41 protein-coding genes (2 of these 41 running past the window's edge) are annotated in these 57,671 nt (G+C 44.5%); 22 read left to right on the top strand and 19 right to left on the bottom strand.

All coding sequences use genetic code 11. The annotated features are described in order from the left end of the window. The 3 genes in view from B9N89_RS10030 to B9N89_RS31315 are tightly spaced (each overlapping or abutting the next) and all read right to left on the bottom strand, a layout consistent with a single transcriptional unit that may run on beyond the window. Window positions 1–2,513, bottom strand: the 5' portion of a protein-coding gene (locus B9N89_RS10030) for an ABC transporter transmembrane domain-containing protein (protein ID WP_159455280.1). 1,195 nt of this gene lie to the left of the window's left edge; 2,513 of the gene's 3,708 nt are visible here — the first part of the coding sequence; its start codon is at window positions 2,511–2,513; the stop codon falls past the left edge of the window. After that, window positions 2,467–2,895, bottom strand: a complete 429-nt coding sequence (locus B9N89_RS10025) for a sigma-70 family RNA polymerase sigma factor (RefSeq protein ID WP_132317869.1) — start codon at window positions 2,893–2,895, stop codon at window positions 2,467–2,469. Before B9N89_RS10025 ends, B9N89_RS10030 begins: the two co-directional genes overlap by 47 nt. Beyond that, window positions 2,892–3,056, bottom strand: coding sequence for a hypothetical protein (locus B9N89_RS31315; RefSeq protein WP_159455279.1), 165 nt, complete (start codon window positions 3,054–3,056; stop codon window positions 2,892–2,894). The genes B9N89_RS10025 and B9N89_RS31315 overlap by 4 nt, the downstream gene beginning before the upstream one ends. 166 nt (window positions 3,057–3,222) lie before the next feature. Here B9N89_RS31315 and B9N89_RS10020 point away from each other — a divergent pair, with 166 nt between their 5' ends. The 5 genes from B9N89_RS10020 to B9N89_RS10000 all read left to right on the top strand — a co-directional run bounded on the left by B9N89_RS10020 (window position 3,223) and on the right by B9N89_RS10000 (window position 11,945). Continuing rightward, window positions 3,223–4,644, top strand: a complete 1,422-nt coding sequence (locus B9N89_RS10020; protein WP_132317871.1) for a sigma-54-dependent transcriptional regulator — start codon at window positions 3,223–3,225, stop codon at window positions 4,642–4,644. Between the two features lie 10 nt (window positions 4,645–4,654). After that, on the top strand, window positions 4,655–4,942 hold the full coding sequence (locus tag B9N89_RS10015; protein ID WP_132317873.1) for a hypothetical protein: 288 nt from the start codon (window positions 4,655–4,657) through the stop codon (window positions 4,940–4,942). Beyond that, the gene (locus B9N89_RS10010; RefSeq protein ID WP_132317875.1) at window positions 4,939–7,728 is read left to right on the top strand and encodes an ATP-binding protein; all 2,790 of its coding nucleotides are present in this window, start codon (window positions 4,939–4,941) and stop codon (window positions 7,726–7,728) included. The genes B9N89_RS10015 and B9N89_RS10010 overlap by 4 nt, the downstream gene beginning before the upstream one ends. A gap of 148 nt (window positions 7,729–7,876) precedes the next feature. Next, window positions 7,877–9,025: a calcium-binding protein gene (locus B9N89_RS10005; protein ID WP_132317877.1), complete on the top strand. Its 1,149-nt coding sequence runs from the start codon at window positions 7,877–7,879 to the stop codon at window positions 9,023–9,025. Between the two features lie 46 nt (window positions 9,026–9,071). Next, window positions 9,072–11,945: a 7TM diverse intracellular signaling domain-containing protein gene (locus tag B9N89_RS10000; protein ID WP_132317879.1), complete on the top strand. Its 2,874-nt coding sequence runs from the start codon at window positions 9,072–9,074 to the stop codon at window positions 11,943–11,945. A gap of 9 nt (window positions 11,946–11,954) precedes the next feature. On the opposite strand, the gene B9N89_RS09995 is transcribed toward B9N89_RS10000, so the two are convergent. The 3 genes from B9N89_RS09995 to B9N89_RS09985 all read right to left on the bottom strand — a co-directional run bounded on the left by B9N89_RS09995 (window position 11,955) and on the right by B9N89_RS09985 (window position 15,001). Continuing rightward, window positions 11,955–14,096: a tetratricopeptide repeat protein gene (locus tag B9N89_RS09995; RefSeq protein WP_132317881.1), complete on the bottom strand. Its 2,142-nt coding sequence runs from the start codon at window positions 14,094–14,096 to the stop codon at window positions 11,955–11,957. A gap of 1 nt (window position 14,097) precedes the next feature. Next, window positions 14,098–14,736, bottom strand: coding sequence for a DNA-binding transcriptional response regulator (locus B9N89_RS09990; protein ID WP_132317883.1), 639 nt, complete (start codon window positions 14,734–14,736; stop codon window positions 14,098–14,100). An 82-nt stretch (window positions 14,737–14,818) separates the two neighbouring features. Continuing rightward, window positions 14,819–15,001 carry a hypothetical protein gene (locus B9N89_RS09985; protein WP_132317885.1) on the bottom strand — a complete coding sequence of 61 codons (183 nt, stop codon included), beginning with the start codon at window positions 14,999–15,001 and terminating at the stop codon, window positions 14,819–14,821. A 334-nt stretch (window positions 15,002–15,335) separates the two neighbouring features. Between B9N89_RS09985 and B9N89_RS09980 the strand changes: the two genes are divergently transcribed. The 7 genes from B9N89_RS09980 to B9N89_RS09950 all read left to right on the top strand — a co-directional run bounded on the left by B9N89_RS09980 (window position 15,336) and on the right by B9N89_RS09950 (window position 22,897). Then, complete coding sequence (locus B9N89_RS09980) at window positions 15,336–15,800, top strand: hypothetical protein (protein ID WP_132317887.1); 465 nt, start codon at window positions 15,336–15,338, stop codon at window positions 15,798–15,800. A 60-nt stretch (window positions 15,801–15,860) separates the two neighbouring features. Continuing rightward, the gene (locus B9N89_RS09975) at window positions 15,861–16,301 is read left to right on the top strand and encodes a hypothetical protein (RefSeq protein WP_132317889.1); all 441 of its coding nucleotides are present in this window, start codon (window positions 15,861–15,863) and stop codon (window positions 16,299–16,301) included. Between the two features lie 51 nt (window positions 16,302–16,352). Then, complete coding sequence (locus tag B9N89_RS09970) at window positions 16,353–17,042, top strand: leucine-rich repeat domain-containing protein (protein WP_132317891.1); 690 nt, start codon at window positions 16,353–16,355, stop codon at window positions 17,040–17,042. 26 nt (window positions 17,043–17,068) lie between these two features. Beyond that, on the top strand, window positions 17,069–17,821 hold the full coding sequence (locus B9N89_RS09965; RefSeq protein WP_132317893.1) for a hypothetical protein: 753 nt from the start codon (window positions 17,069–17,071) through the stop codon (window positions 17,819–17,821). Between the two features lie 9 nt (window positions 17,822–17,830). After that, entirely contained in the window at window positions 17,831–18,649 is an 819-nt protein-coding gene (locus B9N89_RS09960) for a leucine-rich repeat domain-containing protein (RefSeq protein ID WP_132317895.1), read from the top strand. Between the two features lie 176 nt (window positions 18,650–18,825). Beyond that, a complete protein-coding gene (locus B9N89_RS09955) occupies window positions 18,826–20,094 on the top strand; it encodes a YncE family protein (protein WP_143478156.1) in 1,269 nt (422 codons plus the stop codon). A 220-nt stretch (window positions 20,095–20,314) separates the two neighbouring features. Next, a complete protein-coding gene (locus tag B9N89_RS09950; protein WP_132317899.1) occupies window positions 20,315–22,897 on the top strand; it encodes an ATP-binding protein in 2,583 nt (860 codons plus the stop codon). 45 nt (window positions 22,898–22,942) lie between these two features. Here B9N89_RS09950 and B9N89_RS09945 read toward each other — a convergent pair whose 3' ends face one another. Next, window positions 22,943–23,569 (bottom strand): hypothetical protein, encoded by a 627-nt coding sequence (locus B9N89_RS09945; RefSeq protein WP_132317901.1) that lies wholly within the window; start codon window positions 23,567–23,569, stop codon window positions 22,943–22,945. Between the two features lie 422 nt (window positions 23,570–23,991). Here B9N89_RS09945 and B9N89_RS09940 point away from each other — a divergent pair, with 422 nt between their 5' ends. Further along, the gene (locus B9N89_RS09940) at window positions 23,992–25,128 is read left to right on the top strand and encodes a hypothetical protein (RefSeq protein ID WP_132317903.1); all 1,137 of its coding nucleotides are present in this window, start codon (window positions 23,992–23,994) and stop codon (window positions 25,126–25,128) included. Between the two features lies 1 nt (window position 25,129). Here the strand turns inward: B9N89_RS09940 and B9N89_RS09935 are convergent, their stop codons facing one another. The 5 genes from B9N89_RS09935 to B9N89_RS09915 all read right to left on the bottom strand — a co-directional run bounded on the left by B9N89_RS09935 (window position 25,130) and on the right by B9N89_RS09915 (window position 32,383). Next, on the bottom strand, window positions 25,130–27,862 hold the full coding sequence (locus B9N89_RS09935) for a 7TM diverse intracellular signaling domain-containing protein (RefSeq protein ID WP_132317905.1): 2,733 nt from the start codon (window positions 27,860–27,862) through the stop codon (window positions 25,130–25,132). A gap of 93 nt (window positions 27,863–27,955) precedes the next feature. Then, window positions 27,956–29,809, bottom strand: coding sequence for an acyl-CoA dehydrogenase (locus tag B9N89_RS09930; protein ID WP_132317907.1), 1,854 nt, complete (start codon window positions 29,807–29,809; stop codon window positions 27,956–27,958). Window positions 29,810–29,899: 90 nt separating this feature from the next. Next, window positions 29,900–30,991, bottom strand: coding sequence for an NAD-dependent epimerase/dehydratase family protein (locus tag B9N89_RS09925; protein WP_159455278.1), 1,092 nt, complete (start codon window positions 30,989–30,991; stop codon window positions 29,900–29,902). A gap of 1 nt (window position 30,992) precedes the next feature. Further along, on the bottom strand, window positions 30,993–31,466 hold the full coding sequence (locus B9N89_RS09920; protein WP_132317911.1) for an acyl-CoA thioesterase: 474 nt from the start codon (window positions 31,464–31,466) through the stop codon (window positions 30,993–30,995). 188 nt (window positions 31,467–31,654) lie between these two features. Next, a complete protein-coding gene (locus B9N89_RS09915; RefSeq protein ID WP_132317913.1) occupies window positions 31,655–32,383 on the bottom strand; it encodes a DUF1036 domain-containing protein in 729 nt (242 codons plus the stop codon). Between the two features lie 336 nt (window positions 32,384–32,719). Between B9N89_RS09915 and B9N89_RS09910 the strand changes: the two genes are divergently transcribed. After that, entirely contained in the window at window positions 32,720–33,175 is a 456-nt protein-coding gene (locus B9N89_RS09910; protein ID WP_132317915.1) for a CBS domain-containing protein, read from the top strand. Between the two features lie 62 nt (window positions 33,176–33,237). Here B9N89_RS09910 and B9N89_RS09905 read toward each other — a convergent pair whose 3' ends face one another. Next, the gene (locus tag B9N89_RS09905) at window positions 33,238–34,821 is read right to left on the bottom strand and encodes an alkaline phosphatase D family protein (RefSeq protein WP_132317917.1); all 1,584 of its coding nucleotides are present in this window, start codon (window positions 34,819–34,821) and stop codon (window positions 33,238–33,240) included. A gap of 207 nt (window positions 34,822–35,028) precedes the next feature. Between B9N89_RS09905 and B9N89_RS09900 the strand changes: the two genes are divergently transcribed. Continuing rightward, window positions 35,029–35,466 carry a DUF4920 domain-containing protein gene (locus tag B9N89_RS09900; RefSeq protein WP_132317919.1) on the top strand — a complete coding sequence of 146 codons (438 nt, stop codon included), beginning with the start codon at window positions 35,029–35,031 and terminating at the stop codon, window positions 35,464–35,466. Between the two features lie 42 nt (window positions 35,467–35,508). Here the strand turns inward: B9N89_RS09900 and B9N89_RS09895 are convergent, their stop codons facing one another. From B9N89_RS09895 to B9N89_RS09885, 3 genes are read right to left on the bottom strand one after another with little or no spacing between them, the layout of a single operon-like run. Continuing rightward, window positions 35,509–36,876 (bottom strand): SLC13 family permease, encoded by a 1,368-nt coding sequence (locus B9N89_RS09895; protein WP_200820689.1) that lies wholly within the window; start codon window positions 36,874–36,876, stop codon window positions 35,509–35,511. Next, window positions 36,873–37,358, bottom strand: a complete 486-nt coding sequence (locus B9N89_RS09890; protein WP_132317921.1) for a response regulator — start codon at window positions 37,356–37,358, stop codon at window positions 36,873–36,875. Before B9N89_RS09890 ends, B9N89_RS09895 begins: the two co-directional genes overlap by 4 nt. Next, complete coding sequence (locus B9N89_RS09885; RefSeq protein ID WP_132317923.1) at window positions 37,355–39,277, bottom strand: ATP-binding protein; 1,923 nt, start codon at window positions 39,275–39,277, stop codon at window positions 37,355–37,357. The genes B9N89_RS09890 and B9N89_RS09885 overlap by 4 nt, the downstream gene beginning before the upstream one ends. Before the next feature lie 279 nt (window positions 39,278–39,556). Here B9N89_RS09885 and B9N89_RS09880 point away from each other — a divergent pair, with 279 nt between their 5' ends. Continuing rightward, window positions 39,557–40,408 (top strand): hypothetical protein, encoded by an 852-nt coding sequence (locus B9N89_RS09880; protein ID WP_132317925.1) that lies wholly within the window; start codon window positions 39,557–39,559, stop codon window positions 40,406–40,408. A gap of 7 nt (window positions 40,409–40,415) precedes the next feature. Here the strand turns inward: B9N89_RS09880 and B9N89_RS09875 are convergent, their stop codons facing one another. Next, window positions 40,416–41,150 carry a substrate-binding periplasmic protein gene (locus tag B9N89_RS09875; RefSeq protein ID WP_159455277.1) on the bottom strand — a complete coding sequence of 245 codons (735 nt, stop codon included), beginning with the start codon at window positions 41,148–41,150 and terminating at the stop codon, window positions 40,416–40,418. Window positions 41,151–41,322: 172 nt separating this feature from the next. Further along, window positions 41,323–42,201, bottom strand: coding sequence for a TIGR02147 family protein (locus B9N89_RS09870; protein ID WP_159455276.1), 879 nt, complete (start codon window positions 42,199–42,201; stop codon window positions 41,323–41,325). Window positions 42,202–42,465: 264 nt separating this feature from the next. On the opposite strand from B9N89_RS09870, the gene B9N89_RS09865 reads away from it, so the two are divergent. The 5 genes from B9N89_RS09865 to B9N89_RS09845 all read left to right on the top strand — a co-directional run bounded on the left by B9N89_RS09865 (window position 42,466) and on the right by B9N89_RS09845 (window position 55,377). Beyond that, entirely contained in the window at window positions 42,466–43,788 is a 1,323-nt protein-coding gene (locus B9N89_RS09865) for a hypothetical protein (RefSeq protein WP_132317931.1), read from the top strand. A 197-nt stretch (window positions 43,789–43,985) separates the two neighbouring features. Continuing rightward, complete coding sequence (locus tag B9N89_RS09860; protein WP_132317933.1) at window positions 43,986–45,011, top strand: DUF3103 family protein; 1,026 nt, start codon at window positions 43,986–43,988, stop codon at window positions 45,009–45,011. Between the two features lie 163 nt (window positions 45,012–45,174). Further along, entirely contained in the window at window positions 45,175–48,387 is a 3,213-nt protein-coding gene (locus tag B9N89_RS09855) for an aminotransferase class I/II-fold pyridoxal phosphate-dependent enzyme (RefSeq protein ID WP_132317935.1), read from the top strand. Window positions 48,388–48,469: 82 nt separating this feature from the next. Beyond that, window positions 48,470–49,096, top strand: coding sequence for an arylformamidase (kynB, locus tag B9N89_RS09850; protein ID WP_132317937.1), 627 nt, complete (start codon window positions 48,470–48,472; stop codon window positions 49,094–49,096). A 332-nt stretch (window positions 49,097–49,428) separates the two neighbouring features. Then, entirely contained in the window at window positions 49,429–55,377 is a 5,949-nt protein-coding gene (locus B9N89_RS09845; RefSeq protein WP_132317939.1) for an AAA family ATPase, read from the top strand. A 7-nt stretch (window positions 55,378–55,384) separates the two neighbouring features. On the opposite strand, the gene B9N89_RS09840 is transcribed toward B9N89_RS09845, so the two are convergent. Next, window positions 55,385–55,984, bottom strand: coding sequence for a TonB-dependent receptor plug domain-containing protein (locus B9N89_RS09840; RefSeq protein WP_132317941.1), 600 nt, complete (start codon window positions 55,982–55,984; stop codon window positions 55,385–55,387). Window positions 55,985–56,339: 355 nt separating this feature from the next. Between B9N89_RS09840 and B9N89_RS09835 the strand changes: the two genes are divergently transcribed. Further along, window positions 56,340–57,671, top strand: the start of a protein-coding gene (locus B9N89_RS09835) for a S8 family serine peptidase (protein WP_132317943.1). The gene runs 2,484 nt beyond the window's last position; 1,332 of the gene's 3,816 nt are visible here — the first part of the coding sequence; it begins with the start codon at window positions 56,340–56,342; its stop codon lies off the right edge, out of view.

Raw genomic sequence — 57,671 nt, 5'->3', positions numbered from 1 at the left:
GAGTGCCGATAAGCATTCTGGACTTTCAGGTATACCCAAATAGTTGGTATCATGATGAGGGCGGTTACGGGAACAACCACAACCATGACAACAAAAGACATGAAAGCCTGAAGCCCGGTGCGTATCATCTCCTGCACATCCCAGGGCATCTCTTTTTCCACCGCATCGATATCTTTTGCAAATCGATTCAATACTCGACCCACGGGATTCTTATCGAAGAAGCTAATAGGGCTTCGAATCACGTGTTGTAGAGCTTCTTCATGAAGAATTTCACCGGCTCTCACAGCCCTCAAAGCCCATAGTCGAAATTGAGCGAATGCGACTGTCACAAGTGCTAAACTCAAGCCCCCATAGATGACAAGTTGCCAAGAATCGCCCCAGACATTGGCAAACGTAGGTGCAAAGGCATCAGTTTTGCCATCGGCCCAGTAGCTTAACCATAAGCCCTGGAGAAGTGGTACCACGGTTCCAAGCACAGCCGTACCAATCAAAAGCGGACCAATCAAACGCCGTTCCCGAGGAGTCTTGCCACTCATAGCTTTGAAGTAGTCGCCATAAACCCTTGGGTTTACTGCGCCTTCCTCGCGATCTTCGTGAGCCATAAACGCTCCGGAATGATCGTCTAGGCTTGGAGTCAGGTCGTGCTTATGTGAAGGAGCTTTTTGCTCTTCTTCATCATGATGTTGACAAAAGTCTCGAAACTCCGGGCAACGCTCCAACAGATCCGTAAAGCTACCTTGATCGAGTATCTGGCCGTCGCTCATAAAAACGATACGATCAAATGCTTCTAGGTGTTTCAGTCGATGTGTGACTAAGACACAGGTTGTATCTTGCCAGGCATCAAGCAAGAGCTGCTCCACCAAGTATGCTTCGGTAGCAGGGTCCACTGCTGACAAAGAGTCGTCTAGCAAAACGAGATCTGGCTGAGAGTAAACAGCTCGGGCGAGGCTGAGTCGCTGCTTTTGTCCCCCCGAAAGGTTCACCCCGTTCTCGCCAATTTCTGTTTTGAGACCAGCGGGGAAAAAGCGCAAGTCTTGTCTCAGCGCTGACAATTGGATGGCGCGATCGACATCGCCCAGATCGTGACCAAAGCGAATATTGTCCTCCAGTGTTTCGTTAAGAACGTAGGACTCTTGCGAAACAAAGGACACCTTTTTAATACTTGAATCCAGTTCTACGTCACCGGCTTCTAGGTTGATCTCACCTAGAATCGTGCGCAATAAACTCGTCTTACCTGAGCCGACTGGCCCAATGACAGCTACAGTTTCACCGCGATCGACCTGAAGCGAATCAATCTTGATTGCCAGATTTTCATCATCCTGGTACCGAGCTTCCACTTTGTTGAGCTGCAATGCAGGACCAACGTTCACTGAGGCTAATTCTGCTTGGCTAGTGCCCTGGCTTTCCGGAAGCTTAAGAAACTTGATCAATCTTTCGGAAGAAACCAGCGCATTGCTCACCCCAGCGATATGATCAGACAAGCGACCAAAAGGATGCTCCAATACAGAAAATAACGTGATTGATGCGAAAATAATACTCGCGGTCAACTCGCCACCTAGCAGGTGAAAGGTCGCGAATGATGCTAGGCAAGTGAGTGCCTGCGCAACAAGGCAAAGTAAGTTTGAAAGGCTAATCGCCCGGGCGAGAACCCTCTGGGAGTCAAGCTCTCGTGAACGCTTGCCAATAACTTCTTGGAGAAGCTTTGATTCCCAAACGAAAAACTTAACAACTCTCATCCCTGAAAAAATCTGAGACAGGAGGTTGACACGCTGGTCACGGTATTCCATCAGAGTCTCCTCAGATCGAATAAAGTGTGTTGAAACTCGCTTAAGAATAGGTGTTAGTAGCAGCAGGGTTCCTACCCCAACAAGAGCTGCCGGCCCCAGATAGGTGTAAGCTATAACAGTTACACCGACAAAGGCTGCAAACGCATACAACAGCTCCACAACACACCAAATGCCTTCACTCACCTGGCCCGAATCAGAACCCATGTGATTCACGATATCACCGATGGAACTTTGCTTCATACCATCTCGTGATACCTTTAGAGACTTTTTAAATACAATGGTATTCAGCCCATTGTAGGTTTTCATAATGCCCATCAAAGCTTGGTGAATCATGTGCTGCACCAAGACGCCCGCAAGAACACCGAGGCCCGCCAGACCGATGACACTGATGATGCCGTGGGCAAGGTGGGTCTCGCCTTCAAAGCTGCCGCGAATCAGTTCCAAAATATTGAAAACTGCATAAGGCATAGTCAACTCGACCAGCAAAGTGGCCAGAATAAGAATCGTCTGTAGCCTTACGTTGGTGCCTACAGCTTTGATACAGTCCATAAAAAAGTGTAAGGGCCGATCAAGCCTTAGCTTATCGAAACCCTTCGGATAGTGCTCGGTTTTTAAGTCATCGGGAAGTTCGAGCAGGTCATGGTCGCCAAGTACCTTATTCGTTCCCCGCCTGACAAGCTCAGAGCTTTGAGAAAATGTCAGTCGATGCAGAATCTGACGGATCATGATGGTCTCCTTTAAGGCAGTTCTCATCCTGTAACTGCCGTAGCGATTTTATCATTAGGAGCCGGAATATTTTAAGATGATACTCGACTCGGCTCGGGCTAAGATTAAGGTCCTGTGCAATTCGTGAAGGTGGTTGATGCTCCAGGTAGTGGCGACGAACGATTTCGGCTCGGGGTTGAACCTGCAAACCGTTGATGATTGTCGCCATGAAATCCCTAGACACATCAATGCTTAGATCCTTCATCTCTGGCACCTCCACAGCAACACGGTCCTCGCGCTGTGATTGATAGTTTGTTAATTTTGATAGCAAGCCTATGTTCACCACTTCATAAAGCTGCTTTATGGAAGGCGACTGAGCCGCCTCCAATGTGATCGAATTCATCCTATGAACTCCCCGAAGAGTCTCTGGCAAGCGACTTCCTGATTGGAGGTGCGCTCGAAGTCTCTCTTTTCGTTTAGGTCTGCGAATTGTCTTTTCTTCTTTTTCTCTTTCAGCTCTTTGAAGAACTTCAGAAGTAATAGCTGTTGGATGAAAAGTGTCATGGTTTGCCCTCCTTGCTGATTCGACAAACCACCTATTACAAGCTCTGTGCCATAGTTATTAATATAGTAATATTAGTGATTTATGGTCAATCGGCTAGAAATGCCTTGCTAAGTTCAGGCCGAATGGCCGATATTTGGCCAGGATTTTTCAAAAGGGGGACGAGAAATGGCCATAAATCGGATTTACCACTTAGACGACGACCCTTTCTATGGTGAAGAGTTTCGTGAGACTTTGACTAAGGCTAAGGGGCACTCTTTTCAAGTAACGACTTGTCTGACGGCAGAGGAGCTATTTGCTGCTATTGATGAGGAAACAGGCCCGTGCCTCATTGTACTCGATATCAATATTGGCCAAAGTAGTGTTTCAGGGGATCGGTTGGTGCAGAAGCTGAAGCAAGAGATTCCCCGAGCTATTATCATGATGTGCTCCGATATGAACGATCCAGAAACTGTGCGACGTTGCTTGGATCTAGGAGCAGACGACTTTATTTTTAAGGGTCTTGATGAAGGTGATCTGGTGGAGCGACTGGCCGCGACCTTTGCATTTTTTCAGACCGATCGCAACAAAGATCACAAGCCAAAACACTTTGTTTCTTCAACCTTGGATCAGATCAAAGCCCGCATCCCTAGGATAATCAACTCGGCTATCAGCTCGGTACATATCTTCGGCGAGTCGGGCACGGGCAAGGAGTTAGTGAGTGAATTGTTTGAGGAAGCCTTGCCATCAGGGGTTCCGTTTAATCGTATTCACTGCGGGGCTATTGCTCCAACTCTGTTAGAGTCAGAGTTGTTTGGTCATGTGAAAGGGGCTTTCACCGGAGCAAGTGCCAATAAGGTCGGATTGATTGAACAGGCTAATGGCGGTTGGATTTTCCTTGATGAGGTGGCTACCCTGACTAGTTCTGCCCAAGTCGCCTTACTTCGAGTTTTGGATAATCAAACAATCAGGCCAGTGGGTGCGGCAAAGGAGAAGCCGGTTGCCATTCGTATACTATCTGCCACAAACGAATCTCTTCCTGAACTGGTTGAACAAGGTCGTTTCCGCATGGACCTTTGGCAGAGGCTTTGTGAGGCCACCATCGAACTAGCTCCTCTTCGCGATAGAATGGATGAATTTGATGCTCTGGTGCAGCATTTTTGTAAGACTATGACACTGGGACCCTTTCATATTTCGGCGGGTGCCCTGGACATCCTGAAACGTTACACATGGCGCCACGGCAATATTCGAGAGTTGCGTAACTGCCTGCGTGCTATGACAGAAGGCGCGATGAATAAGATTCTGGCCCCAGCTGCAATACCGAAGCATATTTGGGAGTCTATAGGGGAACAAGGGCGTCCCCAGCGCCAAGACGACAATACGATTGTAATTCCGTTGCATTCCGGTGAGCACCAGGATTACGAGCAACTGAGTCAGATTCTATTGGTAGAATTGATTCGCGTCATCTTTAGTCAGAAAGGAGCCATGAGTATCCGCCAACTCTCTCAAGCTATTGCAATTCCCCGTTCTACCCTTGGTAATCGCCTGCATAAACTTGTCCAAGAGGGGCATATAGAAGATGCTGAACTGAAAACGATTCTGAAGATGTAAGGAGGTTGATATGCAAATCCTAAGTCACGATCAGGTGGAAGAACTGTGGTCGGAAATCAAAGACGGGCGTCACTACAAAATAGTCGCACTACCTCAGTCTTCAGAAGAAAAAGAGAGCGATTTAAAATTTCAGCACGATCTTCGAGGGGCCCTCAGAACCTTTCGCTTTATCGCTCAAAAAGCTATTCCAGATGATGAAAACGCTGTAAACCAAAAAAAAAGAGCTATGGTCGATCAGTATATTAAAGATTTACAGGCTCTTCTGGCTTTCTACGAAGCTTTAGGAGATGACTCATGACCAAGCGTGAAACCCTTTATGTCTATACCAAAAGACTGCCACAGATTGATGAAGTTGGACATTGGATCCATGAATTGATCCGCTACAATTGCAGTGATCGCTTGATGGAGTTTGATGGCTCCGGGGAACCAAGGCCCAGTCTTTTGGAAACCTGTGCTGTTTCCGGTGAAGGGAGTAGTTTTCGTATTCATATCAAGAAAAATGCTTTCTTTCATGATGGTACGGAAATTAAGGCAAGTCATGTAATTCAGTCTCTGATCGACTTTGCTAGCCAATCTAGTGAGGGCTTTCGCCGAGTTCTTCGCTATGAAGACCTTGAAAAGAACTTTAAAAAAATCTCTCGACATCGACTTGAAGTGTCATTGCAGCGTTCGGTGCCAGACTTTATGAATTATCTAGCGATGTCTGGCGCGTCTATCGTTCGCCAAGATAAAAAAGGGGTAGTCGATAGTGGAACTTGGCAACTTGACCATTGGGATGATGAAGAAATCGAGCTTCATTGGAACGAGCAGCACTGGAAGGGAACACTATCACTTTATGATAGAGTGATTATCAGACCATTTGAGTGTTGGGAAAACCATAACCCGGGTCAGCCATACCTTCATCTGTATCATGGAGTTGAGCGAAAAACGCCGAAAGACAATTTTCTTCATGAGCAAATTAACTCCATTTTACCATACCAATTTGCAACCTTTATGCTTCTAAAAGATGAAAACTCAGGCTTGAAGCAGAAACTACATGGCATACTGGAGCAGGCTCTTAAGAAAAAGAGCTATTGGGAGCGAAGCTGCCTTGAAAGCTTAGCCCATGAACACTCACCTCTTTATAGCCCGGTTCATGTTCGGAAGCAGGGGGTGAATCACCAGGTACCAGACTCGTTAACAATTCTGGTGGAGCCTAATGACTTTCCGATCAAATACCTTAATTTCCTTAAAGATACATTCGCTGAGCAAGGGGTCAAGGTTAGCTTCAAGGAAGGCGTATTGTCCCGAGACCTGGGCGGCTGTGATGGAGTGATGGTGTGCTTGGGTCAAGCTCACCACAAGGACTCATTTAGCATTATCAATAAACTTCTTAATCGTTGGCGCTGTGTATTGCCAAACCATACCAGCACACAATTGCTTAAAAAGGCGAGCACGGCGGTGGACTTGATCCGGCGCTGCCAGCTATTCAGGGATTTTGTCAATCACTTGAATCAGACCGCCTATTTCATACCTATGGTCAAGGTTGAATGCATTGTTGCTAGCAATCGCATCATCGATATGGGACAGAGTGGCCATCTTCGATTCGTTGACGTGAAGCAAAGTGTGAAGCAAACCAAGGATGACGAGCTCAAGCATGCAGCCTTGTCTGCAATTGGCTCTGCTGTCCAGATGTTTGCCCATGATGTTAAAAAACCATTTTCCATGATTCAGGGCTTTGTGTCTTTGATCAGCTCTTTGGATGACCCCGAAAAAGTGCGACAGCTATCTCAGAAGCATCTGCCAAGAATCCGCCAAACCATAAAAGAAGTGGATGGCTTGATCTACGATATCGTAGAGATCGGGGCAAATTCAGAGGTGATTCAAGAACCTATATCTCTACACGAGCTTATTGACGAATGCCTCACCCAAACAATTAACTTGGAAGGGCAAGTCGAGCACACGGTCCGTTTGAATATTCAGCACCAGCGAATGGTTGATGGTGATCAAGTCAAATTGCAACGTGTATTCGCGAATATCTTAGGCAATGCACAACAAGCTTGCCCTAAAGGTGGCGAAATCTGGGTTGAAACTCGCCTCGATCAACAGACTATCCATATCACGATAGGAAATACGGGAAGTTTTATTCCTGAAGAGCAGAGAGAACAGATATTTGAAGCTTTCTATACCAAGGGTAAAAAGCGTGGCACAGGCCTTGGGCTTGCTATTGCCAAAAAAATTGTTGATGGTCATGGAGGTCGGATATCTTGCTATTCCGACGAGACGAAAGGTACAGAGTTTAGGATTGAGCTTCCCGCAGCGAACAAAGCGGATGCTGTTAGAGTGGAGTACCAGCCTATTGAAGGAGACTCAGGCCGCGAGATCAAAATTCTACTTGCAGATGATGATCAATCCTACCTTGAGCTTGTAAGGGATATACTAGCTAGCCTTAGCTACGAGGCTCTCCAGATTGATGTTGCGATGGATATCGCGACTGTATTGAAGATGGTAGAGGATAACCACTACAATCTCATGATTGTAGATATTGACTTTGGCGATCACGAGCGTAATGGTTTCGACGTGCTGACTCATATTCGAAGTCAGGGTCGGAAATCCCTCGTTTGCCTCCATTCTGATGGTGGAGCCTTAACCTACCAGAAACGGGCATTGAGAGGTGGTGCTGACCTCTTTCTCCCTAAGCCCATCAATCGTAGACATCTGGAAAGAATGGTTCAAAGTTGCTATGCGTCCTTAGAAAACCCGGAAACAACAAACGACCTTTGGATTGTGGTGGATGACGATCCTTTTTTTCTTGCAATGTGGGAGGAGTCTGAATTGCAGCCAAAGACTTTCAGCGAACCTGAACAAGCTTTGGAGTACGCAAAAAGCCATCAAGATGTGAAAGGTTATATACTTGATTATTACTTTGATAATTCATCACTTGATGGTCTTAGTTTAGCTAAGCAAATAAGAGGCTACAATAGCCAAGCAGCTATTTATCTCTGCACCGACCGACCAGGAACTCAGCCGGAGGAAGACTTTATTGATGTGTTACCTAAAGACATCTCTAAGGCTCTCGATCACATTAGGAGAGTCCATGGTTAGCAGCGGGCCCGAATGTTGCGCTCCCGTTAAGAGAGCGAACTTCGTATCATATCATATCAAAAATTAGAGGTTAGGGTTTCTGTTCAAGCCTCATGGGATTCGATAGCTTTAAGCCATCGATAACACGTACCATGAGGCGCGAGAGACCATGAAAAAACTTCTTAGCTTATCCAGTTTACTGATGATATCGGCAACAGCATTCGCGGGTAGTCAGCCAAATCTAATTATTGGCAAAGATAACAATAACTTCGATAATCCATTCGTACAGCCTCAAGACCCGGCTTTGTCCGGGGGTGGGCGTGATCAAAGCCTTCAGTTTGGTGATATTCTGTACGGTGGTAGTGGTAGCGATGTGATTTTCGGCGGCCTTGGAACAGACGTCATTTTCGGAAATCAGGGCGACGATGTACTTGTTGGTGGTACTGAAGATGGTAACCCCTTCAACCGTGACCGCGCTTTCGGTGGTTCCGGGGACGACGCATTCTTATGGGCTCCTGGAGATGGCAGTGATTTCTTTGATGCTGGCAGTGGCAATAGCGATGCTTTGTTTCTTGGTCTCATCGGCGAATTAGACGAGGGTGGCAGCCCTGTGTTCCAAGTTCAGTTGGATCAAAACTTTGATCAGCCACTAATCAAGAATGGTTTGCCTGTCATCGATGTCCTAAACTCACCAGGCTTCTGTGAAGTTATTGATAGTTCTTACTATGAGGATCGTGAGCAACTTAAGAAACTTGGTGTTGATCATCTCGTAAGATTTGTCCTTCGCAATGTTCGAAATAGCTTTGAAGCTGGAGACCAGTCTGACGACAACGGCTTAAGAGTTACGATCCACCTTAAGAATACCGAATATTTGGTATGTGCGAGTCGTGAAGGCGGCGAAATCGAAGTCCTTGATTTAACAGTCGCACCAGCTCGCAAGGCACAGGTGAAAGACTTGCCTCTCCAAATGCAAAAACTATTACGCAGCTTTGAAGATCAAGGTCCTGGCGATGATTACTCCAAAATCTATGGTAACAAGACTTACGATAGCGTTTACTACAATAGCGGACGTGGCTATCGCAACACCATGTTTTTCAGCGGCTCCAATGGCTGGTATCAAACCTCTTATGGTCGTGGGAGTCTATCGAATATTACCTATCAGCAGGGACAAGTCAAGGGTCGCTGGACAATGGAAGGGCAGTCCGGTTGGTTCGAATTTAACTACTATCAAGATGATGCTTTCGAAGGTAAGTGGGGAACAGGAAATGTTCACGGCGCTAACTACGGTGACCGCTGGACAGGTAAAGTGAGACCATAAGGGTTTCATTGGTTTAACCGGTGAAATTTGGTAGTCGGGAGGGTGCTTGAAACAGCAGCCCTCCCTTTTTTTGTCGGCAAAATATGCCTTGATAGTGTTGCAAGCTTCGACCGATGCCTTAATCACGGTGAATCAATTTGTGGGGCATACGAGCTTTATGAAAGTCTGGACTGTCATAGGCCTATTGTTGATAGCTTTCCCTAGTGAAGCTAAAATTTTCTCCATTGACGATATTGCACAAAGGCCGTTTCTTGGACCCTACCTTAAATTATATGAAGCTCCAGATCAAAGTATCACAGCGCAACAAGCATTGGAGGCGTGGCAAGCAGGAGAGTTTCACGATTCGAAGCAAATGAGACCTAATTTTGGCAATAGCGATGCAGAGTACTGGGCCATACTTGAAGTGGAAAATTCTGGGCTAAGCCGAAAGTTAATCCTAGAAAATAATCATGGAATGATCGATTATTTTGATGTTTTTCTTGTTAGAAACGGAGAGGCGCAACTCCATTTTCAAGGTGGGGATCAACAAGACTTTTCGAATCGCTATCTCAAGGTACGCACCAATAACACCCAAATCGAGATACCTGAAGGCCGTCAACTTATTTTGATGCGGGCACAGAGTTTGACAACAAACATATTATCTATACGACTCTGGGATGAGTCGGATTACCAGTTATACCTCTACTGGGAATACATCGTCTTCGGCCTTCTCATCGGAATTCATTTGGTGATGATCTTCTACAATGGTTTCCTAGCGATTACCATGAAAGATAGTCTATATTTGATGTATATCGTCTTCGTAGGCTCAAATCTTGTTTTCCAGGTATGTAACTACAATCTGGGGCAGTTTTTTGCCTATCACTTCTTCTCTTTCGAAACCTTCAGCAATCATATCCAACTGGTATCTGTAGACCTGATTATTTTATCAGCCATTTTCTTTACTTGGAACTATCTAGACATGGATAAGTCTAAGTATTGGAAAGCCAAGTACATCCTTGGCTTCAACGTCATATTCAGCACCTTCAACCTACTGGTTAATCATTTTATATCGGTTCAGTTGACGAGCTTCTGCACGCTCATCGGTGCTTCGATCGTCATCGCCACGATGATTAATCTTGGAATCCTGCGTTTTCGCGAAGGCTACCGCCCCGCCTACTACTATCTGCTAGGCTGGGGTGCCTATATTATAGGCTCAGGAGAGGCGGTAATGATCAATATCGGCCTGAGGGATTTGAACTCGTTTAACTACTGGAGCCAGTTTGCTGGTGGTGCTATCGAGGTATCTTTGTTTTCTATAGCATTGGGAAGTCGTTTCAACTTTATTAAGCGTGAGAACAATCGCAAAATTCAAAAGCTCAACAATGATCTTCAGGAAATCAACAAGGACCTCGAAGCTAAGGTCGAGATGCGAACCCGAGAAATCAGAGATATTCTAAAGCACATAAACCAAGGAATATTCACAGTAACCCAAGATAACTGTGTCGATCGAGAATATTCCAAGTATCTTGAATATATCTTTGATGAAACCGACCTTGGGGGCCAAAATCTCGTTGAACTTTTGAAAGGACGGAGTGACTTGAGTTCTGATCAGATAGGCCAGTTAGAAACAGCTTTGGATGTGATACTCGGTGAGGATGACCTTGCTTTCGAGATGAATAGTCACCTGTTTCCTGAAAAGTTAATCTATCGCAAATCTGAAGATAAAGAGCCGAGAGAGCTGGAAATCGATTGGAATCATCTAGTAGATGGCGATAAGACTACGAAGATCCTAGTTGCAGTAAGAGATATGACCGAGAAAAATAAGATGCAAAGTGAAATTAATCGCAAGTCCAAAGAGATCAAATTGATCTCGCAGCTGATAGAAGTAAAGCCAGAACGATTTGGTCAATTTCAGAAGGTGAGCTTGGAGATGCTTGCTGATGTTGATGTGATGCTGAAGAAGGGGGATATTAACGATGAGATGGTTCGGTTTATGATGGTCACCTATCATACTCTGAAAGGTATGTCACGGACCTTAAACCTAACGGAGCTGAGTGCAATCATTCACTCCGTGGAGTCTGAAGTTACTGGGCGCAAAGAAACACTTAGTGAAATGACTTTCTCATGGTTGAATGAACTTCACGGTAGCATAAAAGATGCTCTAAATCACTACATTGATATTAATAACAATCAGCTAGGTCGTGTTGTAGATCATCGGTTTATTCTTGTGTCGCGGGTTTTAGTGCAACGGGTCTTGAACTCAGTTGAGCAGATCTCAGACCGACCCAAAGATCTGAATAAAGACTTGATGCTTCTTAAAAAATACTACTATCGCACTCCAGAGGATATTGCCTTTGACCAGCTCGACTCAATCAAGAACATGTGCGACCAGTTAAGCAAGCCCATACCAAAGTTTAAGTTCAATAATAACAGCTTTGGGCTTGAGCCAAAAGCTGCGGAGATTTTTGAAAAAGTGCTGACTCATCTCATCCGTAACTCCCTCTCCCACGGCCTTGAGTCAAACCAAGAAAGAATTGCCAAAGGAAAAACGGAACGGGGGACTATCACAATCAGCCAGAAAGTGGATAACGATCGGATAGCCCTGACTTACCAGGATGATGGCAAGGGTGTCCTGTTAAATGATATTGCGGATCGAGCCAAGCAGTTGGGAATCGTGTTGAACGAGGGCGAGCCGGTATTAAGTGTGCTGTTCTATCCCGGTTTTTCTACTAAAACCAAAGTCGACAACATATCTGGCCGGGGGGTAGGTATGGATGCTGTACGAAGTCTGCTTGAATCCGTAGAAGGAACAATAAAAATCGAAGATTTTGAGAATGTGGAGGAACCAGAAAGACGTTGTTTGAGGTTTGAAATATCGGTGCCTAAGAAATACTTTAGCAAAATGGACCCAGCAGGGTTACACCATGCAGATGCTGCCTGATCTCTGGAACTAAACCCAGACTTTCTTGTCCTGCAAAGTTGTCTCACGCTTAGTTTTGAAAGCAGGTAGGCTAGCCAACGATTCGGTCACTAACTTCAGTTGCGAATCTGCGCTTACAATGAGAAATAAGCAGCGCTCGCCCTTGGTGATAATTGTTTCACTTTTGACAATTCTCATGCTACGTCGTATTTTTTTCGCAGAATCATCGGATAGTTTGAATGGTGGCGGAGCTTCCTTCTCCTTCATCTTTAGGATTTTACTTTTCGTTCGCGCCTCTTCGATTGATGCGATGATCTTGCTGGCTTTCTCAGCAATTTTTCGGTTTTCTTGAGGAGTACAAAGCCTTAATGTTGTTTCAGCCCTATCCATATCACCTGTGCGCAAGAATAGTAGACCTAAATTAAAATTAATCGTGCTTTTGAACTTTACATGCTCGTCAGGAATCGAATCATAGGCTTGTTGATAGAGTTTGATAGCTTCGTCGAACTTTTTTTCAATTGCAAGGGTAACAGCCTTATTGTTCAGATAAGCAATAATATCCTTGATGGAGCCAAGTTTTGATAGTAGATCCTTACCGATCTCGATGTCGCCATCAGCAATTTTTTGCTTGGCGTCAGTTTCCAAGATGTCTAGGCTATCTTCCCGGATTCCTCGGGCCTCGTCTAGAAGTTCATTGGCTTCATTGGTCTGGCCCATCTCAAACTGTGCTTCAGCCATGACACATAAGCGCTTGATACTCAATGGAGATAGTTCCTGAGCTTGATCGAAAGATTGAAATGCCTTGTCAAAAGCGCCAAGCTTCATAAATGCCTTACCCATAACATTTAAACTAGCGACCGGATCACCATTGTATTTGAGAGCGTTGATCCCACACTCTACAGCGTCTCCTGCCTTATCCTGTTTCAATAGAATCTCGGCGGTAACAAGATAAATATCGCCTTGGTTAGCGAGAGCATTTTGCTCCAAGTCTTCTTTGAATTTGATCGCCAGATCTATGTTCTCATCTTCTAAGGCTTGGAAGATTCGATTCATGAGAAACTTTTTTTCGAGTGGACGCCTGTCTTGCTGGATGGCCCAAATCGTCTTTTCTATGAGTTTCTGCCGATCCAAAGGGGGCTTAATCACCATGGCACTGTTCAATTCGTCGAGGAGGGCGTAATCTGCTTGATCAAGTCCGCCAAAAACCGTTGTCAACACAGTGTGAGGGCAAAGATCACGAAACTCTTGGAGGAAGGCCGCGGCGTTGATACCATCCTGCCACCAACCGTGAAACATAATTGTGGGCTCTTGGGCATCGCGAAGATAAATCAATGCGTCTTCTGATGTGGTCATGACCTGGTAGGGAACCTGTAGCTCTTTAAAGGCTTCTTCCTCTACAGAGTGTGAATGTGCATCCAGGCGAACCAGCACGGCTTCACGGATACCGAAGGGATTTTGTTTGGATGATCCAGAAGCTAGGCTTGGAAGTTTGCCACCTAAGAATTGATCGGCGAGCTTCTGAGCGTCTCCTTGGTGGCTCGGGCTTAACGTGGTTAGCTGTTGCAGGGTAAGAGTCCCATCCTTCTTTTGGCCAGCGAGTAGTTGAGCTTCGGCAGTGGCAAGCAGGATCTCTGGATCACCTGGATAAATATTAAGAAGATTTTGGTAGAGGTAAATCCCTTCGTTATACTTCCCCTGGTCGAACAGGTAGCTTTGATAGAAGAATGCCGCAATGAGAACTGGGTCGGCCTTTTTGGATTCGATAAGTTCAAATAGCTCATTGAATATGCTTCTTATATATTCGTCCGTGGTACGAATATTGAACCAAGAGAACGCACCGTTGGCCGCAAGGTGTGGGATGTGCTTTTTATCTGGTTCGTTCAAGAAAACAGTGAATAGGGTGTTTTTTAAACTATCGTGTTTGGTGCACAGACCAAGTGCATGGTAGACATTTGTTTTGCTTTCGGTTTGCAGCGAACTAACCACCCAATCGATATTCTCCGACTCTAGAATACCCATAGCAGTCGCGAAGTCATTTGATACATGAAGATTTTCAAAGCCTAAGCTTTTTAGGTTGTTTGTGATCATGGTACGGAGGTTGACGTTGGCTTCGACCACCAATGTGATAGCAGATTTATCGATTATCTTTTCAGCATTAATGTTTACATTCACGTTATGGGTCCTTCAACTGCGCCACGGCACCAGCTAGTTTCTTCTCAAGGTCATCGGGAATCAGCCAATGATTAACGCTCAGGGTGCGCCCCTGCTTGATCATCTCGGGAGTAATGTCCTTTGCAACTAAAATCACTAAGGCTCTATGCTCAAAATCTTGGTGATGGATACTCGTCATGAATTGAAGGCCATTGGCCAATGGCAAATCAAAGTCGATAATGTATGCAGAAAAATCTCGAAGCTTGATAGCCTCTAAGGCGAGCTTGGGGTTATTGAAGACTTCAATGTCACAGTTTTCTAGCTGGCGACTAGCCTCTACGGTCGATTCTGTGGATGCTAAAACCATGAGCTTTGCTCTGTTTTGTCTGGCTTCTCGGAGCTTACGAATCTTATCAGCACGGCTGACAAACCCTTGCTCTTTCAGTTTATTCGATAAGCTGTCGGCTTGTTGACGTTCGTCGAGAAGGGAGCTTTTTGAAAGGCGTTTGGCTTCGTGGGTCAGCGCCCAGGGTTCATCCTGAGCGACTGCTGATTGCCAAGACTCGTCTGCCTGATGACCGTGAAGCTCTTCAAGAAATGCCTTTCGCGACTCCTGATTGAAAGAGCTTTTTGTCTTCATTTTAATAAGCTTGTTAGTCATTTATACACCTCAACTTCGGTTTCGACTGAACCCGAGAGATCCATGAGGTGAATAATGTTCCGTTTTGGTAAGAATTTGCTGATTAGTCGTCGATTTGCAATAGATCTGGCTTGCCGGGCTGATCTTTCATCTTCTCTAACTGTTTTTCTAATCGATTCAGATGGTCTTCGGATATTGCGTTTGCTTCTCGCCTCGCTGCTTCGATCATGCGGTCGGCATCGACGAAGTCCTGACGTTTGTTAAATTCGAGACATATGATACACATGGAAGAATCCCCCAAGAGGTTACTAATTATTATTATCGGACTATTGTCTTCTCTCCATTATACGACAGATAATTCGTAGTTTCCATGGACGTAATATGCCTGAGAACTGCATATAGGCGCAGCCGATTCTATTTATGTCTTGCCGACTATTTCTCCTATATAGTGTATTATTGACGCGATCATCATGAATCGTTCGAAACACCATTGTGGTTATCACTTAGTGAACTTCAACGAAATTATTTCCTTCAAGATAATTTCTTCCTTCAGATTCCTGGGTTACATATTCAGCACCAACGAAGCGATGGTGTGACAATTAGATTGAAGGACAGAATTGATGAAGAAGTTAATCCTAGTAGCCCAATTGGTAGGTGCAGCCAGTGCCTCCTACGGTGCCGATGCTCTCGGTCTTTTAGACGGTGTTAATAAAAGCCTGGGAGCCCTGAGCCGCATCCGAACCGAGGTGGTAGCCAGTAGTGTGCATCAAGATTCCGAGAACCCGTTTCCAACAACAGTTAAGTTTGTCGGCAATCGCTATGACTCCCAAATAGAAACTAAGATGGAAGATATTGAAGACGCTTTGATTTCAGCGGGCAATAAGCTTTCCGACGCAGCCCAACTGATTCCCAAGCATGAAGGGTATAACCTTTTCTTTAGTGCCTGCGGAGAAATCATTGGCACCAATATAAAGGTGGAACGAACCATATCTTATGCTGGAAAATCAAAGCTCTTTGCGCCCCAAGAGTTCACAGAACTACTTACAGAACTAGAAGCTGCATTGGATGATGCAGCTTGTAGATAATTTTTTTGTCGGATTTCCGGCTTTTTTAGAGTTTTTTCTTAAATTTAAAGGATGAAAATTATGAGAAACTTACTTGTCGCGTTCAGCTTAATCGGCCTTACATCTTCTGCTATGTCAGCTACGCAAAGAGATGCTCAGAGAATGAAAGTGACTTCTGATAATGTTCGCAGCAGCATTGAAAGAATCGAAGGTGAGTGTCAAAACGTTGAAAACGAAACTGATGTATATATTGTTGAAACTCTTCTTCCTGCCATTAACGAGCGGCTAGAAGATGCTTCTTTCTACTTCGACGAAGCGGCTTTCGAGCTTGACAAAGACCCTAAGTCTTTCACAGGCCGCCGACAGTTTCAAAGAGGTTGTAGCAAAACTTCACAGGCAACTCTCCGTGTAGGAACTGCGCGAATCAAGTCTCTTGATGGAAAAATTCTAACTCCATATGCTGAAGAGTTTGATGAGCTTAAAGATGAGCTAGAATTTGCACGTGAAACTGCGGGTTGCTAAAACCTTGGTTCCAAGAGCTATGCTCTTGGAACCAAACTGATCGGAGCCACTATGAGAATGTTATTGCTTTGGTTTTTTACCATTACTGTTTGTGCTTGCACCCACTCGGACAACAATTTTGTGGATTACTGCTCGCAAGCAAAGCAAGAACGTTTCCATCAGCTATTATTAGAGTCGCAGCTGGTTAAAAACTTTAGTAAAGGGCAGTGCCAGAAGGCTTTTGATCAACTGCATGACGATGTCGGTGTTCAGCTAATCGATGTTGGCATCACAAACCTTCAGTTTTTAAGTGACTTTAGAGATACGAAAGCCCTTATTGTTAGTCGCAATAATATAACTTCTCTAGAAGGGCTTCAAGGTTTAGAGCAATTGCAGAAGCTCGATTTCAGTTTCAATGAGGTCAGATCACTAGAAGCCATTCGCGGTTTAGCAAATCTGAGATCCCTTCGATTCTTTAAAAATGAAGTTTCCAATCTCCAACCAATAGCTTCACTTACAAAGATGATTAGGTTATCTGCGCCTTATAACCGGATTAAGAGTTTAAACGGCATAGAAAAATTAAGTCGTTTAGAGACACTAAGAATTCATGGCAATGAGATTAGTAGCATTGAGCCTATCCTATCTTTGCCCAACATAAAGTATCTGTCTGTCGGAATGAATCGTATATGCGATCCGAAAGAAAAAGAAAAACTAAAACGTCATGTGCCCAAGGTCGTCGGGCTTGATAAGCAAAATTGTTAGTCAAAACTTTAAGCATAGGAATGATCATGAAATCAGTTATTATCCGGGCTTTTTTCGCCTTCTATACAGTTCTTACTGCCTCGTCCGCAATGGCAGACTTCAGGGGTGATGCTAACCGATTGTTAGATATTACAGAAAACCTTAGATCAAAGATCAACATCAATTTTGTCAAGTCTACACCTCTAACAGATGTCGAAGATAGAATATTCAATGAGATTCTTCCGACCATCGATGAGCGTTTCATTGCCGCTGGTGAATTTTTCAACGATGCAGCGATTGCCAGAGATTCAACTTCTGCCGGGGTTCTCGTGCAAAGTGGTCTGAATGAGCTAAAAGAAGCTCGATCCCTAATATATGAAGGTCGTTGGTTAGCTAACCAAAATAATATATCCATAGCAGACATATTCGATGAACTGCTGCTTGAAATCGAGGAGGCGGAAAAAATTATTGAAGACTCAGGTTTGATCAATCCATGGTTGGCAGGCGCTTGGGACATTCGCTATACGAACCCTTCTGGCAAGTGGATTAACGGCACAATGACGTTTTCTGGATCTGATGCTGAATATCGCACGGATGGTGGATCGAAAGGTCGTTTTACTAAAGTTGATTTTGAAAACGATAACAGGCGAGTCGAAGGGCTCTGGAGGTTTCAAAACGGTGCGACTGGTTGGTATCAGTTCTACCTTAATAATGATGGTGAAAGCTTTTCAGGAAAATGGGGGAATGGCTCTCGCATTGGAAAGAATAAGAAAGGCCATTGGAACGGTTCATTAAAATAGGAGTAAGTAATGAAGCTACAAATTCTACTTTCTGCCTCTTGTCTACTAGGACAATCAGGCCTTGCTACAGAGCTTGGATCATCTAGTGAAGCAGGTGCTACAACGGCACCATCTGCTCAAGATTCTTGTGTTGAAATGGTGAATGCCGGTATAGCAAATGACCATTTTTTAAAGGTTGCTGCTGACTACTACCGAATTTCTTTGGAAAACAACAATGAAGCTTGTAGTCAACTGCTAGTAAAGTTAGAAGAAACTAAAACCATGTCCCTTCGAAGAACGGGTCTTGTTGATTTAACAGGAGTACAATGGCTTACTGGTGCTAGCTATCTTAAACTAAGTCAGAATAGAATCGAAAATATCGACGCTTTGTCAGAAATGGATAAGCTTGAAAGTCTAGATATTTCTCGCAATCGGATTACTGACCTGAGCCCATTGAGACGTTTGAGTCATCTAAGCTCACTTCGTGCTGGAGACAATGGTCTAAGTAGCTTGGTGGGTGTCGAGGGATTGACGAACCTTAGCTATCTATCGATTGCAAGAAACCAAGTGAGCGACCTATCTCATTTAGAAAGCCTTGAGAATCTTGAGGTTCTAGCAATTGGTGACAATCAGGTAACTGACTTAAGTCCTATCGCGAACCTAAAGAATCTTAAAACAGTAACCCTAGCCTTCAATAGAATCTGTGATAGCTCTCAACAGGAACTTGCTAACGATCTCATCGAGCGAGGAGTTGATGTTGTAGGGCTTGATTACCAAGAGTGTCCCGCAGAACCAGAAGTAGAAGAAAAGCCTGAGACTGACGTTGATCATCAGTCAACAGAAGCTTAAAGTTTTGATTAGTCGATCGCTCAACCAGCGGTTGGGCGGTCGCTCCACCGGCTCCCAAACGATAGCTCACTCATCGTCCTAAGCTAGACTTTAGTTCTTCTTAACTTGATTTCTAGCACGTAGCGTTTGACTTTTGTGAATAGCAAGTCAATGATGTGCAGAAAAAGGGGATCTACATGAAAGCTCAAAATGCCGAACTTTGCCTCAAAATAGTTTCTATATGCACCTTTTGCATAGGATTCATGTCTTCTGCACATGGCTACGCTAATTACGACAAGGGTGGCGAACACCCAGACACCAAGCAAGTGATGTTTGTAGGGAACAATTGGGATGGAACTGTGACGGTGATCGAGCCGGAGGGTGCTTACTCTCATGTAGGACGCATGAACGCCATTCCGGATTATGAAGAGCGTATGAAAGAAATAAAGGGCAGTCCGATCAGGATGTTCTTTTTCTATGGAATTCGTGCGACAGTCGGTGAGGGCAATGATCAATTTGTGGATGACATGTACTCTACTCCTGATGGCTCGGCTTTGGTGATATCTCGCCCGAGCTTTGCGGATGTAGTATCGATCTCTCTTCAAACTGGTAAAATTAATTGGCGCTTCCCAGTTGAAGGTTACCGTGCAGACCATATGGCTGTTTCTCCTGACGGCCGTGAGGTTGCTGTTTCTGCGTCAACAGGCAATGTCGTTCACCTTCTCGATATTTATACTGGTAAAGAGAATGGTCGCTTTGAAACGGGTGATAAACCTCACGAAAACAAGTATATCAACGGCGGTCGCTATGTGTTCAATGCAGCAATAGGCGACGTAAACACGCCATTCGACGCTCCTTGGCTCGACTTTACCAAGGGTGACCGGAAAATTACGATTTATGACCGGGAAAGCAAGTCTGTAACAAATCACATTGATATGAGGGATCGCCTTGATGCCTTTGGCCGCAAGGATCTATCGGATTCGATTCGCCCTTACACCTTCAGTCCTGACGAAAAAACACTGTACTTTCAGGTTTCATTTTTCAATGGTGTGGTGGAGTATGACTTTGCAACGGATTCAATTACGAGGATCATTCCCTTGCCCGAGGGAGCAGCTCCCAAAAGTCGGGTATCTTATGTGAACGATAGTCGCCACCATGGACTTTCGATCAACTCCGACGGCACTAAGTTATGTGTTGCAGGAACGATGGATGAGTATGCAACCATCGTAGATATAAGTAGCGGAGAAACAGGCCCTATCATTTCGGCTGGTAAGCCCTACTGGGCGACAGAAAGCGCCGATGGTCAGGCTTGTGTCATTTCAGAGAGTGATACAGACGTGGTGACTGTAATTGATTTCGAATCTGGCGAGAAGATTATGTCTGTGGACGTTGGGAACCATCCACAACGAGTTCGCCTAGGTGTCGTACCCCGTGGTTGGCAAAGCCCCAGTGAAAATCGAGGTTAGCTACAAGTTTATCGATATCCCTAAAAATGATCTAGAAACAAAACTAAATCATGCTTATAGCTTAAGTCGCCCCTGGCAGAAAGGGGCCGACAACAACGATCTACATTAGCTCCTGATTCCCTCCTTATAGAATTCAAATAGCTAAAAAAATCAAAGATAATAAAGTTTTATGTCTATTTTCCGATGGTCCTATCAGCATCATTGCTGCAAGTAGGACCATATGAGCCTCTACTATTACATATTTGCGTTGTTAATAAGCTACGACCCAGTTCTGCTAGCTTTCGTGAAAGCCTATGACTTCGACTTTCAAAAGGAATCAGAGAAACTTAAATCAAAGGAATACCTCGAAACAAGTTATCAGCAAAAGCTTAAATGGTTGGACGTGAATATAGAGAGCACGACCGTGCGTCGTTATTTTGCCTCGCAAGTGAAGGTGGACGAAGCTATGGATCGGGGCGATTACACTGAAGCCTACAAGTATTGTCAACAGGTCCCTCCTGATCCACAAGACTTAGACGCTCGAATCAACTGTGCTAGTAGTGCTGAAGGTGTGTTGCCCATCACTAAACTCACGGACGAACTAAACGAAGTTATCAGTCTAGCTAAAACGAATGGTAACATCTCTGCACTAGCATCAGCCTATTCAAACCTGGGGTGGTATCAATCTTTGGAAGGAGATATCGCCAGTTCTTTTGATAGCTATCAAAAAGCTCTCGTAATCGTGCCCAAGGATAAGTTCGAGTCTTTCAGTTATCTTTATCATAATGCTGCCACACTATATATCGAGCATGGCAACCTAAGCTATGTAAGAAAGGGTATTGATCTGCTCAATGAGATTCGATCTATTGCATATAAGAAGATTGAGGAGGATAACCTTGAGAAAGGAAGAAAGAATTCTCTAGTTCGCGATATTCAGATTGCATCTTACAATATTGGGAATGCTTATTTGATACTACAAGAGTACGAGGCTTCGGTCCGTGAGTTCGAGGCTGCTCGGGCTTATAAGGCTTGGGAGGTATTCTCTGTAACATTCGCGGCTCTTGCTGCTGCCTATGCAGATGACAATGTGAAAGCTCGTAAGTATCTTTCAGAAATGCCAAGTGACGATGATAGGAGTCCTGTGGAGAGGAGCTATCTTTCTTGTTATAGAGAATTGATCAAAAAAAAGATCGAAGGTGCTTCAAATCTGAAATCCTGCCTGGAACTTCATAATGAAGTTCCAGTTTCCGTAAAAATAGATGTTTATAAACGGATATTAGCATTTGAAGGTACTAAATATGAAGTTTCAGTACTCAGGAATTTTTATGATCTCTACTTGCAAAGCATTGAGAAAGCTTATAAGGATAGTGCCTCACAGGCAGCTTCACTGGTAGAGCTGTCACGATTAGAGACCGAACTTATTATTCGCGATCAAAAGCTAGCTCTTGGAGAAACCATAAGAAGGCTTTTCTATGTACTACTCCTAGCATTATTTCTCTTGTCCATGTTATTTGTTATGGTCGCTCGATCTCGTAAGGTTATCAAAGACCAAAGTAAAGATTTATCGATTCAAAAAGATATTCTCCAACAGATACTAGATCACATCGATGAGGGCATTATTAAGATCAACAGAGATCTATCTATCAGCCCTATTTATTCTAAGTTTTCGACGAAACTCCTAGGTCAGAATCCCGATCAAATCAATACCAAGCAGTTATTAGAGATGCTCGGTACGAGCCCTGATCATGTAGGCAGCAGTATCGCCTCCTTAAGAGCAGCTTTTGGAGAAGGTGAGTTGGCATGGGAGATGAATAAGCACCACCTTCCTGTAGAGGGGCAGATCAACGGGAAACCATTTTTGCTTTATTGGAACTGCGTTGCCCTCGATGGTGAAGTAAGCGATGTGATGGTTGCTATTCGTGATGCAAGTCTCAAAAACGATCTCCTTGAAGAACGTCACGAAAAAGAAAGAATAGTTGCTCTAATCCAGTCTGGGGAGCAAGGATCTTACTTCATTAGTGGGCTTTATAGAAAGCTCGGTCTGATCGCTGATTTTGTCAGGAATAGCGATAGTCGCAGCGCGCTAGGCCTTCTTCATACGCTGAAAGGGGAGGCGCGACAAGTTCACCTTAACGAAGTTCAGGATTTATGTCATAACTTGGAACTTACGTTAAAATCAGGTAATATTCGAGACTCTATAACTATTCTTGATCAGCTTCAAAAAGAAGCAAGTATTCTTTCAGAGACAAACAAGAAAGTATTTCATCAAAGCAGCGTTAAACCAACTTTACTTCAGCAAATTAATAGTATTTTGATCGAATCACAAAAGCGACTCAGCAACGTCGGCCTAACGATGACTGCGAATTTGCATATTCAATGGCACCTCTTGCGGGATGAAGACCTTGATAGTCTTGGGGCGATCATACTCCATGGGCTCACGAATTCCGTAGATCACGGTTTTCTTCGTCCAAAAATGAAAGACTCCCTAACCACAAGAGAAGCAAAGATTGAATTGAGCATTAGGAGTATTGGGGCGAATATGGTCTTGGAAATAGCCGATAATGGCGCTGGAATCGACATAGAAGTTATCAAACAGAAATGTATCGAACATGGGTTAGATTTTGACGAATCAAATTTAGATCAGATACTTGCTCACCCAGAATTTTCCACTGTGAGTAGCGGAGATGTCTCAAAGACATCTGGCCAGGGGCTGGGTTTCGGTGCTTTGGTGAGTGCAGCTGATAATTTGGGTGCGGGAATCACAATCGCTAATAATCCCGACAGTGGGACTAGGCTTACAGTAGCATGGTCCCAACCCCTGTGATTCACTTTCTGTATCGAAACAGGGGTTGGTCATTCACAATGAGCCTTAAATGAGAAAATCAATTACTAGGTCAACTGCATCCAGGGCGACATCGATCACTCCTGCTACGTCGAGATCAAGTACAGCATCGACAAGATCGAGAACCAAAGCTAAAGCATCCATAACTAGGTCGATAGTATCAGAGATGATCCCTCCGGCTAGAGCCGCGCTCTGCTGATCAGCCTTCATTTGCTCCGCAAGGCTTATAAACTCATTCCAAGCAGCTGAGGTCGCTGCTGGGTCTCTACTCTCGGCGGCTTTAATTACGGACATAAACTGAGTAGCCAAAGGCTCCGCCATCTCTGGAGGGAGGGTTTGTCCCTCGTCATTTGTTCGAGTCGCGAAAGCTTCAAAAACCTGAGCTTCAATGTCCGACATGAAATCATCGGACTCTATTTCTGGCTCTTGAATTGCTGGCTCAGGTGTCGCCTCGATTGACTCCGCCGATTTTTGACTCGCAGTGTCGGTGACTTGGGATTTATCCAGCTCTTCGAACATGGCTGCAACATCATCCTCTGACACCCTGCTAGACGATTCCATGGAATCTAATGAGCTACGCTTCGTTTCAGAAGATGGCGACTGACTACAGGCTACAAAGCCAAAAAGTAAAGTTGATAAGAAAAGTTGTTTCATTGTATTTCCCCTACAAATGTTCTGTTCAAGCTATAGAGTGCGATCTGTGTGCCAGTATAGATGCTTATGAATACAGGGGAGTGGTGGTCGGGAGTCTAGCAATAAAAAACAAATAATTGAGCGTTATCTCGTGTAAACAACGGTAATGTTAAGATAAAATTAAGATGTTGGAACTCTCACTCTAATTTGCGGCGGGCTCAACCCTATAGAAAGCTCTATATAGCTAGAATGAAAAATAAAATAGATTTGCTAATCGGGTTTGACAAGCTTGTTTGTAATCTGGATATGCAGAGGAATAGATTTGAGACAGCCCAACCCGGCAATAGTCTGATTTCTGGTAATCTTTTATGGCTTAACACTTGCAATTAAAACAATGAAGCTCGGAGGTATCTGTTAAGGACCAAAGAACCTGGGGATGACACATGCGATTAGCTCTACTGCTGCTGCTCTTAATTATCAATCAATCTTGTGCAACAAACTCTAACTCAGATCACAATAATGTGAACACAGTTAAGGCTAAGGCTGGAAAGCACTTTAGTTTCCAAACTTGGGCTGGGGTAGAAGGTTTTTTGGGGCAGGTGAAATTTGAGGTCCCTAAGGAGCATCAGTTGCAAACAAGTACCGATGGAAGGGCGATCGAAGTTATTGTGCCGATCCGGGGGAGTGGGCCCGCAATGTGCTCTGTCCGACCGAGACAGCTATTTTCCGGTCAGATTATTTCTAGCAATTACGACTATGCTCGCAACCAATATTCTGGTAGCGCTGGCCCAGATGTGACGTTCCTATTCGAACACCATCCTATGGTGATAGTCAATCAGCGGTATCAATCGGGCCAGAATCTGGCTTTTGACAAGCGTGGGATCGTATTCCTTCGAGAGTATGTATTAACCTGTGCTCAGAATGGCAATTGGCATCCTGACTCTTTCGCTGGTTTTATGAAGAGGGTTGCCAAAGGGATTAAGCTTCAATACCCTCATAAAAAGCTTGTCAGCCGAAGAGTCTATCAACTCATGACCAAGCGAACTGTGAGAGGTTTCGAGTCACACTACCTGTGGCAAACTGCTGGCACATTCTATACTGAAAAGGTCTTAACTTCGTTTGTGCTTCGCCCATCGCAGAAGGTTCGCATTCTTGATCGCTACGAAAGGCTTGAGTGGAATGGGAGTGGCGAGCTGGTTCAGGGAGATTTCCAAAGTATATTGAATGATAAAGTAGTCTATAAAATTGCTCTAGGACCAACAGACAGTGGAATGTACCTAGCGGCTGGCTCTCATAAGGGGCAAAGCTTTCAGAGACGTATTCAAGGGCCACGTTATCCGTTGCTACCCTTCTGGGATGCTCAGAATGCCAAGCAGCTCGATCATGCAAGCTTCTACGACCCAAACCATACTCCTTATCGCTTTATTAATGGGACTTTGAGCAATCCTAAGCCAAATCTTTTCAATTTCAAAAGCAAGTTTTTTAAAACTAGGATCTACATGGATGATCAGGGCTTGCCTCATCGAGTGATCGATCGCTATTCAAAGCAAAATTACTATCGACTGCTGAAGATTAAATAGCCTATACCACTTGGTATAGACTGCGAGTTTCTCTTATGGGAAGTCTTATTAGGAAGCAAGCGACTAAGTAGTGCTGTTGTTTCTCATTGGGAAGAATCGTAATCGATCCTCCAACTTGCTCAATACTAGCGGCAACGGCATCCATGCCAATGCCTCTGCCAGAGACTACGCTCGCATGTACCTTGGTGCTGAGTTGAGGCATGAATATTAAACTAGCAACATCAACGGTGCTTTCCGATTCTGGCTCAAGCCCCTGCTGGGCGGCAGCTTGACGAATCTCTTGAAGGTCGAGTCCTCGCCCATCATCCTCATAGACCAGGTGAAGCTCGCCTTCCTGTATCCACGACCGAATCAGGATGCGGCCCGAAGCTGGTTTGTTGGTTTTGGCCCGCTCGTCAGGGTATTCAATACCATGATCTATAGAATTCCTCGCGAGATGGCCAAAGATGTGATTGATAAGTTCAGGGTATGAACCATCAAGAATCAGGGGAGGTGATTCAACTGTGACTATTGGCTCCGGCTTACCCAATTCCTTTGCGATTAGGATTAATTCACGTCGCACGGGTTCTAGTGCTTTTAAGAACGAGCGTCCGGAAAGGTTGATAGCAGCTGTCATGGACCTCGGGTCGAGTCCTAGATGAGGGTTTAAGATATAGTCTAAAACTTTTTCATAGTGGTCCTGCTGCATCTGGACTAGACGACTATGGTCGACAATGCCAAAATGTAGGGCGGCGATACTATCGATGTAGACTAATTGATCTTTTATCCGTAGCATTTGATCATAGAAGAGTTTTGTGTCGCTGCTAGCTGTCAGACCCTCGATCTCCGATTCTATCTGATGCACCAAATTTGCTAGAGTTGAAAAGCTGGCTTGGCGACTCAGCCCTTTAAGGGTGTGATAGTTGCGCTTGAGCCAAGTAAATCGGTTGTTGTCAATGCTCTCGGATAGGATGGATTCATTGAGTTCTAACAACTTTCGAATGGAGTCCATGGTGTCCAAGTAGAAGTTTTTACCGTTCTTGATGATGGATTTGATGAGCTTTGACTCTTGGTCTTTTTGCTCCGAAGATCTCTGAAGATCTTTGAGTTCCGTAACATCGCGCATCGTTACCAGTATCTTTTCTACGGTTTCTTGAGAAAGCATCGGTACCCACTCAATCTCAAATGATTTCTTATTTCCACTCATCAATTCAATGTAGTCTGGCAGCTTTTCATTGTTGATATCGAAGTTTATCCGATCTTCTTTGAGGCTTGCATGGATGATGTTTTTTACAAGAGATTTCTGATCCTCAGAAAGGAGAGATTTATCAAGAATCTCACTAAAGAAATTGAAGTTCGATGAATCTTGCATTGGAGCAATTGTCTCCATAAACGTTGAGTACTCAGGGCCAATCCCGCCTTTTTGATCTTCGATAGTCAAGACACCTAGCTTTATGGATGACATAATGGAACGCAAGGCACGTGTTTTCTCTTTCACGATTGATTCCAGGTTCTCATTAATCTTTCGAATGGATAGTTCGGCTTTTTCTAGTCGGGTTAGGGAAAGAGAAAAACGTCTCGAAAGTAGAAAAGACTGGCAGAATGCGAATAGAGTAAGGGTGTATTTAGAAATTTCTACTGTATGAATAATTCCTCGCGACACAAAAATATCATAGACGCCGCCAAAGACCTGTAGGCCGATACCAAGTAAAAATATACCTGCACCGGGTCGCTTATTAACGACTGCTCTGAATGTGGTAACGACCCCTAGAATACCGGCAAAGACAGTGTAGGGCTGATAAAAAACAAGTGTTTTATACAGATGCTTGACAGGCAAGACCATAAGTAGGACGACTGAAATAACAAACAAATACTTAGCCTGAGTATCAAATTTCCAGACGGAGTCTTTAGGGTAAAGGTTGTGGATTACCATCATTAATGAGGAAACGCCAAAGAAGAATGTTGCATATTCAATTTTATAGGTGATCATCCAATCGGCATTTGGAAACAGGTTGAAAAGGAGGCTGCCTTTACCATTGATAGCGATTCGGGACCCAACTAGGAATACGAAAGCGGAAAAATAGAATGGAGCCAGTTCTACACGCCTATTGATAAAAAGAATAAAGTGACTAAAACCCAGGATCACAAGGGCACCGAATAGAACAGCGTCACTTAAATACTCACGGAACTTAAAATCACGAATGATAGCAGGGGTGGAGAGTTTAACGGGGTGCCAGATACCTCCTGATTTATAGTCCACAGATGCGACCTGGATCAAAATATCTACATAGGGATCATCGCCTGTAGTAAAAGTAATGACTCGCTTGCCGCGACTTCTAATAATCTTATCTGGCGACTTACTGACTTTCCCCATTTCTAAAATCGAGGAACCAATAATCACCTTATAGGAAGAAACCACAAAGCCCAAAGCAAGTGTGTAGGGAATATGGGGTTTCAACTTGAGACGAAGGTGATAGGTTCCATAGCCATCTGGTTCGTACGGACCATCTTGCAAGAGATTATGCCAAACATGAGGAAGGGTAACCGATGCTGAGCGTTTGCCTTGTAACTGATCGGGGTGATCAATGAGTTCTTGCCAGTAAAAACGCCAATTTTTGTCAAGGTGGAGGATAGCCTGAGTTTTGAAATCATAGGAAGTTAGGTCCCAAACCTCGTTATCCTGTCCGTAGGATTTGGTGGTGCTTAGACCAAGCCAGGCGAAGATGGCTATTTGCAATGTACGAAGTAAGTACATAGAATCTCCCTCATTCTGCCATCGGAGCTTCTATGAGGGAGATAACACAGAGCCTAGGCAAACCTTGCCGAGCCCGATCTTTTTCAAGCTATATCAGTGCCATGGCCCCAGGCATGCCTCGTCAACTCCTAAAATTACATCACTTCCTGATTCAATACTTTTAATATGAGAATAGATGTGGGGCAGTTGGTGCTGAATCCAATAGCGAGCGGATTGAATTTTTCCATAGTAAAAGCTTGCTTCCCGGTCAGATGCAAACTTTTTCTGTAGCTCGTCCCCAGTCAGGCTCATTACAGAAGAATCTATTTTTTGGCTCGCAAGAGTCATAGCCCAAATATGCATCCACGAAAAGCTTAGGTTGGTGAAGCACTTCAACAGCGGCACTGCATGGGCTAGGACCCCATGAACTCCCTTGCTCTGAAGTTCTTTGCCCAACGTCATACAGATTTGATCCATAGCTTTAAGAGCTGAATCGATGGCATCTATATAAGCATCATCGATAACTCCTTTAGCCTCTGCCAGGGATTGACTCACCGTCTTGCGATAGATCTTGTAATTAAATTGATCTGGATTCATTAGGAGTTTTCTTAGCATCAAGTCAGTGGCTTGGATGCCGTTAGTACCCTCGTATATGGCACAGATTTTCGAATCCCTAGCATATTGCTCGACTTGGTATTCGCTGCAGTAGCCATAGCCGCCGTGCACTTGGATTGCCTCTGAGGTCACTAGCCAAGCCTCGTCAGTAACTCCAGCCTTTAAGATTGGGATAAGGAAATCAAGAAGTGCCGAGGCTTCTTTGGCTTTGTCACCTGTTTCCACCTCCTTGAGGTCCATCTGCAAACTCGCATAATGGGTGAGTGCGCGCATGCCTTCCGAGCAGGACTTCATGTACATCAGCATACGTTTGACATCTGCATGCTGAGTAATGCCGATACTGACGTGATCCTTTTTCTGGATGTCATAACCTTGAACTCTATCTTTAGCATAGGCTAAGGCATGCTGGTAGGCGGCACTGGCTAACGAAAGGCCTTGGCCCGCTACGTCAAGGCGAGCTTCATTCATCATCTCAAACATGATTTTCATACCTTGGCATTCTTCACCAATCAGATAACCAACACATTTGTTTTGATCACCATAGTTGAGAGTGCATGTAGCGCTGCCTTTGATTCCCATCTTATGCTCTATATTCGCACAGAAAACGTCGTTGCGATCACCTAAGGTATTACCATCTGAAGTGTGAAACTTGGGAACGGCAAATATCGAGATTCCTCTGGTTCCCTGGGGAGCTCCTTCAGTTCTCGCTAAGACTAGGTGAATGATATTTTCGTAAAGATCATTTTCACCGGAGCTGATAAATATTTTGTTCCCGCTCAGGAGGTAGCTGCCGTCGCTCTGCTTGACAGCTTTAGTTTTTAGGGCTCCAACATCAGAGCCTGCCTCTGGCTCCGTGAGACACATTGTTCCACCCCAGCGGCCTTCGATCATAGGTGCAAGGAAGCGGTCTTTTAAATTTTGATCGCCATGGCGACGGATGATATTTGCAGCTCCCATAGTCAAGGTTCCGTACATAGTAAGCGGCAGTGAGCCAGCGCAAATATATTCCAGTGCACCTCGCCAAACAGATTCTGGCACTCCTGAGCCGCCGTGCTCAGCAGGTGTGATCATTCCCGGAAAACCTGCCTCGATAAATGCTTTGAAAGCCCCATGGTAGCTTTCGGGGACTTTTACAGATTTATCATTTGCATTATAAACCGCTCCGACTTCATCTCCTGAGCGGTTTGCAGGGTAGAACTGATCCGCAGCTATTTGTTCCCCAAGGCTCCAAATCGCCTTAAACATCTCTTCATCAAAATCTGCAAATCGATCGTATTTGACCAAATCCTGGACCTTCAGCTGTTCTAAAAATACAAATTGGTGGTCTCTAGTATCAACGAGTTTCTGTGCCATAAGTAGCCTCTTCAGTTATTTTGAGTAACGTATCATACGACTGGAACCAGGACTTCGTCTAGCTGGTATCCAAAAAATTCACAGGGTATTTTAGGCCAATCCACGTTGGATGCTAGACGGACCAAGTGCTGCCCCATCTGGGATTACATGGTCCCTCATTAGTTGCTGTGTATGATCCCATAGGGTTGATTCTAGCGACCGGTATTGTACACCGAGTCCGTTGATGCTTTTTTCGCTACTATAGGCCACTGGGTATGCCAGGTTTCGCTTGAGATAGCGCCAGGGCATGCCTATAAACGGGCCAAATAGATAAAGCAGCAAGTTGGGTAATGGTTTCTTAGGGAGATTCGGGTGTTTAAACTTTTGTGATATGATCTTCGCCATTCTCAGCATGGAGCTGGTTTCAGACACTAAGATATACCGACCATCAACGTGATCTCGTTCGACTGCCGCAATATGTGCATCTGCGACTTCCCGGACATCCACGACCCCGAAATTGAGCCGTGGTACGCCGGCCTTAAAGCGGCCATCAAAGTAGGATTTTATGATCTTAGTACTCGTGCCATCCATACGATGGGATAGGGCTGGTCCTAGAATTAAACCAGGGTTCATGGTTATCAACTGCCATTGTTCCTGACTTCTAAAGACTTGCCATGCTTCCCGCTCGGCGATAGTTTTTGAAAAAGCATAGGGTTGATGATGTAAGGTACTTGTGGTGTTCCAGTCAGCCTCGTTTGCTGGGCGGCCCAAGCTTTGAACATCAGCATTGTCACCGGCCACTGCGGCGACACTACTGGTGAGGATGACTTTCTCCACAGATTGCGACTTACTGACCGCAGAAAGAACGTTGCGAGTCCCTTCAAGAGAAGGGTCCACTAGCTCTTTCTGAGCAGACTTGATGGATTCGACCTGAAATGGAGATGCAGTGTGAAATACGAAGCGACAGCCTTGAGCATGAGGATCGAATGAGCCCAGCTGAAGAAGGTCTGCTTCCACTAAATCTAGGGTCGTTGGAAACTCCTCTTGCATCTTGACAAGGTGCTTAACCTTGTTTTGGTTAGCGAGAGAGCGAACGCTAGCTGTGACATGGTAACCGCGATCGAGTAGCTTCCTCACGATCCAAGATGCAACATACCCACTGCCTCCAGTAACCAGAACTTTGGTGACATCAGCCTTGTTCATACTAAAAGGCTCCTTCTTCTGATTGAGAATGATTGTCATCGATTTGAAGGGGGGATGCCTTTTCTTGTCGTAGAAAAAGCTCTAGGAGCCACAGAGGTGGCTTCCGCACTGGGCGACCTTCGTTGTTAACAAGGATGACTTGGAAGTCTCCCTGGCAGTAGGTAATGCTCATATCTTCGCTTTGAATCTCGAAGTTAACATTAAATCGTGGTCCTTTCCACTCGGGGACAAAGGACTTCACATAAATACGGCAAGTGCTCTCGATGGGTTTGCGGTAGTTTATATGGGATTGCGCTAGAAAGAACATGTACCCGCGGTCGATGATCTCGCGATTCGTCATTCCCATCTGCTCTTCCATGTAACGAAATCTAGTGGTGTTTACGTAGTCCAGATAGTGTTTGGCATTAACATGGCCATAGATATCAAGATCACTAAAACGAGTATCAATAAAACCTTCGAAAATTATGGGAATCATAGATCATCTATCCTTTGTCACCATTATAAATTTGACGTGATTAGGTTCATCATAGATGTTTCGTTATCGATTGCAAAGCACAGGAACGAGACGCCATGGAGGAAGAGCCCAAGCATGAATGCTGGACCCTTATTCTACGCGAAGATTTTGAAAAAACGACACAATGGTAGCTCGGTTTTTCTTACAAGCTAAATGTAGACATAAACAGGGGCAAAGCAAGGCAACTCATCGTGGTTCACTGGCCCATTTAGAGATGCGCGAATTTGATTCGTGGTGATTTGATTGGGGAACTGATACAGTCCCGGTTTTCCAGTTGCCTGGGCTCGAAGCCATTGGCCGTTATAGCGAGCTTCAATTCTGAGTATGCTTGAGTTTGTCGGACAGGTTTCTAAGTCTAAAAATATTCGATCCATCGTATAAAGGTCATCGAGCCATAAAACCTCATTACGCAGCAGACCACCTTCAAAATAGACCTCACCGACCCATACTTGCTCATCGTTATCCTCCGGCGGCTCAGGGTCCTGAGGAGGAGTGCCCTTGCTGCCAAGCCATAAGATGCTATTGCCTGGAAGCTGGAATCGCGCGAATCTCTCGAACTGGCATCGTCTCGCAGCTGCTAAGCGATTGGCCCGTTGGATGGTGAACGGGCCTGGTCGTTGCACGCAAAATGGGATGGAGCCAACGCTCTTACTCTGGCGCCCGTCCTCAAAATAAATGTAGTACTGCTGGCTTGGATTGTTGAAGGCAAGCTCGCGACATTCAGTGGGCTCCACGGAGTACCAGCCTCGTGAAACATAAGAACCTAGATCGTAGTAGGCAACAGCAACAAACTGCTTATAAGTAAGATTGTTGCAGACCTTAAAGCCAAGTACTGACGATGACAGCAGTAGGCTGAGGCCTAAGAACAGAAGTCTCATTCAATAATCCCTTCCCAAAGTTTTAATTTAGAAAAAGAGATAGCCAATTGAATACCAAATGACAAGAAATTATTACTGAGCGGCATGATCTATAATATGTATCGTTCTCTGCGAGAGGCTTACCCCTGAGGCATTTGAGGGAACTGAACATCTGGCATAAATTTCATATTAAACTTTGAGTAACGTGCAGAGGCATCCCACGCATTTGAGCCTTGTCCCGCAGGTTAAGAGACCGCGAGAAATATCTAAGTATCTAGTTTGATTGGAAAGTGCCATTGGCATATTACCTGCAAAGTCTAGGTAAAACGAAAAATAGGCATATAGGGAGCAAATGCAATGACACTTCACGTAGATCACTCCATGACTCGCAAGATTGTTACTATCGGACCAGAAACCTCTCCTGACATTGCTCGTCGCATCATGAAAGAAGCAAACTTTCGTCATCTTCCTGTAATCAATCAAGATGGATCATTGGTGGGAATCCTTAGCGATCGGGATCTTCTATCTTGCCAAAACTGCCCTTCAGATGCTGATTCAATTGAAACAGTAGAGCAGTGTATGACGCCCAACCCTCTGACATGTACGAAAGATATTAGTATGCAAGAGGTTGCTAAGATCATGATTGATCGAAAGATCGATTGTTTGCCTATTGTGGAGGGAGGGGAATTGGTTGGATTGATTACTTCAACTGATCTTCTGGAGCTTTTAGCTTCCGGTCGGATGAGTGACGAACCTCGTATTCCCTGGAACTTTCAGTTTGCCAACATGACCCCGGTTCAGCCGATACCCTAATCGACTGGTGCATATAGTCAAATATTCCCAAGAGCCTGATGACTCCTGGGAATTTTTTTGCATTACTCAGGGATGAGTGTGACGGCGTATTTTTCCTCACCATACACATTAATTTGTTTCACTGTCATTTTCTTCGATTTGCTATCGATATCAACACAGCCAAAGAATTGATAACCATCTGATGGAGGTCTGTTGGCGGGGAGGTTGGTCGGTATACTCAGAAATTTAAGCTCTGGGCCAAAGGTATTATCAAATTCATTGGGGCCAAAAGTTCCCGCATGAAGGGGCCCAGACACAAATTCCCAAAATGGCTTGAAGTCCTTAAACACAGCTTTCTTCGGATTATAGTAGTGAGCAGCTGCATAGTGTACATCGGCAGTCAGCCAAATAATATTTTTGATATCTTGATCAGAGATAAAGCTGAGAAGTTGTGCGATCTCTAGCTCGCGACCCAAGGCTGGCCCATCACCATTGGCTCCGTTCTCAAAATTATCACCATCACGGACTAAGAGGCCTATGGGTATATCACTTGCAATCACTTTCCAAGTAGATTCGGACTTTGCTAGCGAGGACTTGAGCCAATTGAGCTGCTCTTTACCGAGAAAATCTGTGGCAGCTGATGGAGTGAGCTGGGTGTTGGGGCTGTTAGCAGCTCGGAAAGAGCGGAGATCGATCATGAAGATCTCTAGATCATCTCCATATTGAAACTTGCGATAGATTCGCTCGTTTATTTGAAATCGAGGAGCTATAGGGGTGAACTCCAGGAAAGCTTTTTTAGCTCGTGCGGCCAATAGGTCAACACTCTTAACCCGATAGCGGTCATCGTTGAGTATCTCACCAGGATACCAGTTGTTGACAGTCTCATGATCGTCCCATTGAAAATACTGTGGCACTTCGCGATTGAATGCTTGGATGTTAGTGTCGAGTAGATTGTATTGATACTGGCCTCGAAACTCCTTCAAAGTTTCGGCGACTTTGCGTTTTTCTGGAGTTACAATATTTTTCCAGATGCTACCATCATCCAGCTCAACTTCCTCCTGAAGTGGCCCATCAGCATAAATACAATCACCAGAGTGAATGAAAAAATCCGGCTTCATCCGACGCATTGTCTCGTAGATTCGCATCCCTCCCCATTCCGGATTGATTCCCCAGCCTTGGCCTGCCGTATCACCAGACCAGAGAAATCGGGTCATACCTTTTGCCTTTTTCATCAAAGGAATACTACCTTCAATGATGTCTGACCGTGAACCAGTTTCAAGATCGATAAAGTAGACTCTGTAATAGAGCCGATCGATTGGTGGTAGCTTGTCAATCAGAAGTTTAACAGTGTAATCATCGTCTTCTAAAGCTGCTGGCCCATCGAGCTTCCTAAAAAAATATAAGAAGTCTTCATCGTTTGAAATTTCAACTTGAAGCCGGCTGGGGCGATCACAGGCGGCCCAGAGGGTGACGTCGGTTTCGGTAAGATCTCCCCACTGAATTCCGTAGGGCATCCGCGGTGTAGGGCCTAGGGGCTGAGGTGAGGACTGATCGGCATCTCCTCTAACGATACCCGAGCCGATAAAAGCAGTGCTGCCTAAGATAGCTCCACCTTTCAATAGAAAGCGCCGATTTACACCCATTTCACTGTGGTCTTTGTGGTCCATTTGGGTCTCCTTTTCATGAGGCTAGTGGTGGCTGTATCGTAGGAGTAAAGGATGAAGGCTTATTAAAAAGTTGGTTCTTAGTCTTATAGGAATATTCACAAGCTGTTTATTTCAAGGGTTTTCGCGGTGAAGTAGCGCCTTGCCAGTTCGGGTGATCCTGGGTAGACTTGAGTGTTTTTAAAAGCTGCAAACCTTGGAGTATACGTCATGAGAGTCCTTCTTAGCCTCTGTATCATCTTGTCCAGCACCTGCTTCGCAAAAGACTATGGCGAGGCTTTGAAGCCGAACTTGCCAAAGATCAGCCTTAAAAAAGATGAGAAATTAAAGAATCTTAATAAGCCTATAGAGTTAAAAGGGCAGGTTAAAAAAGTGTGTCAAAAAAAAGGATGCTGGATGGTCCTAGATGACGGCCACGACGCGATTCGTATCACGTTTAAGGGCTACAGCTTCTTCGTGCCTATGAAGCTTGAAGGCCAGACAGTGCGAGCACAAGGCATCCTTCAGAAGAAAGTTCGAACAGTTGGTCAGCAAAAGCACTTTCTCGAAGACGCTGGAGCAAGCCAGAAAGAGATAGATAAGATTAAAGACGATAAGACTGTTTATGAGTTTGTGGCTACAGGAGTTAAGACTGAGAATACGATCTAAGCGATAAATCTTAGGATTCAGGGGGAGTTTTATCCCCCACGGTTATAGCAGTAGATACCCCATGGCAGTGACGAAGATCAAACCTAAGACACTGATGAAGCCACCTGTTTTTAGAAGATCACGAGAATCGATAAGCCCTGTAGAATACGCCAAGGCATTGGGCGGTGTGCTGATAGGAAACGCCATTCCAAATGAACAGACCAAAGCGATCTGAACGAGAGCAACGGCCATCGAATCATCAGCCTGAAATCCAGTGACGACAGTTGCTACCAAAGGCAAAAGAAGGTTAGCTGTGGCAGTATTGGAAATAAAGTTTGCCATTAGATAGGCGAGGGCTGAAAACACGATCAGCAGTAAGGCGATGGACATGGCAGCTGTTGGAATGAGTTCGATTAGTTTTTGACTTAAACCGGAATCAGCCATTCCTTGCCCCAGAGCAATACCACCAGCAATGAGCCAAAGTACTTCCCAATTGAACTTCTTGATGTCTCCCTTATCCAAAATTCCGGTTGCAAAGAAAATGGTCAAAGGAATGGACGCGACAATATAGGAATTTAAGCCATGAAAGGCACTGGTAAGCCATAGAAAAATAGTCGATGCAAAGGTGCCATAGAAGATCATAGCCACCCGTGGCCTGACTTTGGGGCGCTCGATCTTGAGTTCGAGCCGTGGCGTTGCTGGCTTATATAAAGTATTTAGCCACCACCACCCCAGAGTTAAGAAGAGAATGACCAAAGGAATGCCAAAGGCCATCCAGCTACCGAAGCTTATGGGTGTATTGGCACTCAGATATTTCAGAGCAACTGCATTGGGAGGGGTGCCGATGGGCGTACCAATTCCACCAACATTGGCAGCAAGCGGCACCGACAGCAGAAAGCCTTTTCGCGATGGTTCATCCTCCGGTAGGCCAGCTAGAACTGGACTCAGTATGGCGAGCATCATGGCAGTGGTAGCAGTATTGCTCATGAACATGGAGAATAGTGCTGTGATCACCATCATACCAAGCATAATAAATCGAGGTCTGGTACCGAAGGGCTTGAGTAGTGAATGAGCCATGATACGATCAATCTTATACTTGTTGGCTGCAGACGCTAAGCTGAATCCCCCTAAAAAAAGAATGACAATGGGAGACGCAAAGTTAGCCATAACATCTTGGTAAGCCAGTGGTGCTCCGTCATCGACAAGCCACTTCAAGCCACGATCCGACAAAAAAATGAGCTGCAAGCATATGATGAGTAAGCCAGTTGCATATACCGGGATCAATTCTGAAATCCACAGCACAACCGCTAGGATCATGATCGCGAGCATTCTGCCCTGGTAAGCTTCCAGTGAACTTAGACTCGGGAATAAAAGGAGGATCACCGAAAACAATACTGCAAGCCATGAGGCGATATTTATTTTGGCCATCATAGATCACCTCGTTCATGAATGAAATTAAATATCTTTTCCTGGTTCAGAATTCGGGTAAACCGTTCTGGTTGGCTATCAAAAGCGATAACATAGTCTGTTAGCAAGTTTTTCACAGCCTTAGAAAACTCAACAGGGTCCCAAGGTTTAGCAATATAGTGATCTAAACCACCTTGGTTGATCGCCTTGATCGTATCTTGATGATCAGCCTGGCCGGTGAGAAGAAGCTTCTTGCTGGCTTGAGTCATGGATCGGTGTTCAAGTTCGATTAGAAAATCGACACCCAACTTATTTGGCATCAGATGATCGCAAATAATAAGTGCTAATTGACCCTCGTCGGCTTCAAACTCCTCAATCACTTCGAGCGCTTCATCGGCTGATTCAGCCGTTTCTAGGGTGAACATGGAGCTTAGGTCTTGTAATTCCGATTTAACGGTAAATAAGACATCGCGGTCGTCATCAACAATAAGAATAAGATAGTTCATAAGCGCCCTCCAATCGTTGGAATACGAACTGTTACAGTAGTTCCCTGATGCACCTTAGAAGCAATACGAATATCGCCACCGTGTTCCATAACAATGCTTTTGCAAATAGGTAAGCCCAAACCCATTCCTACTTGGCCCTGCTTTTTCGTGCTAAAATACAGGTCAAAGGCTTTTTCAAGCTGAACATCACTCATCCCAATGCCATTATCGTGAAAGGCTACTTCCACATAGTTTTCTTTGGCAACGGTTGAGATTCTAATATTTTGTGTGTCTTGGCTTTCCATAGCGTCCAGGGCGTTGTTGATAATATTCGTCCAGACTTGGTTGAGCTTGCTAGGATAACCCATGACAGGGGATAGAGTTCCATAGTCTTTCACCACTGAAACTAGCTTAATTCGATGCTGTAGCATGAGAAGAGTTTCTTCAATTCCCTGATGAATGTCCACTGGCTCACGTTCTCGCTTGCCTGGCTTGGCATAGTTGCGAAGGCTACGTACTAGGTTGTCAAGACGTTGGCTACTGCTTGCTATGGTCTTTAAGAATCTGCCTGTTTGAAAGTATGATTGAAGTATCCCCGTAGCCTTCTGATAGGTCTCAAACTCCTTTAAGATTGCTTTTAGAATATCCCTATCGTGAAATGACATTTCTGCAAATTCCGTTGCTGCGGATTCAGGTAGTCCCATCTTTTCTAAATCCCTGCGCCTCTGTCTCAAGTCGCGACTCGATAAGGACGCTAGCTGATAACCTTGCTCAAACGCTCGCCACCTAAAATCACCTTCGTGTCCATTACTGTTAACGATCGACTCAAGGCACTCACCCAGCTGAGGTATCGAACTCATGATTGCAGCTACGGGATTGTTCAATTCGTGAGCGATCCCAGCTACCAATTGTCCTAATGTGGCCATTTTTTCGGTATCAACTAGCTTTATCTGGATGGCTTTTAAATCAGCCAATGCTTTCTGTAGTTGAAGGTTTGTTTCGACGTGCAAACGAACTCTGCCTGAGATCTGCCTAAGGAGGATGTTGATAAACTGGACTGTAAACTCTTGGGAGTGATTGAGTATCAGTTCCAAGGTCTCGCTGTTTAACTGAAGTAGCTCCAAGTCTTCTTCTGCAAAGATACTTGTGTAGGCTTTGTTGCCTAAAAAATGAGCCATCGAACCCAAAATAGAGCCTGGTCCCTCGCGCATGACCTCGGTTTCGGAAAGGTCATGATCACGCTTGCGATGACTCACAGTGCCAGAAAGTATCACGCAGAGGATGTCGAGAGGTTTGCCCTCCTGACAGATCTGCGTCCCCGCAGGATGCTGAACGATCAGTGTAGAAAGTGTTGGCTCCAATTTGAGCCGATTCATACTTTCTCTAAGGCTTGCCGTCAGTTCTTGGTTGCTATGTTTTTGGGGGGCTATGAGACTACCTTTTAGTTCTTCAAAATTTTTAGCCAGGGACGCTCGCTCTGTTTCTTTATCATATAAGGCTTGCCGATACCGTCGATGGGAAACCAGATTTTCGTAGTATTCCACTTGATCGAAAGCATGGTGCAGAAAGTAATCCGACAGGAGATCTTTTACAGTGCGATAAAAATCAGCCTGCTCCCAAGGAACAGCAATCAAACGTATATCAAGATCGGTATTCATCATGTCTTTGATTAAGGAAAAGTCGCTTTCTTGGGCGAGAAGCACCTTGAATGATGGATCAGGAGATTTTGCAAAAAAGTCTAGCAAAGCTTTTTTACCCAACTGACCATCAGCCAAGAAAATGGGTTGGAGGAGTTCATTATCTTCTACAACTGGTCTTTCGCTAATGATGTTCAATTCGATCTGAGTTCCAAATAAATCATGTATCTCAGACTGAACCAAATCAGAGAGATTTTGCGACTTGCTAAGCAAGGAAATTTGAATGGTCTTTCGATGTGTCACAGTTCTCCAGCTCCTACCAAGATCCACCTTTAGGTGAGCAAATCTTATTCCAATAATTTTCGTAAGTTAACTAGATTTAATGACATGGTTTAGCGGGTTTTGCTGCGATAGCAGCGTTTTATTGCTCAGTTTTTGCTCATTTGGACAATTTTGTACGGCTCGCCTCTGAGAGAAAGTGTATAAATATTGAGCAATTTGGTAATTAAACAAGATAACGATATCAAATAGTTATAAAAGGTATTAATTGTGCATGAACCTGAGTAATTACAAGGAGCTGATATGCTGGCAGGCTGGCAGAAGCAAATCGCGATTCTAGGTTTAGTTCTAGGCTTTTGTGGCCTTTCTGGGGATGAGTTGCGCCTATCTCAGAATGCTAGACTGGACCATTTGGTTCACTTGGCGAAAGAGCGCTGTGAAAAGGCTCCCCAAGAAACACCCTTGATTTATGATGATGACTATACTTGGAGTTACCAATACAAAGACATACCAGAGCTATTCCGAAAGCTATATCGGAGTGGCAAGCGACTCGGCAAAGCTCTCTATTTTGATTCCAACCGTGGTTCGTTTATGTTGCCTATAGGTAAGAATGGCGAAGCGATCGCAGTTCCTGAAAGGTTTTTGAAAGCTTTGATTGCTCATGTGGAGAAGGCCCTTGCCAAAGGCTATGCAGACTATATTTTCCTAGCAGATTTCGGCCATGGTCACTTTCATATTCCTAAGGATGTTTTTGATCGGCGCTTGTCAGCACTGGAAGGTCACGAGGCCTACGATGCAGCTGTTTTTGATTTGATTGTTAACGAACCTGGTGTCAAGATACTCTATCATTCCGCTGAAATGTTCTTATTCTTCGGTGCGGAAAAAGACTTTAGAAGCCTTTCTGGGCCTGAGCAGTTCCGGAACCTCAATCGTAATCTGGTGGGTGGCTTCGACCAAGGCAAAGAGTTGAGCTTGGCGGACCGAGGCCGTGAACCTGTTTCACAACTTCCTGGTTTCGCAAAAGTGGCTCAGGACCTCGATCTTAGCGCTAGCGTCAACGGCTGCTTGCCATTTGAGGCCCGTGGCAGGAGGTTTTACTTCGACATCAGCCGTTTTAGCCCTGGCTTGAGTCCTGATAGCTTTGCAAGCCAGTAGCTTTCCATTAAAGCATTGAATCACTCTTCACATATTTATCAATTATTTTCTGATACCGCCCATCAGATTTGAGTTTGGCCAAGCCCTTATTAAACTGCTCTGCAATCTCTTTGTTCTGAAAAGCCATGTGATAGTGCGATGGCTCGAAGATCGCATGATAGGTCACCTCCGGGCTTGTATCTACATCCTTAATTTTTTGATTGTAGTATTTAAAAATATTGATATCTCCGATGACAACATCAAAAGTCTTGTTGAATAGCCCTCGGTTCTGCACCTCTTGAAATCTCACTTCTTCATACTTTGCTGCTTTGCCGACAGCTTCTTTAAACTCATTTCCCAAATACTTGTCTGCATTTTGGAAGGCAACGATCTTCTTGCCAGCAAGATCATTGAGTCCGTTGATTGTAGTCTTAGAACTTTTGAGTGTGATAGCAAAATTCTGATATTTTATATGACTATCGGTGATGAAAAGGTTTTTTTTGGCGAGATCCTTGGTAACCGTCGCAGCCCCTGCAAAGCCTTTCTTTCTGGCAAGGATCGGCACTTTTTCGAAAGTCGTAAAGATTGGCTTTAGGGTATGGCCATCCATTTCCAGAACCTCGCGAATGATATCCATCTCAATGCCAGTTTCATTTTCTGAAATCACATAGGGAGGAAGGGAAAGACCAAATACAAGCTTGAGTTCTTTCGATTGTGCCAGTTGAGGCATTAAAACAAGGAGGTATAAGACAAAAAGCTTCACGATAATCCTCATCATTCAATTGATATCTGAGTCTTTCTGAATTGTAGCGCTATCTGATTTAAATGGGCAATCGCAAGCTCACAGATTTAGGACCTTTGCTTAAATTTGGGTTTTCTAGCTTAGGTTCTTCTACCTATTGATATGAGTCGTTTGGCAGCGGAGGAGTTGGTGATTAAGTTTTATCAAACATTGTGCTGACTGGGAAGAGTTGAACGTTCAATTGGACAACCTTGTCCTTCTTAGTCACTGCTTCAAGGTGTTTCTGTAGATTCTCATTGAACTCATGGATCATCTTTTTAACGTCCTTTAGGGATTCTTGATCACAGCTAAAGGTAATCGAGCTAATATCCCGGTTATCGGCTGAGACACGGGTGATCGAATCCTTTGCAAGCTCGATCATTCGTTGGTGATAGCGAATAAAGCCAATGCCAGTGACTTCGTGGCCACTAGAAATGCTTGCTGCCTTAGACTCAAATGCTTGACGCTCGTCATTCCACTCAATCAAGTCGAGTTCTTGAAGCAAGTCCATGCTTTCCTGGGCTTGGGTCTCTGTGATCTGGGGGTGAACTTTTGCAGCGACCCACTTTGGATCGTTCTTCGTTTGATCAAGCTGCAGGACTTCAAGAACAATCGGGTGGTACCAGATAGAAAAGAAGTCGAGCCACTTTTTGTCATGGGGTTTGGCGAGAACATCCTTTTTAATTTCTACCAAACGTCCGAAAATCTCATCCCGTTTGATTCCTGAAGTTTCGTTACGATACTCCACCAGGGTTTCGAAGTACTTCTTTTGAGCCCCTTTTAGGTGAAGTCCCAGGGCTATCTTCTTCGCTGTTTTAAGAGTGAGTTTACGGTACCCTCGAATGATTTGATGCATGACGTTGGTTGCTGAAAACCCTAAGTCGACTGCGAATTGGATATAGGAATAGCCCGGTTTGCGATCTTTGACAAAATGATAAGTCTTTTCAAGGTATTGGATGCAGTCCAAATAACCTGTGACAGGAGAATCCTGAACAAACTCGCGAATTAATTTTTTACTAGTCAAATAGCCCATTCTGGTACCTCGTATATATTTTATCGGAAGATTCTCTCCCCGTCTTGAACGAAAAGCGATTAAACGTATGTTTGGATTTACTAAACATACATAAAAAACGTGATTTTTTGTATATCCAGAGATTCTCATAAAAGCCTGATAATAAATTATTAATCGAAATTTTCTAAAGAAAAATCCAAAAAAACCGATAGGAAATGTAGAAGCTAAAGCATTGACCAGACGATCTTGTATCAGATAATTGGATATACAAAAGGAGCGGGGGCTATGAGCCAAGAAAGGGGTTGGAATCTTGAGTCGATTCGGAAGACTCAACACGAAATTGGAAACGAGCTACTACCATTAGTTCAGAATGAAAAGTATGTGGAGGGAATCGAACTATGTTTGAAAAATATCCTTCCTATCGAGGCTAACACAAACAGTGATCTAGTAACAATCTGCTATATCATCAGTGCCTTGAACTTGATCTCGTTTTCACGAGAAGCGAACACTGAGTATCGTGTTTTGGTTCTCAAACTGGAAAAAATCGCAAAATCACTATTAGACAAGAATAATATTAAGGCGGGAAAGTCAAAATTGAGTTTTTTACATGGCCAGCTTAAGCAGGGGTTAGCTGCCATATTGAAAAACGACGGGGACACATGGGGCGCGCTTTGGGAAGCAAGCCTGGGTTTGTATCTATCAAGGGGAAGTGCAAACCCAGTGCTCCCATTTCAACACCTACATTTAGCGATTCAAACTATCGACCGAGGATTTCCACTTCGTGTCAGTAGTATCTTAGATGACATGGAGCAATCTCTAACATCGCCACAGGATCGCCACTTTTTGGATCTAGTCCGGATCAAGACCCTCAGATTATCAGGACAGCATGATAAGGGCATGGCCATCATCAATCGCTTAATCAAAGACAACGGCGAAAGTGATCGCCTACTTTGGGAGAAAGCTTATACAAACGCTATCGTCAACGACGAAACCAAAGAACTCCATCGTTTGCTATTTGGTCGCAATCGAAAGAAGCTTGATTACTCAGAGGCCTACCTCAAATACTGCTTCTGGATGAGAGCCCAGCCAAAACGAGAATTCAATAAGCTTTGTCCGAAGGTCAGTAAACTCAAAAGGCTTTTGAAAGGCTACACGTCCAGCACGAAGTTCAAAAAACTTTTTAAAGTATTGACTGCCATTGAAGAATGCTATGACATTCACATTCCGATGATCTCAAGAGTGAAAAAAATCGGAAAAATTATGCCAGTGATCGAATCCTTAGAGGCAGAATATCGGATCTTGGCATTGGCGGGAATCGTTCGTTGGATGGGACAAAGACAAAAACAAATGGCAGCTATCTTTCATGGCGAGTACCAATCCTTGTCTCTCAAGATGAGCGAGGGCACCAATATCGATATTTTCAAGCTCTTTGAAAGTAATCTTAACGAACTTGAAATGATTAGACCCTTTTATGACACCCTTCATACCTCACCAGTCCAAGAGGAAGATGATGGTCTGAACACGATCGATAAAGCACTCTTCCGATCGCTTTGGTTAAATGGTGATTCAAATCAATCAGACGGCGACGCGACTCAAGCTGTCTTTTGATGAATAGCTTCATAATCTTTGCTTACTCACTCAAACGGCCTACTTTTGTAAAGTGGGCCGTTGCTTTTTTGTGACATTCTTAAATATTCAGTGACATTTTATTAAAAATCATATCGTTGAAGACAATTTCCTCGACAGCTAATTAATATTTAGATAAAAATGCTTAAAACACGGCAGATAACGTCAGGAGAACTACTATGGTAAAGACGAATTCATTGGCTACAGGCTTGTGGCTAAGTGTATTACTTGTGATTTCAAGCGCCTGCGGTCTCGATCGCGATCGCCGCGGACACCAAGCGGCAAGAGAATTAGCTCAATCCCAAGGGATTAAGGAAGTCCAAGCGGATCTGGAAGCCAAGGGGCCTACCAAGAGCAGTGATATTGCTAGCGATCAGTCTTATGACATTGATGATGATACCAGAGAATCGCTTAGTGCGACTGAGGGTATGGTTGTCGAAGTGGTTACCAAAGGTAACGATGACGAGTCGCCATTGGTCGCTTATGTCCCTCAGAAAGACGAAGATGATATCGACGAGCTGATCGCTTTCGATTCCGAAGGGAACGAAGTAAAGCTCGACGCAAAGAAGGTGCCGGAACGCACGGTCATAGTTATCGCGGATGATGAAACACTGCCAGTAGCCGAAGTACCGCAATCAGTGGAAACCATACAGCCATTTGCCGATGAAGCGCTTCGCGGCAGCCATAAATTGGATGACATCCGATTTGCTAATGTAGAGGAGCCGTGGTTTAAAGGTAGTGCTGAAATCTATATGGTTGTGACTTACATTGGTAAGGACGGTAAGGGGGCGACTCAGCTTATCGAGCTACCTGAAGTCGAAGATGAAGATAAGACTTATCGGGTGAACAAGGTCATCCATATCTGGGAAGTGAATCGCTACCAGATCCTTGACATTGCCTTCTTTGAGCATGACTCAGGTTATAACTACAGCGAAATTACAAAAATAGCGGTTGGTGCAGCAGCTTCTATCACAGCTATATTCGTAGATCCAACTGGCACAACACTGGCAGTGGTTCAGGCTGTCAGTTCGGTTCTATCGAAGGTAATTGATGCGATTCCTTCCTCAGCCTGGACAGACGACGATGACTTTATCGACTCCATCAATACAATCGAAAAGTATACAGATGGAACGTTCTATCCTAGCTCTAGGGGAGATGTAGAGGCGAATATAAGCCTTTTTGAACTCAAGATGAACGATGAGTAAGCCACTGTAGGGGGGGCGTGTGCCCCGCTGCCTCTTAGTGTCTGAAAGGATGACCTGCTCCCTAATTTAGTGTAGGAACATTGTAGGGTTTGTTGACAGAATTGATTTAGAACAACCAAGTCAACAAGCACCTATAGCGGAGTTCTTACTTTAGGGAGCCATAATGACTTCATTTCGACCGGTTGAGACGTTTCTATCAGATCCCCCCTCCAGCAGTGCAAGCTATAGTTACTTCAAAGAGTTGCTTTCTGCCTTAAGAAGCAACGATGGCCGCATGGAGGCGATAAAGGCTCTAAGAACCTTGGAGAAGCGTTTTGCCGAAGCGGAGTCTGCGGATGATTTTCAAAAGAAGTACCATTTTTCCTTTTCAAAAATTGACCTAGGCGCCGATCACGGCGTGATCCATCTACTGCAGTTGCCGAGTATCTTTGCACCTGAAGAGTGGTCTTACACCTTCTACGAGGGCCTATCTCGCTTCTCTCCAGCAAGCTTCGAGGATAAAACTGTGGCTGAGCTCGGCTGTGGCAACGGCTGGATTACTATTGCATTAGCCCGTCGAACCCGGCCACGAAAAATATTTGGCCTCGACATTAACCCAAAAGCCATTACCTGCGCTGAAATCAACCTCTATCTCAATAGCGTCGGCGACAATGGTGAGGCCATTTTAGATGAGGAGGGTCAGGCTTTATGGGATCGGGTCGAATTTGCAGAAAGCGACCTCCTATCTCATGTCACCCAAAAGAAAGGCTTAAAACTTGATCGTGTGGTCGGTTGCATTCCCCAGGTACTCTCTCCCGACCCGCAAGCTTTGCTCCGCAAGGCTACCGAGGCAGCCTCCGATCAAGCGCTCTACGACCTTAGCAACTACACAGAAGCCCATGGCTATCTTGAAGATCAGTTTGGGCTCGGGCTCATCGCCAAAGCCGTGGAGCAGTCTGTCGCATGCCTTCGACCATCTGGTTCAATCATCTTTAACCTTGGCGGCAGACCAGGAACCAAGGTACTTGAAGGTCTGTTTATGAGGAGAGGCTTCCATATCGACAAGGTCTGGAGCACTAGGGTTGTGCAAGCAGGGGATACCGACATTCAAGCTTTGGTCGAAATCGAGGAAAGCTCACCTCATCGCTTCGAATTTTATATGGGTACTGACAGCCGGGAATCTATTTCCGCAAAGACGGCGCAAGCCTATGCCGCTGCGGGTGGAACAATCGCCCACTCGTTGAGCGTTTACGAAGCAACTCTACCATCCCATGAGCAGGTGGCTAAGATTCTTGATTATCTCAGTACCCCTGCAAATAAGAAGCTGCATGAGGCTCTCGATCTTTCGTCGAACGACCCCCAAGTATACAGTGAAAGAGTTCGGTTTCTTGCTCATCTAGCAGAAACTTTCCAAACGACCCAGAGCCTTCCCTATGGGGATACTCAAGGGGTTCCTGAGTTGCGCGAGAACATTGCTAGATTCGTTCGAACATTCTATCGAGCCCCTGTGGCTATGTCGCAAATCCTGGTAGCCCCGTCTCGTTCCGATATTGTTACTAATATAATTAGCTTGTATCAGCCGCGGCGAGTCCTCGTGGACCAAGATTTAGTTCATCGTTTGATACCGGCTCATTATCAAGGCCGACTTTGGCTAGGCTCAGAGATTTTAGAAGCGCCACGCCGCCTAGAGCTTTTAGAAGACCTGGTTGAGACTTTAGAGCCCGAGCTGGTGATCGCCTGCTTAACAGATTTTGAAAACGAATCCGGTGTTGGACTCGGCAACTTATTCGCCGTGACGGCTAAGAAAAACTGTCGCTTGATACTTGATATTTCGAATTACTTTGATTTGAGTAGTGATCCTGGTAGTTCCGCAGCTCTTCAGTATATGTCCCACCATACCTTACCCGATCACGTTCATCTGATTTGTGGCCTGGTAAAGAATCGGGTCTACTCCGATTTGCAGCTTGCCTTCTTGATATCCGAAAATCAGTCTGTTATCGAAGCATTGGTATCTGCTGCCGAGTTCAGCTACAGTCGCACGCCGTTTTTGATGCAAGAGTACTACAATAAGATTCTAAGGGATCTCCTTAGCTTTCATATGACCCAAGCCCGAGAGTCTCAGGTGATAAGCATTAAAGAGGCGAGGGTGGATCATAATACCAATCCTAAGCTCGGTCCCTTGGCAAAGAATGCGAGGCTCGCGTTCAGCCACCCGTGTATCACTCGGAACCAGTTTCCTATGTCAGCCAGTACTGTTCGCCTCGACTATGGTGAAAACTGTCTCGCCATTCCATCAAACTTGAGCCATGGAATCTATGAGGCCTATGTAAGGCGTGAGATCTCCTTCGACGAATACGACCCAAGCCCTGAAATCCTTGCAAATCTAAAGAGGGACTATCAGATAACGGGGCTCGATGAATCCCAACTTGTGTTGGGTGCTGGTGTTGCCCCCCTATTTGCAGGATTGCTCATTCATATCAAGCAAATTGGCGGAACCTTAGTATTTCCCAGAGGTGCCTATGGCGAGTTCGTCGCTGCTGCGCAATTCTTCGGAGTTGGCTTGGCCCATTGCGAAACTTATGAAGCCGATAAATTTAAACTTACCCCAAAGGGCCTTCATAAATGCTTGCAGGGTATCCAAAAGCCTTGGGTGTTTATCAACGGCCCGACGGTGAATCCGACAGGTGCAGCCTACAGCAGCACCGAATTGGATGAGATCGCCAATGTTATCGAGGCTCACGATGGTGGCTTAATCTTCGATAGTATATTTGGAGGGCTAAACTTTAAGGGTGATCGAGAACCCATATCCTTGAAGCATTTAGCGACGCGAGACGTGCCATGGGTTTTTCTCGGTGGGGCGTCGAAACTGTTTGCTGCAGGTGGACTTCGATTTGGCTATGCCTTAAGTGACGTTCCCGAGCTGATTCAGTGGCTCCATCAAAACCCGTTTGAAGGGCCACACTTCACAATTCAGTATGCAATTAAAAAGGTACTTGCAGCCTATCAATCCCGTGACCCTGAGCTTGTTTCGTCTTTAGGGCAACAGAGGCTTTTACTCGCTGAACGAGCTGCTATTCTTGGTTCGTGTTTAAGGGAGTGCGGCTGGCGCGTGCTAGAACCGGATGGCGGCCTTTTTCTGATCGCCAAACCCGATGCCTATATGGGTAAGGAGTTCCTCTTTACTGATAACTCAGGCCAAGAGCAAAAGGTTGTTCTGGATGGAGTGGAGCTTGTGAAATCTCTGTTTTTTACAGAGAATCTTCTGATCAATGATTCCAAGTGGACTGGAATCGACGGCTACTGTCGATTCGTTTTGTCCGTAACTCAGGAAGACTTTGATCAAGGCTTGGCAAGGCTTCGAAGCTTTCACAAGCGCGTGCTCGAAAAATGCAATTGACGAAATATGAATGGTAGCTGTCTAGTAAGGTGCCGGTCCTTATTGTAGCTTCTTGGGAATTCATTCTCATGAGGTTGCAACGTTGATTTTTGATATTTCACCGACTGTAGACGAGAACATTGCTGTTTGGCCTGGGGATGTGCAATTCCAGCGTCAGTGGCAGTGTCGGATTGCTGAAGGATCGAATATGGATCTTTCCGCGCTGACTAGCACTGTCCATGTTGGAGCTCATGGCGATGCTCCGTCCCACTTCCATCGTGATGGTGCTAGCATTGAACAACTTGACTTAGAGCCCTACATGGGGCCGTGTCGGGTGATTGCTGTAGAACCGCCCATAGGAGGCCTAATTCGCCTTGAGGAGATCGCTCGCCAGCTTGAAGGCAATTGCCCCGAAAGGTTGCTTTTTAAAACCCAGAGCTTTCCAAACCCTCAGATCTTTAATGAAGACTTTGTAGCCTTTGATCCTGACTTGCTTGATGCCCTGGGGCAACGGGGTGTAAGGCTTGTGGGCATTGATACGCCCTCCGTGGATCCTTTTTCATCAAAGGACCTGCCTGCGCATCAGATGCTTTATAAACATGATATTCGAAATCTAGAAGGTCTCGTTCTTTCTGATGTTGAAGCGGGTGACTACGAACTTATTGCATTGCCATTGAAGTTGAAGGGCTTTGATGCTAGCCCGGTGAGGGCTGTTCTTAGAGCATTTTAAGGAGGAAAAATGGCCTAAGTCGCTCCCTCTAGAGTTAATAAGATTCACCCCTTTTCGCCATAGAACACCGTCCATCAGGTGTGCGATATCAGGCGCGACCAGCTTAGCTGCGAAAAAGAAGCGGATTTCATTTAACAAAAGTAACCTACTCAAAGAGTCAAGATATAAGCTGAGTTGGCTTCTCTATTCAATTCCATCGCCAAAGAACCACTTTATCTAGCTGATTGGCTTGGCTCGTCCCTACCCATGGTAGAGCTGGAGTTTTGTCGAGCTAACTATGTGTATAATACTTAGTTGAGAACACTTTAATACAGCAGTAACAAGGGCCAAATATGGATACCCAAATACTTGGTTTTGAGTTGAAAGAAAAAATCTACAGCAGTAATCGTACCAAGGTTTACCGGGCCATTAGAGAATCGGATCAGCTACCCGTTATCCTTAAAGTCCCTGTGAGTGAAACGCCAACACTTCAGGAATATTCCCATTATCAAAACGAGATTAAGATGCTCTCTCATCTTGATCTTAAAGGTGTTATCAAAATCATTTCCTTGGAAGTGTACAAAAAAACTTTTGCGATTGTGGAAAAGGATATTGGAGGAGAATCCCTTGAGGGAATCTTGGGCGACAAGCCCTTGGATGTTTCAAGGTTCTTGATGGTAGCCATTAAGGTCGCCGAGGGGCTTGGTAATCTTCATGAAAATGGCATCATTCACAAAGATATCAATCCATCTAATATTATTTTCAACGAAGAAACTGGTGAGCTAGAAATTACAGATTTCGGAATCAGCACAATGCTCTCTCGCGAGACTCAGGAGATCAAGAATCCCGAGTTTTTAGAAGGGACAATCGCCTATATGTCGCCAGAGCAGACGGGGCGTGTAAATCGAGCCATCGACTATCGAACGGACTTCTACTCCCTCGGAGCCAGCTATTATGAAATCTTGACTGGACAAGCTCCCTTTGTGAAAAAGAGTGCAAGAGAGCTAGTAAGTCTTCATATTTCCGAGCGGCCCAAGAACCCAGTCGAGATATTGCCAACAGTTCCGCCTGTAATCGGAAAGATTATATTGAAGCTTCTGGAAAAAAATCCAGATGATCGCTACCAAAGCACCACGGGTCTTAAGTTCGACTTGACCAGGTGCTTGGAGGAGTATGCTCAAAGCGGGATAATCTCGGACTTCAGTATTGGTACAAAAGATATTTCTAGCAAGTTTACCATTTCCCAAAAGCTATATGGTCGTGATAAGGAGATCGAGACCTTGCTCAAAGGATATGATAGAGTATGCAACGGCTTTTCCGCGGTGATTCTAGTAGCCGGTCACTCAGGAATTGGAAAGTCTGTCCTGGTGAAGGAAATCTATAAATCAGTGAGTGAAAGTAATGGCTACTTCATTTCTGGAAAGTTTGATCAGTTCAGGCACGATATTCCCTACGCTTCGCTATCGCAGGCTTTCAAAGATCTTGTGCTCCAATTGCTTAGTGAGCATCAAGACCTCCTCGATACCTGGAAGCAAAAGATTGCCCACGCCTTGGGTAGAAATGCTCAGGTTATCGTAGATATTCTTCCTGAGCTGGAACTCATTATAGGCAAGCAACAGCCAGTGCCAGAGCTAGCTCCGGCAGAGAACCAAAACAGGCTCAACATTGTATTCAATAAATTTGTTCGAGTATTTGCTAAAGAAGAGCACCCTCTCGTGATATTTCTAGATGATTTGCAGTGGTCTGATCTTCCAACACTGGACCTAATTTTGAACTTGATGACAAACCATGAGAACCATCATATTTTGATCGTGGGAACCTATCGAAGCAATGAAGTTAGTATTTCTCATCCCCTGATGATTAAAATTGATAGCATGATCAACTTAGGTGCTTCAGTTCGAACTATCGATCTAGCCGAGTTATCAAAAACAGATGTCAGGCAGTTAGTCTCAGATACCCTTCATACAGATGGTGAGGAGATTGATAGGCTCGCCGATCTTCTTATGACTAAGACCCATGGCAACCCGTTTTTTATCACTCAACTATTTAAAAGCCTATATCAAGATCATTTGATCAGTTTTGACTTCACGAGTGGCAGATGGGTATGGAACTTTGAGGAGATCGCGAAAGTTGACATTACTGAAAATGTTGTTCAATTGATGACCGACGAGATCAAGAAGCTAGGTCCCAACTCACAAGCAGTTCTAAAGATAGCTGCATGCATTGGCAATACATTCGAGATCGAAGACCTTAGTTCAATCTATGGAAAACCCAAGACAGATTCTATTATGGATCTTTGGGAGCCTCTCAAGGACGGCCTAATTATACTAGGCGGTGGCTACTATAGATTCCTCCACGATAGAGTTCACCAGGCTGTATATGAGCTTGTTGGCGATAAATGCTTTGAAATCCATCTGATGATCGCTCGACTAAAGAGCAAAGAGTTTAGAAATACGCAGTGTGAGGATCTTCTATTTGATATAGTAAGTCACTATAACAAGGCAATTGAACTGATTAAAACATCAGACGAGAAGAAGGTAGTGGCAAATTTCAATATTATGGCAGGAATCAAAGCCAAGCATTCGGGGGCTTACCAACCTGCAGTTAGCTACTTAGAGTATGCTGCGAAGCTGCTTCCTGCTGACATTTGGCAGAACGACTACAGCCTAGGGTTTAGCCAAGGAAGTGAACATCTGGAGTGTTCTTATCTATCAGGAAATTTTGAGGAAGGAGAATCGCTGTTTTTCCAGTTGATCGAGCAAGCGAGTTCTGACCTTGATAAGGCGAAATTGGCTTCACTAAGGCTTCAAGCCTATACCCAGCTTGCGAAGTATGAAGAGTGTATCGATATTGGTATTGGGATACTTAATGAACTAGGTATGAAACTTAAGAAGAACCCAAGCCCAATTCCCGTTCTGCAAGAGCTACTAAACGTAAAGATTATTCTTGCAGGGAAGAAAGCTTCCGACCTGCTAGAGCTTCCAGAGATGACAAATCCCACAAAGAAGATGATTCTTAAAATCATGATTCAGATGTGCCCCGGAGCCTACCTGAGTACTCAAGAAAATATGCTGCCACTGCTAATCCTAAAGTCCGTTGCACTTTCTGCAAGACATGGAAACATTGCTGAAACGACTTACGCTTACTCTGGCTATGGCCTCATACTAGCTGGAGTTTTGAAGTCATATCAAGAAGCCTATGAATTTGGAAATATGGCTCTAACCCTAAATGAGAAGCTAAGAGACATTTCCTATCTGAGTAGTACCTGCATGGTGTATGCCTCCTTCACGGTTCACTGGGTCAAGCATCTTCGCGAACTACTTCCCATTTTTGACCGCGGTTACGAAGCAGGAATTGAATCAGGAGATCTTGCCTATGCTGGATACTGCTTGAATCGAAAGTCTTGGGCTATGCTCTGTAAAGGGGATTCTTTGGCAGAAGTCCTGGAGATCACACATAAGCAAGTCGACTTTATGGAAAAAAGCCAGGATACCAACTTTCTTGACGATGGAGTTATTAAGATACAGTTTTGCAAGGCACTTATGGGAAAGACATCAGATTTAACATCCCTTAGCGATGAAGGTTTCGACGAGACAGATATTGAGCGATTCACTACGCTAGTTAACTGCGATTTTCATATATTGAAGGGGCTTTTATTCTTCCTTTTTGGCACGCCAGATCGTGGCATTGATCATTCTGGTCAAGCTGGGTCTCAGAGTGACGCAATGATAGCCCTTGATGTCGTTTCGCTCCACAACTTTTTACATGGACTCCTTGCAGCGCAAATGTATGATTCATGTGATAGCTCACTAGAAAAGATGAAGTATCGATGGATATTGAACTCAAGCATCAAAAAAATCAGCGGATACTCGAAGGCTTGCTCAGAAAACCAAAAGCATAGGCTTTCCATACTTCAAGCTGAAAAGGCAAGAATAAGCCATCAATTTCGAGTTGCAGAAACTCTCTATGAGCAGGCTATAGACGAAGCACTGGAGCAGGGCTTCATTCATAATGCCGCCATATCTTGTGAACTGGCAGGTAAGTATTACAAGGTCTCAGGGCGAAAACGGATCTCTGCTATATTTATAAAAGAATCCCAATACCTCTATGGAAAATGGGGAGCCACCGCGAAAGTAGAGCACTTGAATCAAACGTATTCAGATATTTTATCCCACTCTCCGACAACGCTAAGTAATACTGCGATGCCTAGCCTAAAAGATACGAACGCCATTGAAGCCAGTTCGATTGATATGTCAACGATCGTGGACGCATCACGGGCTCTGTCACAGGAATTTGTACTACATAATCTGATCCGTAAAGTCATGAAGATCGTGCAAGAGAACGCTGGTGCAGAAAAAGCGATGCTCTTACTTTCTGGCTCAGACAATAAGGAGCTATTTGTTGAAGCCAAATATCAAAACAATGAAGATCTTAAGATTTTGGATTCGCAACCACTAGATCAAAGTAAGGACCTAGCCCAGGCCATAGTTCAATACGTGGCAAGATGTAGAGAAACGTTAATTCTATCTAATGCGACTAAGGAAGGTCGATTTGTAAATGACTCCTACCTACAAGAGCATCAGACGAAGTCCGTTTTCTGTATACCGATTGTGAATCAGGGCAATCTAATCGGAATACTCTATTTGGAAAACAATCTGATGGCTGACGCCTTTACGGATTCAAGAGTAGAAACTCTAAGTCTAATCTGTTCACAGATTGCAATTTCCATAGAAAACACCAGGCTATACAATGATTTGGAAGAGCGTATTAAAGCTAGAACGGAGGAAGTACTAGAGAAGTCAAGAGATATCAGATCGATCTTAGAGAACATCGATCAAGGTATTTTAACCTTCGGTCGGGATCTCATGATAAACAACGAATATTCGAAGTACCTAGAGTCTATTTTTCCAGGATCAGAGATTGTATCAAGGAATGTTCTAGATCTTCTCTTTAAAGACTCGACTGTGTCAGATGACATCATTTCCCAGACTAAGTCTGCAATCAAAGGAACGATCGGTAGCGATCTGTTCGCCTTCGATATTAATAGTCACATTTTACCCAGAAAGATCATCAAAAATGTAAACGACATCACAGAGATCCTTGAGCTGGATTGGCGTCCTATTACCAATAAACATGATTGCATCGAAAAAATCATGCTTGTCATAAGGGATATAACAGAAATTCAGGTATTAAAGGAGAAGGCTAAGGATCAAAGTGAAGAACTTGAGATCATAGGCCAGATTTTGAACTTGAAAGCGGAACGTTTCGATTCCTTTTGCGAGAACTCAAGTCGGATTGTTGATGAGTGTCGATCAGATGTGATTAGCAAATCAACCCCAGACCATCAGTTGGTTGAATCTGTGCTTCGGAGTATCCATACTATAAAGGGGAATGCTCGGATGCTAAACTTGAGCCACATTTCTGAAACGATTCATGTTGTTGAGGAGCATTATCAGAGTTCGAAGAAAAAAGCATTATCGATGTTACTAAGTGATCTAGAGCTGGTTGATAATTGGATTCAAAATTACAGGAGAATTGCTAAAGAGAAGATCGCAGTCTTCCGTAAAGAAGCGCCTGGAGACCAATTAGCGGCTTTGATCGATGAGGAAGTTAGGAAACTTTCAGCTTCGTTTAACTCCATTGAATCAAAAGCACAAGCGTTTGAAAGAATTTCGTCACTTAGGCAAGAGCAACTGGGGCAATCGTTTAAGAGTAAACTAATTGATATGATCTCAAGCCTTCCAGATATTGCAAAGGAATTGGCGAAAGAGCCTCCTTCTGTCAATCTAGACATTGATGAAAATATTATGCTCGATAGTCAATCTCAGAACCTTCTTGCAGATGTTATGATGCATTGCTTTAGAAACTCCCTCGATCACGGTATCGAGACGAAGGACGAAAGAAGAGCGCAAGGTAAGTGCCCTCAAGGTAGCATAGAAATTAAGGTTTCGAATAAGAGTGATTGCATCGAAATCACTTTCCAAGATGATGGGCGAGGTCTTCATTTAGGCCAGCTGAGGAAGACTGGAGAACGAGTAGGATTGAATGCCAGTGACCTAGCTGATGAAGATATTGCCGCGCTCATTTTCAGATCTGGAATCTCTACAGCTAAGCAGATCACTAATATTTCCGGGCGAGGCGTCGGCTTGGATGCGGTGAAGCATTTTCTAGTAAGCAATCATGGTGATATTAATATTTGTTTCACAGATGATGAAGTAGCTTCAGGCTTCAGATCTTTTAAGTTTGTAATTCATCTACCTAAAACATTTGGTAAGAAAATATCTTTACCATCAACTGCTTAGCATTCACTTATTTGCCCCAAGGGTAGAGTTTTTTAATGCTCGCCCCAGAGGATTGATATTCTGTGATGTAGTTTATGCTAGCTTTGCCATGGGGGCAGCTCGTGCCGTTATGTGTGGTAATATTGATAATTCCAGCTACGGCGCCAGCTCCATATACAACGGATCCTGGCCCTCTAATGATTTCGATCCGCTGGATATCTTCTAAGCTCCACATTTCTATTTCGGACTTAGCCCCAGCTAGCCCCTTAGCATTCATAGAGCGACTATTGATCAAAAGTAGGTAGCGAGAATTTCGATTGATCATGCTACCTCGAATTCCTATAAGAGGCCCCTCTTCGTAATTCATCCAGATCGCGCCCGGCACATAGATCTCGATAAGGTCTAGAATATTCCGAGCCGGTGTGATTGCGATGTCTTGCTCTCGGATTGTTGTCATCGATGCAGGAAGCTCGTCAAGGTGGAGCCTAGTGAGTGAGGCTGGGTTTGTCACCTTTGCATCAAGCAATTGTTCGATACTAAAGTCCATAATATCACCAGCGTTGTCGTCAGCAATCGCAAACGATGAAGCAAAGTAAGACACTAGCAAGAACATGTACCGAAGCATCATTAGGCCATAATTTAGGATTTACTCAAATGTAGCACAAGACCGGGGTGATGCATAGGAGTCGCCTTCCCACCATGGCGAACAGCCCTTGAAAGCCTGACTTTATTCGCTAAGAGAACGAACTAAGGAGAATAGGCGTACCGACACAAAGATCTGATAGATGCAACAGAAATGGCAACAGATTTGTATAAAGTGTTCTGTGAGCTACAAACCCAAGTTCAAATAATAATTAGAAATTTTAACTCATGATCAAAAATTCTATGGCCTGATAATTTTTTTAAAATAATCTTTCCAAAAGCTGGAAGTAATGCTACCAAAACTGTCTGACTAGCCAGTAAACTTTGTTGGGAGAATACAATTGAGAAAGCTTACGATTCAAAGCTTAGTGTTAGGGGCGTCTTTATCGCTACTTGCACCCATGCAGGGTTGCCAAAACTCCTCTTCAAAGCAGGGTAAGGCTCAATTGCCTAACGTTGCGATCGACTCAGGTGATATTACGATCAATGATGATCAAGCTATCATCGAACTTGACTCCGGTGACTTCTTAAATGTGACTGTGGTGGATGGGATTTCCTACATTCCGGTGGCAGTTGCCTTAGATCAAGGAGACTTTGCTCAACTTCGCACCCGGTTGAAGAACTACAGTGCCGATCAACGACAAAGCTATTTGCGAAGCGAGCTATCGTCTGTTGTTAAAGTACTCGATGACGAACTTGGAGTGCTCAGTTCCAGACAGTATCCGAAGCTTGGATACTTTGTTGCCTACGTTGCCGTTGATAAGTACAACAAGATGGGCGAGATTGATTTCCCCTACAATATCGTAGCAAATCCTGTCGCCAGTAACCGCATAGAGGCACATACCTACGCTGAGTCTACATCTGTGGACCCCCGAGATCTTAGTAATGGATATAGTCCACTTGAAGAGATGGGCATTCAGAAGTTTGAAGAGCTTATTGCCAACGAGCTTGGTGTGACTCCTAGTGGGGAAAGAGTCAAAATTGGTATTATCGACTCCGGAATCACTATCAATCACAAGACCTTTAATAACCAAGCTGGTGACTCACGAATCTCTTATATCGACGATTTTACTGGCGAAGGTTACATCTATTTTCACCCGCAAGCTAAGTTCACCGTCACCATTGGCAGTGAAGATAATACTTTGGTGGTGGAAGCGGAAGCACTTCAAAAAACAGTTGGCACAAGCCTTCCTGATCCAGCTAAACGTGACTCCATTAATATCACTCTTAAGGTTAAGAGAAACTCAGATCTTTGGAATGTGCTAACAACTCCAAATTCGGGTGCGAAACTTGGATTCTTAACGGAATCGTCCTATGCCCGCACTAGAACCGGAGTTCCTGTGGTGGACATCAATAATGATGGTCTGACAGACTCAAATTTCGCGACTATCTTCGTCCCAGGAACTGACAGCGTAGCTGGTGGCACACTCTACTTCTCGCAGGCTGCCAACGATTTTACTAAATCTTCACCTCTGAGAGACTGGAACCAGAGTCGCGAGACGGTTCAGATTGCAGCTGAAACACTAGGGTTTACCTTCGGCACTACGGAAGTAGGTACTACATCACTCATCTACGCCAAACCTGTAGGTATCGATGGCAATGGCCATGGCACACACGTAGCAGGCATTGCAGCAGGTCAGAAACTGTTCAGTAACGATAGCGACGAGCAACCA

The sequence above is a fragment of the Pseudobacteriovorax antillogorgiicola genome (assembly GCF_900177345.1).
GTDB lineage: Bacteria > Bdellovibrionota_B > Oligoflexia > Oligoflexales > Oligoflexaceae > Pseudobacteriovorax > Pseudobacteriovorax antillogorgiicola.
The sequence above is the reverse complement of the archived record's forward strand: the minus strand, read 5'-3'. Positions and strand labels throughout refer to the sequence as shown.

Coding starts and splice junctions, on each gene's coding strand:
- B9N89_RS09895 (WP_200820689.1), bottom strand. CDS start 36,876: ATGATGGCCAAAATAAATATCGCCTCATGGCTTGCAGTATTGTTTTCG.
- B9N89_RS09910 (WP_132317915.1), top strand. CDS start 32,720: ATGACACTTCACGTAGATCACTCCATGACTCGCAAGATTGTTACTATC.
- B9N89_RS10005 (WP_132317877.1), top strand. CDS start 7,877: ATGAAAAAACTTCTTAGCTTATCCAGTTTACTGATGATATCGGCAACA.
- B9N89_RS09935 (WP_132317905.1), bottom strand. CDS start 27,862: ATGTACTTACTTCGTACATTGCAAATAGCCATCTTCGCCTGGCTTGGT.
- B9N89_RS09870 (WP_159455276.1), bottom strand. CDS start 42,201: ATGGGCTATTTGACTAGTAAAAAATTAATTCGCGAGTTTGTTCAGGAT.
- B9N89_RS09940 (WP_132317903.1), top strand. CDS start 23,992: ATGCGATTAGCTCTACTGCTGCTGCTCTTAATTATCAATCAATCTTGT.
- B9N89_RS10020 (WP_132317871.1), top strand. CDS start 3,223: ATGGCCATAAATCGGATTTACCACTTAGACGACGACCCTTTCTATGGT.
- B9N89_RS09915 (WP_132317913.1), bottom strand. CDS start 32,383: ATGAGACTTCTGTTCTTAGGCCTCAGCCTACTGCTGTCATCGTCAGTA.
- B9N89_RS09990 (WP_132317883.1), bottom strand. CDS start 14,736: ATGACTAACAAGCTTATTAAAATGAAGACAAAAAGCTCTTTCAATCAG.
- B9N89_RS09970 (WP_132317891.1), top strand. CDS start 16,353: ATGAGAATGTTATTGCTTTGGTTTTTTACCATTACTGTTTGTGCTTGC.
- B9N89_RS09860 (WP_132317933.1), top strand. CDS start 43,986: ATGGTAAAGACGAATTCATTGGCTACAGGCTTGTGGCTAAGTGTATTA.
- B9N89_RS09950 (WP_132317899.1), top strand. CDS start 20,315: ATGAGCCTCTACTATTACATATTTGCGTTGTTAATAAGCTACGACCCA.
- B9N89_RS10025 (WP_132317869.1), bottom strand. CDS start 2,895: ATGAATTCGATCACATTGGAGGCGGCTCAGTCGCCTTCCATAAAGCAG.
- B9N89_RS09920 (WP_132317911.1), bottom strand. CDS start 31,466: ATGATTCCCATAATTTTCGAAGGTTTTATTGATACTCGTTTTAGTGAT.
- B9N89_RS09865 (WP_132317931.1), top strand. CDS start 42,466: ATGAGCCAAGAAAGGGGTTGGAATCTTGAGTCGATTCGGAAGACTCAA.
- B9N89_RS09980 (WP_132317887.1), top strand. CDS start 15,336: ATGAAGAAGTTAATCCTAGTAGCCCAATTGGTAGGTGCAGCCAGTGCC.
- B9N89_RS09985 (WP_132317885.1), bottom strand. CDS start 15,001: ATGTGTATCATATGTCTCGAATTTAACAAACGTCAGGACTTCGTCGAT.
- B9N89_RS10010 (WP_132317875.1), top strand. CDS start 4,939: ATGACCAAGCGTGAAACCCTTTATGTCTATACCAAAAGACTGCCACAG.
- B9N89_RS09880 (WP_132317925.1), top strand. CDS start 39,557: ATGCTGGCAGGCTGGCAGAAGCAAATCGCGATTCTAGGTTTAGTTCTA.
- B9N89_RS09930 (WP_132317907.1), bottom strand. CDS start 29,809: ATGGCACAGAAACTCGTTGATACTAGAGACCACCAATTTGTATTTTTA.
- B9N89_RS09925 (WP_159455278.1), bottom strand. CDS start 30,991: ATGAACAAGGCTGATGTCACCAAAGTTCTGGTTACTGGAGGCAGTGGG.
- B9N89_RS09905 (WP_132317917.1), bottom strand. CDS start 34,821: ATGGACCACAAAGACCACAGTGAAATGGGTGTAAATCGGCGCTTTCTA.
- B9N89_RS09890 (WP_132317921.1), bottom strand. CDS start 37,358: ATGAACTATCTTATTCTTATTGTTGATGACGACCGCGATGTCTTATTT.
- B9N89_RS09855 (WP_132317935.1), top strand. CDS start 45,175: ATGACTTCATTTCGACCGGTTGAGACGTTTCTATCAGATCCCCCCTCC.
- B9N89_RS09945 (WP_132317901.1), bottom strand. CDS start 23,569: ATGAAACAACTTTTCTTATCAACTTTACTTTTTGGCTTTGTAGCCTGT.
- B9N89_RS09975 (WP_132317889.1), top strand. CDS start 15,861: ATGAGAAACTTACTTGTCGCGTTCAGCTTAATCGGCCTTACATCTTCT.
- B9N89_RS09955 (WP_143478156.1), top strand. CDS start 18,826: ATGAAAGCTCAAAATGCCGAACTTTGCCTCAAAATAGTTTCTATATGC.
- B9N89_RS09840 (WP_132317941.1), bottom strand. CDS start 55,984: ATGATGCTTCGGTACATGTTCTTGCTAGTGTCTTACTTTGCTTCATCG.
- B9N89_RS09845 (WP_132317939.1), top strand. CDS start 49,429: ATGGATACCCAAATACTTGGTTTTGAGTTGAAAGAAAAAATCTACAGC.
- B9N89_RS09960 (WP_132317895.1), top strand. CDS start 17,831: ATGAAGCTACAAATTCTACTTTCTGCCTCTTGTCTACTAGGACAATCA.
- B9N89_RS10015 (WP_132317873.1), top strand. CDS start 4,655: ATGCAAATCCTAAGTCACGATCAGGTGGAAGAACTGTGGTCGGAAATC.
- B9N89_RS31315 (WP_159455279.1), bottom strand. CDS start 3,056: ATGACACTTTTCATCCAACAGCTATTACTTCTGAAGTTCTTCAAAGAG.
- B9N89_RS09965 (WP_132317893.1), top strand. CDS start 17,069: ATGAAATCAGTTATTATCCGGGCTTTTTTCGCCTTCTATACAGTTCTT.
- B9N89_RS09900 (WP_132317919.1), top strand. CDS start 35,029: ATGAGAGTCCTTCTTAGCCTCTGTATCATCTTGTCCAGCACCTGCTTC.